The sequence below is a fragment of the Coxiella-like endosymbiont genome, assembly GCF_024730665.1.
Taxonomy (GTDB): domain Bacteria; phylum Pseudomonadota; class Gammaproteobacteria; order Coxiellales; family Coxiellaceae; genus Coxiella.
In genome coordinates, this window is the sequence record NZ_CP084737.1 from 403699 (window position 1) to 461369 (window position 57671).

Here is a 57671-nt window from a genome sequence, read left to right on the forward strand (position 1 = left end):
CCGTGCCATCCCAGAACAATGCACCGTCTTAAAAGCGTCGACTGACATTTGTTGAATGCGTTTAATCATTATCTCAGGTAAATCGACTGAAGTTAGTGTAGTTGCTCCATTGGGGTCAATATATTTTGCTTCGTAAGAATAGTAATCATGATGACGAATAATTATCTCCCCAGGCAAAGAAGCCTTCGGATTTCTATTGCCTAATACAGCACATTCAATCTCCCGTCCGAGAATACGTGGTTCGATGATAAGACGATCATCATAAGTAAAAACCATTTTAATAGCTTCTTTAAATTCACTCTCTGTTTTTATTGGCAATATGCCCACTGATGAACCCAAACTGGCGGCTTTAACAAAAATTTCTAGTGTATGCCATGTAGCGGTTAATTTTTGATATAAACCTTCCCACACATCTGATGGAAAAAGCGTATACCAATCAACTACTGGGATACCAGCTGTTCTCAATAAACTTTTAGTAATGTCCTTTCCCATACAGATGGCAGAACTTTGCACATCAGCTCCTACATAAGGCAGACTCAAAAGCTCAAAGAACCCTTGTAATACACCATCTTCCCCTTGAGTTCCGTGTACCATTGGAAAAATACAATCTACTGGATAGTTTCCGCTATTCAACTTCCATAACTGTTTCAGCCCACCCAACGTTATTGTAATTGGCAGTGCCAACCCCGCCTCAACTAAATATTCTAAATCACGATTCAAAAATGCTTCTGATTTATCAATTAGATACCATTTACCCTGTCGATCAATAAACACTACAGAAATGACATACTTATTAGTATCTAAAGTCGCGATAACATTTCTTGCCGATTGAATTGAAACTTCATGTTCGGTTGATTTTCCTCCACAACATACTAGAATATTTAGTTTTTTAGTCACTTCTGCTTAAAGATATTCATGGCACGTAATTAGAGATGATAGGAAATCCATTCTTAATTTGCAAACTAAAAGAAAAGACGATATACCGTTGAAAGCATACGTTCTCGGCAGATTTAACACTAGCTTTAATTAACAACCCCTAAATGATGTGTGCAATGGCGCCACTAAGATAATGTAAGCATGTATAAATCAGTTCCCGCTTTTCCGACAATATTTCCTAGATCAGTTAGCTCACGAATCTGGTTTCCTAGGATTTAACCCACTGGAGCAATCAGCAATGGGAAACTCAAAGTCTTTTCGGGGGATAGCATCGACATCCATTCCTGTTTTTACATTTATAACTAAAACATTGAATATGTCTACAAGTATTCTTAACAGCTTCTTTAAAAAACTATTATTCTAAACGAGTACAGCCACTGTAATTAATAGTAGTAAGAATAAATTCTTCTTCTTTTAAACCATTCATTTCAACAATTTTATGTTCATCAGAGGACCTTAATGGAGTGTTTTAGTGTTCTTCTACTTTATTCCCACTCAATCGTCGCTGGTGGTTTACTAGTAATGTCATAAACCACTCGCGATATTTCTTTAATTTCGTTGATGATACGATGGGCGACTTCAGACAAAAAATCGTAAGGCAATTCTGCCCATCGTGCGGTCATAAAATCTATAGTTTTTACTGCACGCAAGACCACTACATAACCGTAATGACGAGAATCACCTTTAACGCCAACAGTTTTTACAGGTATGAACACCACGAATGCCTGATTTACGTTTTGGTAATAATGGTATTTTTTCAGCTCCTCAATAAAAATTGCATCGGCGCGTTTTAAAATATCAATATATTCAGGTATAATTTTTCCCAAAATACGAATCGCCAAACCAGGCCCTGGAAATGGATGCCGACAAATGAGATCTTTAGGTAACCCCAATGCCAAACCTAATTTCCGAACTTCATCTTTAAACAATTCGCGTAACGGTTCGATCAGTTTTAAATTCATTTCAGGTGGTAACCCACCTACATTATGATGAGTCTTAATGATATGACTTTTTCCAGTTTCTGTTTTTGCTGATTCAATGATATCAGGATAAATCGTTCCTTGCCCTAACCAGTTAACATTAAGTTTTTTAGCTTCTGTTTCAAACACGCTAATAAACTGCTCTCCTATAATTTTACGTTTTTCTTCAGGATTAAAAATACCTCCTAATGCTTTCATGAATATTTCTTTTGCGTCAACGCGAATGACTTTAACGCCCATATATCTTTTAAAAATCCCTAAAATTTCTTCTGATTCATTTAGGCGTAATAAACCGGTGTCTACCAAGACACAAACTAACTGATCGCCAATTGCTTTATAAACAAGAGCTGCGGTTACTGCAGAATCGATACCTCCTGATAATCCAACAATCACTCGTCCCTTGCCTACTTTTTTTCGAATATCGCGAATGTAGTCTTCAATAATGCTTTTTGTTATCCAACTAGATTTACAACGACAAATTTCACTGACAAAACGTTCTAAAATACAGCGTCCCCGTGAGGTATGCGTTACCTCAGGATGAAACTGTAATCCGAAAAATTTTCGCTTGGAATCAACCATCGCGGCGAAAGGTGAATTGTTAGTGCTCCCAATAGTTTTAAAACCAGGAGGCAACACCGTAACAATATCACCATGACTCATCCAAACATTTAATAAAGGAGTGCCATCAGGAGAAACGTGATCTTCGATACCTGCTAGCAATGAAGTGGAATGCAATATTCGCAATTCTGCATGGCCAAATTCCGCTCTTTCTGTAGTATCCACTCTACCACCTAATTGATAAGCCATGGTCTGCATACCATAACAAATACCAAGCACAGGACAGCCAATCTCAAACACAATTACAGGAGCGCGCATAGTATGGTCTATAGTGACAGTTTCTGCCCCACCTGACAAAATAATTCCGTGCGGACTAAAATCACGAATAGTTTTTTCATCAATATCATAGGGCATCAATTTACAATATACGCCAATTTCACGCACCCGCCGTACAATGAGCTGAGTATACTGAGAACCAAAATCAAGGATCAAAATTCGATGTCGTCGAATATCGCTAAACATAAGCCTTTATTCTTCAATTGAATAATTTAGTGATTCTTTTGTAATTGTTACATCATGGACATGACTTTCGCGAACACCCGCACGGGTTACTCGAACAAATTTTGTTTTTGTACGCAATTCATTAATATCTTTGCAACCAGTATAGCCCATACCTGAACGCAGGCCGCCGACCAATTGCTGAATTACCCCACGTAAAGGACCCTTGTAAGGCACGCGTCCCTCAATCCCTTCAGGGACATATTTTTCCTGTTCCTCATGAGATTCCTGAAAATAACGATCGAAAGAACCATAAGTTCCAAACATCGCCCCAGCAGAACCCATACCCCGATAAGATTTATATGAACGACCTTGATATAAAACCTCTTCTCCGGGTGCTTCTTCGGTACCAGCTAATAATCCACCAATCATTACGACGTGCGCTCCAGCTGCTATGGCTTTACAAATATCACCAGAGAAACGAATTCCTCCATCGGCAATAACGGGAATATTATCGTTTTTTAATTCTGCAGCTACTGAAGCAATTGCCGTAATTTGTGGCATACCAATGCCTGCTATAATCCGCGTAATGCAAATAGACCCAGGGCCAATTCCTACTTTAACCGCATCTGCACCTGCATCCACTAACGCTCTGGCAGCTTCAGCAACAGCAATATTACCAGCGATGATTGGTACATGCGGATAATGCTTCTTAATCCATTTCACCCGCTTAATCACCCCTTTCGAATGCCCGTGAGCTGTATCTACCACAATCACATCAACACCTTCTCTAATCAACGCCTCTACACGTTCTGAAGTCTCTTTTCCGGTCCCAATTGCAGCACCTACACGTAACTGCCCTGAGACCGTTTTACAGGCATTAGGATTCTGTGCTGATCGTAAAATATCTTTCACCGTAATCAAGCCACGCAATTCATAGCCTTCATTAATGACAAGCAATTTTTCAACCCGATGTTGGCGGAAAAGATTAATGATTTCATCACGCGAGGCTCCTTCTTTTATGGTGATTAACCGCTTTTTTGGGGTCATTAAGTTGACCACTTTTTGTTGCATATCCAACTCAAAACGAATATCGCGATTGGTAATAATCCCTATAAGCTGTTTTCCTTTTACCACCGGTAATCCAGAAATATTATGTTCATTTGTAATTTTCTTGAGCTCGCCAATGGTACTTTCCGGAGAAACAGTAACGGGATCAAAAACTACCCCGCTTTCAAACTTTTTAACTTTGTGGACTTCACTTGCTTGTCGCGCTGGGCTCATATTCTTGTGAATAATGCCGAGGCCTCCCGTCTCAGCCAATGCAATGGCTAATCGTGCTTCTGTGACGGTATCCATAGCGGCGGATAAGAAGGGGATGTTAAGAGTAATATCACCAGCGAGCTTTGTGGCCAGCGATACGTCTTTTGGCAAGACTTCAGAGTAACCAGGAAGTAATAGAACATCATCGAAAGTTAGTGCTTCCTCGTAAGCTCCCATAACGCCTCACAACTAATGATAGAATTCTAGACGCTTCTTAATGAGTTGTCGAGCTCAAAATATAGGTCAGCGCAATAAAAACACCATAGCAAGACACCTCTCCTTACTCGTTACAAGAAAATGCCAGTGGTTAAAAGACAAGAGAACAAAAAAACTGAGAAAATTTGATAATGCTTTAATTTTATTAAAAAGAGCTAATACTATGGAAATTAAGAATCCAAATCCTTCTGCCAAACTTATTATAAACACAATTTTTTTAAATCCACCTTCCTTTTTGAAAAATTTGCACAAACATCGAAACAGTAAAAATAATAAGAAAAACAATCATCGTTTCTCGTGGTGATATTCTATATTAATCCTGTTCGAGAAATTTATTTGTATCGAAAAGCTACCCAAGCCTATCTTTTCAAAGGCTGTCTCGCGATATACGTCGTTCGCTATCAAGGCAGAATCATTCAGTCTTTCTAATCCCCCTCTAAGAAAGCAATACTAATTCTGTATGGATAAAAGGAAAATATCTTCTTACAGAGTCAGCGACTACCGCTGATTGAGAGATAAAAAACTAATTGAATTCAACTTACACAACAGAAATTAATTTAAATGGTAAATGTTTTTCTATACTCCATACGGAAATCACACTGTTCACTTAATAAATAAAGTTGCAATTAACATCGCTTGCGGATAGGCTTCTTTTGGATTTTTTACATCAACTGTATGCACAGTCGCGATTTCCGTACTGTAAAAAGACATCATAACAACTAGTTAATCCTACCCACATCCCGCTCTGCCAATATGAGGTAACAAAGCATTTTTAACCTACGTATAAACATCACCATGATCTTTGCTTATTGATGAAAGTTCAGCTGCAATCAGCGCCTCGGCAATAAGAAAAAATCGTTCCTAAAATAAAAAAGAAAATAAGAGAACTGCCAAATAAAGCGGCAGCAGGCAAATCTGATACTATCCACTATTATCCACGGACACCTGCTATAATCGTCGCTAGACTAAATACACCTAATTTTTGCCTGATTATGTTCGACTGGTTCATAAATATAAATGAGTTAGTATCTAGAGAAGGAGATAATTACCGGAGTGATTTTTCTACCAGTGTTGCGAGTTTCTCTGCTGTTTGACGAACAATAACTTCATCATTACCTTCCACCATCACGCGAATTAACGGTTCCGTTCCGGATGGGCGTAATAAAATACGACCAGCACTATTAAGTTGTTTTTTTGCTTCTGCTACAGCTCTTTCGATAGTGTGGTAACGTCTGATATCTAAAACTTCACCGATGGGTATATTAATTAATATTTGTGGCCGTTTTACCATTATTTTCTTTAGTTCAGCAAGCGGCTTACTAGTCTGTTGCATAATCCGTAAAATTTGTAAGGCAGTAATAATGCCATCTCCTGTTGTCGTAAATCCTAAATCAACAATATGCCCTGATGATTCACCACCTAAAAACCAGCCTTTTCGTTGCATTAATTCGAGTACATAACGATCACCTACCGGTGAGCGCTCAAATACAATATGGTGCCGTTTTAATGTTTGCTCCAGACCTAAATTACTCATCACAGTGCCCACAACACCAAGTGGACGATCTTCTTTCAAATGAAAGCGATCGATGGCTATTATGCATAATAATTCATCTCCATCGACTTTAACTCCTCGATGATCTACCATGATCAGCCGATCACCATCACCATCAAAAGCGATACCAACATCGGCTTTATGTTTTATAACACTTTTTTGCAATTTCTGTGTGTTAATTGCGCCACAACTTTGATTAATATTAAATCCATCTGGTTTAATATTAACTGGGACCAAAGTTGCACTGAGTTCATGGAAAATAGAAGGTGCAACGGCGTAGGTTGCACCATTCGCGCAATCTAAAACAAGCTTTAAACCTTTTAAAGAGAGTTGGGAAGGAAATGTATTTTTACAAAATTCAATATAACGACCGTGCGCCTCACTCATGCGCGCAGCTTTTCCTAAACGCTCAGCTTGCATGGTACGCATCGGTTTATCGATTTGTTTTTCAATAGCTAACTCTAATGCGTCCGATAATTTAAAGCCATCTTTATTGAAAAATTTAATTCCATTATCAGGATAATCATTATGCGAAGCGCTAATAACAATGCCAGCATCGGCACGCACCGAACGTGTTAAATAAGCAAGAGCTGGCGTTGGCATTGGACCTGTGAGTTTAATATTAACTCCAGCCGCTGATAAGCCAGCTTGAAGCGCTGACTCAATCATGTAACCTGAAATACGTGTATCTTTTCCAATTAGAACGGTAGCCGATTGGCTATTTGCCAATACTTTACCTACAGCCCAACCCAATTTAAGCATAAACTCTGCATTAATGAGCGAGCTACCTACTTGTCCACGGATCCCATCCGTTCCAAAATATTTTTTTCCATTTTCCTGTCTCCTTATTTACTTAAATAAGGAAAAAATTAATCTTGATACTTCTTACTATTACTCCATTTCATCTTTGCTAATCCTTTTAGCATAAGCTGCTATTTTTACTGCTTCTCGGCTTGCTTTTACATCATGTGTTCGAATCACCGAAGCACCTTGGTACACAGCTAATGTATCCGCAGCAATGCTTCCAAAAAGTCGACCCATCGGCGGTTGATTAATAACATCTCCCACCATTGATTTTCGCGACCATCCTGAAAGGATAGGCAACTTCAAGGAAGTGAATTCAGATAATCGGTTTAGTAAATAAAAATTTACGGTCAAATTTTTCCCATAATTGCCTTGACCAAAACCGGGGTCAATGATAATGCGATCCCGCGAAATACCTACTGTTGCACAACGTTCGATCGCATTTTTCAAGTCATTTTTAATATTCTCTAAAAAACTAGAACAGGATGAGGAACCTGATTTTTGCACCGAACCAGGGAAATGCATGAGGCATACCGGCGTTTTCAACTCTGCCGCTGTCATCAAAGCACCTTCTATTTGTAAGGCACGCTGATCATTAATTATATCGGCGCCGGCATTCACCGCTTCTCGCATTACCTGAGGTCGACTTGTATCAACAGATACTAGAATATTGAAATGCTTTTTGATCCTATCAACAGCAGGTATAAGACGATCTAATTCTTTCTGCAAAGACGGTGAATCTTTGTCAAGTTTCACAAACGGATTCGTTGCTTCTGCTCCAATATCCAAAATATCAGCACCTTCTTCTATCATTTTTTCGGCAGTATGCAATACAGAATTTAAATCTGAATGGGGATTGTAGAATGAATTAGGAGAAACGTTAATGATTCCCATAATCGCTGGTTCAGAAAAAAGACACAACGGCCATCATACAAGCGCAAATAAAACTGCTTTTCTAACATTGTCATTCTCGTAAAGGGGTGCAAAAATTAAGTTGAGCACCTTCAGCTGGCAGAATTTGGTGCCGGTGCTCTAGTGATGGCTCAACTTCAGCTACGGGTACTACAGTTGTTTCTTTTTTTCGTCTTCCTTAGTACTCCCATTTTCTTCTTTCCAACCTTCAGGCGGAGACGATTCTTTCCCTGCTAAAATTTCTTTAATTTGTACTTCCCCAATAGTTTCATACTTAATTAATGCATTTGCCATTGAATGAAGTTGATCTATGTGTTCTTCTAAAGTTTTCTTTGCAATACCATAAGTCGCATCAATAATGCGACGCACTTCAGAATCAATCTCTTTGTTGGTCGCCTCTGAAATATTTCTACGTTGCGTGACGGATCGTCCCAAAAAGATTTCACTTTCTTCCTCGCCATACCTCAAAGGCCCCAATTTTGGCGACAACCCCCATTTAGTCACCATACTTCGTGCGATTTCGGTAGCTTTTTCAATATCGTTAGAAGCACCCGTAGTAATTTGATCATCACCAAAAATGATTTCTTCGGCTATACGTCCACCAAATAATCCTGCTAACTGACATTCCAGTCGACGTTTCGTCATGCTATAACGGTCTCGTTCAGGTAAAAACAGCGTAATGCCTAAAGCACGACCTCTTGGAATAATTGTAACTTTATAAACAGGATCATGCTCAAGCATGTGTAAACCAACAATCGCATGCCCCGCCTCATGATAAGCCGTTAATTTTTTTCTTCATCACTCATTACCATCGAGCGACGTTCTGCCCCCATTATAATTTTATCTTTTGCGCGTTCAAACTCAATCATGCCAACTTCTTTTTTATTTTCTCGTGCGGCGAAAAGAGCAGCTTCATTAACAATATTGGCCAAATCCGCACCAGAAGATCCTGGTGTCCCTCGCGCAATCACAGAAGCCTTTACATTAGGTGCTAATGGTAACTTGCTCATATGGACCTGAAGAATTCGTTCACGGCCTTTAATATCAGGTAGCGGTACCACTACCTGACGATCAAAACGACCAGGACGCAATAAAGCAGGATCAAGCACATCCGGTCGATTAGTCGCTGCCATCACGATAATACCCTCTTTCCCTTCAAAACCATCCATTTCTACCAAAAGCTGGTTCAGCGTTTGCTCCCTTTCGTCATGCCCACCACCCAAACCAGCACCTCGATGACGGCCAACAGCATCAATCTCATCAATAAAGATAATACATGGCGCTTGTTTCTTTGCTTGATCAAACATATCACGAACACGTGAAGCGCCGACACCTACAAACATTTCCACAAAGTCCGAACCCGAAATTGTAAAGAAAGGTACCTTCGCTTCACCAGCGACAACCTTAGCTAATAGCGTCTTACCTGTTCCTGGTGGCCCCACTAGAAGAACGCCGCAAGGCATTTTGCCACCTAAACGTTGAAATTTAGCTGGATCACGAAGAAAATCGACCAATTCTTTGACTTCTTCTTTTGCCTCTTCAACTCCGGCGACATCATTAAAAGTCACTTTAACCTGATCTTGACTAAGCAACCGTGCTTTACTGCGCCCAAACGACATTGGACCCCCACCGCGAGTTCCCCCTTGCATCTGACGCATAAATAAAATCCATACGAAAATTAAAATTAAAAACGGTAACCAACTAATAATAATATGCAAAAACATGCTTTGTTGTTTGGGTGGTTCACCTTTAACACTAACGTCTTTCGTCATCAATTGATTGAGAAGGATTTGATCTTCCATTGGTAAATAAGTCGTAAAATGCTGATTATCCTTAGTAATACCTTTAATTTCGTGTCCCTGAATAACTACACTACTGACTTTGTCATCATTAACTGCTTTAACAAATTTCGAATAACTATAAGATTGAACTTCTGGCTGATGTGCACCAAAATTGCTAAAGATAGTGATGAGAACTACTGCAATCACTAACCACAGCAGTAAATTCTTAACCATACTATTCAAGACGTTACCTCGTATTTGCTTTATGCTTATTGATTATAGCCTAGAAATTCAGTAGCGAGTATATAAATTTCACTCAATCGTAGCCTCCGTGAGGCGCTTAGTTTTTCGAGTTTGACACGCTTAAAGTGCTGGTGCAAGTCAACTAAAAGTACGTCGATGCTAGACCCTGAAAATTTAGCTAAAAACCATATTTTATATAGAATAATTTTGGCCGATTAACACTTTTCATACCAAAATATTGTGGGGAGGCTATACCCGAAATAACAAGATCTATATGTCCACTCGACCTTTTCTTGTGTACTATTTATTTCCTGTGAGTGATTAAAATCTGCTTCATTAAAATCACCCTTCATGCATCAAGTGAGAGATCAATTGCAGAAACCATTGCGATAACCACCGTACCGTCAAGTCCCTACAAGTTCTTTAGCTACTTGAAAACACCACACCCTGGTGCACCCAAATCGAAATAACGTTCATTCCAGATTTAAAAGCTATACAAAAAACTATAATTCCGGCGTACTTACAACAATTGAACGTAGCCGAGAGAGGAACAACTTTCTTTACTTGTTCACATAAAGCAAGTGTTTACTTTGCGTCTTAAAAAAGCCCCAACTGCAATTTGGCTGTGTCTGACATCATACTGCGGTCCCATGGTGGATCAAGTACAATCTCAACATGAATGTCACTAACTTCAGGAACAGCAAGAATTTTTAGTTTTATATCCTCAACTAGCACAGGTCCCATTCCACAACCTGGCGCCGTTAATGTCATTTGAATAAGCACGCGATGTGCGTCATCCTTCACTCTCTCAATATCACAGATGTAAACCAGTCCTAAGTCGACAATATTGACTGGAATTTCTGGGTCAAATACTGTGCGCAATTGCGCCCACACTTTATCTTTAATGCTGGCATTATTAGGTAACTTATCCAAAGGATTTTCGGCTTGTTTGCCTAAAGAATCTGCGTCTTGAGCACCAATGCGTGCAAGATTGCCATAAATAACCACCGTGAATGTGCCTCCCATACTTTGGGAGATAGTTACTTCAGTTCCTTTGGGCACCCTAATCAGCCTACCTGAAGGAACCAGCAAAGCCATGGTATCTCGATTAAGGATGATAATTTCTTTTTCGTCAGTCGGCATTCTTTTCTTCCTTTAAATGAAAACTCTCGCCACAACCGCAAGCGCCAATGACATTTGGATTATTAAATTGTAGTTGATATTGACCTAAGTCTTTTTTTACATAATCGATCAACGTTCCATCAATCATATGAATATAACGAGAATCAACTAAAATAGTTAACCCAGAAGCAGTTTTTACAGGCACATCGCCTTTCCTTGGAGAGTCAATGATTTCCAGTTGATACATGTACCCTGAACAACCCGTTTTTTTAATTGATATACGAAAAAGCAGCTCACCAGCTCGTTTTTTCATTAGCGATCGAATATAATGACAAGCTGCATGGGTTAATTCAATAACAGGGATTGCCATCATTCGGTCCCCCCACGGCCTCTTTTTTCTTATTACGTAAAGCAGCCAACGCTGTATGCCAACATAAAGTCACACATTTCACGCGCATCGGAAATGCAGACACACTAGCTAAAACCGATAATTTACCCAATCGGTTAATATCGTCGGAATTTTTCCCCGTTACCAAATTGTGAAATTGAGAAAATAAATTTTCAACTTCTTGTATCAATTTTCCTTTCAACATTTCTGTCATCAGTGAAGCTGATGCCATTGAAATAACACAACCGCTGCCTTCAAAGCAAACCTCCTCAATAACGCCATCTTCTTCATGAAAATAAACTATCAATCGATCACCACATAAAGGGTTATAGCCTTCATGGATATGTGTAGGCGCAGATAGCGAAGCGAAATTTCGCGGATTTCGACCATGATCAACAATAATTTCTTGATATAAATCAATTAAATTATTCATGTTTTTTTCTCTATTTGTTCATCATGCGGCAATTTATTCTCTTTCATATCTACAAATTAATTGCATACACATCATTCTCACAGTTAAGCTTGCCTCTAACCCCGACAAAGCAGGAAAATCTAGAAGTTAGTTACATCCCCTGACTCTGGGTACCCACTTTCATGGGATGACGTGCTTTTCCAAACACTTTAATGACTTTGTGCAAACCTTCTACTAATCGATCCACATCATAAAAAGTATTATAGATCCCGAACGTAACACGCGTCGTCGCAGGTAGGTTAAAGTACTCCATCAGAGGCATTGCGCAATGATGCCCAGCTCGAACGGCAATCCCTTCGTTATCTAAAATGGTCGCAATATCGTGAGGATGCGCTTGTTCCATTACAAAAGAGATGACACCAGCCTTATGCGATGCATTACCAACTATTTTTAGCCCTGAAATTTTCAGTAGCTGTTTCGTCGCATAATGTAACAATGCTTCTTCATGTGCTTGAATTTTTTCAAACCCGATAGCAGTAAGGTAATCAATAGCTGCAGCCATTCCAACAACGCCTGCCATGTTAGGCGTACCCGATTCAAATTTATAAGGCAACACATTATATTCTGTTTTTTCAAAACTGACATGCTTGATCATATGACCACCACCCTGATACGGAGGCATCACTTCTAACCACTTCGATTGCCCATATAACACACCAACACCGGTGGGGCCATATAATTTATGACTTGAAAATGCATAGAAATCGCAACCCAAATCTTGAACGTCAACAATCATATGCGGCGTAGCTTGTGCACCATCTAACAAAATGGGAATCCCTTTTTGATGGGCCAATTGAATTATTTGTTTAACCGGATTAATAGTGCCCAACACGTTTGAAACGTGAATTAACCCTATAATTCTTGTTTTTATTGTCAATAAACCTTGATATGCTTCAAGATCTAATGTGCCATTATCTTTAATAGGAATGATTTTTAATTTAGCGCCAACCCGCTCACATAAAATTTGCCATGGCACGATATTAGAATGATGTTCCATCACCGAAATTAATACTTCGTCACCACTTTTAATTTTCAGCCATCCAAAACTTGCTGCGATTAGATTAATGGATTCTGTAGTACTGCGAGTGAAAATAATTTCGTGGCTATATTTGGCGTTGATAAAGCTTTTAATTTTTTTACGAGCATTCTCATAAACGGCCGTTGCACGTTCACTTAAGGTATAAATACCACGATAGACATTAGCATTATCATAAGAGTAATAATGCAATATAGCGTCAAGAACCGATTGCGGTTTTTGTGCAGTGGCACCCGTATCTAAATAGACTAGTGACTTGCCTTGCATACGTTGTTTGAGCAAGGGGAAATCATTTCTGACAGCTAATAAATTACACATGATGACGCCCACCCCGATAACAGCTTCGTCTTGCCAACCGATGGTTGACACTTTTTTGAACATATTTTGAAACCAAGGGGTGCGGGAGTACTTCAATAATTTCATTAGCAAACGCGCAAGTTAGTATATGTTCAGCTGCTACACGATCTATCCCACGACTTTGTAAATAAAATAGAGTTTCATCATTTAATTGACCCACTGTGGCTCCGTGAGTACATTTCACGTCATTATTATAAATTTCTAATTCAGGTTTAGTATCGACTTCTGCTTCTGTGGATAAAAGTAAGTTTTTATTCGTTTGATATGCCTTCGTTTGACCAGCATTAGGATGAACAACAATTTTCCCGTTAAATACAGCACGTGATCGGTCCGCTACAATGCCTTTATAATTTTGCTGGCTCATGCAACGGGAAACACGATGATCGATACAACTGTGATTGTCAATATGATGATTGCCTTTTAGATGATAAAAACCAAACAATTGGCATGAAGCTCCTGATTCATCCAGCGAATAATTCAAATCATCACGGCTAAGCGATCCCCCCATAGCTACATGACAACTCATCACTTGACTATCTTGCGCCTGATGAATTGTCGTACTAGCAATGTGAAAGGCTGAGTCGCCTTCTTGTTGCAACTTATAGAGATAAAGATTCGCTGAAGCTTTTGTATGTACTTGCGTCACCAGATTATTAAAATAAGTGATGTCATTGGCGCCCTGATAATCTTCAAAAATAATCGCTTTAGCCTTTTCTTCGATGACAATCAAATGACGTGTTTGCGACATCATCAGAGGCTGCGTCGGTTTTGTTAAATAAATTAAATGGATGGGCTTTTCAATCTGACAATTTTTGGGAACATGCAGGAATATACCATCTTGAAAAAACTGTCATTTAATAATGAAAATGGTGTTTCATAATGGGACTCATTTATTAAATTTTTTATCGTCTCATACTGAGTCATTTTTAGTGAGCTTAATAAGACTTCTGGAGGTAATTGGGATAAATCTGATGAAGCGGATGAAAAATGCCCGTTAATAAATACTACACGATGCACATCATCCAAGATAAAATTAGAAATATCACAATCAACAGATTCATCGAATGAAAAAGACTGTTTCTCAATCTCTGACACGTCAGTATATTTCCAATCTTCTATTTTACTATGTGGAAATCCCTGTGACAAAAAGACATCCAATCGTTCCGCCTGCCATATACACAACTGATCATCGTGAAAGCTTTGCAACGACTTTAAATAGGTTTTATTCCAAGTCATAGCCAACCATACCCCTTTTTTCAAGTTCAAGCGCCAATGATTGATCGCCTGATAATACAATTTGCCCATTTATTAATACATGCACGAAATCCGGCTTAATATAATCTAATAAACGCTGATAATGCGTTACCAGTAAAATAGCACGATCGTTACCTTGAAAACTATTAACGCCCTTCGCCACAATTTGCAAAGCATCGATATCCAACCCAGAATCGGTTTCATCTAAAATAGCCAGCGTTGGATTTAGCATAAGCATTTGCAAAATTTCATTACGTTTTTTCTCACCGCCGGAAAAACCTTCATTAACAGAACGCTTTAAAAATTTATCATCCATTTCAACTAGTGATAATTTTTCTTTAACTAACGCTATTAAGTCCATCGTGTCAAGCTCCGACTCCCCCGTTTTTTGCGAACACTGTTAACAGCCGTTTTTAAGAAATAAAGGTTATTGACACCTGGAATTTCGACAGGATATTGAAATGCTAAAAACAAGCCTTGTACAGCTCGATCTTCAGGTGTTAGCTCCAATAAATTATTCTCACAGTAACGAATTTCTCCTTCTTTGAGAGTACAATATTCACGTCCTGCTAATACTGAAGCTAACGTGCTTTTACCAGAACCATTCGGTCCCATAATGGCATGTACCTCACCCGTATTAATTGTTAAATTAACGCCTCTGAGAATTTCACTATCATTTACATTCACATGTAAGTTTTTTATCGTTAGCATAGGTCTTTCTTTACTCTTGTTTTCCGCGTCCACAAAGCAACCCCTCATCATCTCGCAGATTATCCAACAGCCCCTTCAAGATTTACTTCCATTAACTTCTGTGCTTCAACTGCAAATTCCATCGGTAATTTCTGAAAAACTTCTTTACAAAAACCGTTCACGACCATAGACACCGCATCTTCCTCCAAGATACCGCGCTGACGACAGTAAAATAATTGATCCTCACCAATCTTTGATGTTGTCGCTTCGTGCTCAATACGCGCAGTTGGATTTTTTACCTCAATGTAGGGAAAAGTATGCGCACCACAATGGCTACCAAGCAATAAAGAATTGCACTGGCTATAATTGCGTGCATTGTCAGCTCTTGGTGATACGCGCACAAGTCCGCGATAACTATTCTGACCACGACCGGCAGAAATACCTTTTGAAATAATAGTACTTTTTGTATTTTTGCCGAGATGAACCATTTTCGTACCTGTATCCGCTTGTTGTAAATTAGCAGTGAGCGCTACTGAATAAAATTCACCTACTGAACTATCCCCTTTTAAAATTACACTGGGATATTTCCACGTAATTGCTGATCCCGTTTCAATCTGCGTCCAGGAAATTTTAGAATTTATCCCGCTACAAACCCCTCGTTTCGTTACGAAATTATAAATACCACCCTTACCTTCTTTATCTCCTGGATACCAGTTTTGTACCGTGGAATATTTTATCTGCGCATTACCCAATGCAATCAATTCAACAACTGCCGCGTGTAGTTGGTTCTCATCGCGCTGAGGAGCTGTACAACCTTCTAAATAACTTACATAACTTCCTTCGTCTGCAATAATCAGTGTTCGTTCGAATTGGCCTGTATTGGCGGCATTAATTCGGAAATACGTGGATAATTCCATAGGACATCGCACACCTTTAGGAATATAGACAAAAGAACCATCGCTAAAGACAGCCGAATTTAAAGTTGCAAAAAAATTATCGCGATAAGATACTACACTACCAAGATATTTCTCCACTAGATCGGGGGAATTTTTTACAGCTTCTGAAAACGAACAAAAAATTATGCCAACTGCAGCTAATTTTTCTTTAAAGGTGGTTGCCACAGAAATACTATCAAAAACAGCATCTACAGCAACACCCGTTAATCGTTGCTGCTCATGCAGCGGAATACCTAATTTATTGTAAGTTTCAAGCAATTTTGGATCAATTTCATCTAAATTTTTAGGTTTGTTTTTTGTTTTTGGTGCTGCATAATAACTAATTTCTTGATACTCTATAGGATTAAAAGATAAATGCGCCCACAGTGGCGGTTTCATGGTAGTCCAATACCGATAAGCCTTTAAGCGCCATTGCAACATAAAATTGGGCTCATTTTTTTTTCTGAAATGAGTCGAATTACATCCTCATTTAGACCAGGTGCCATGACGTCAGTTTCGATGTCGGTGATAAAACCATGTTCATAGGTTTTATCAACTATCTTTTTAAGATAACTCTGATTCGACATTTTAGTCCTCGAACTTTGATAGTGGTTTTTGCATATTCGCCAAGCTTAAACTGTCTAATACCTCAAACATTTTCACTTAATAAACTGTTAATTATCCTGAAAACTACAGACAGCATCGCTCACATTGTTTTATACCTCAATTTCAGTAATGATTTCAGCAATACTGATCAATTCCGGTACTCGCGCCAATTGAATAGCTCCCCACGAACGCCACGTTCTGAATTCACTAGCTTTCTTTTATTCAAAAGCTTCAGAATTTGCTGACGGTCCCTGTGAATTAGCCGGCAATTTCCGCAGCACCGAAACGCTTCATCTGTCATGAAACGAGAACCGCATTACCGTTGTAGCATAGCCAGAAAGCCGGCTTATCGTTCAACATAGAACGATCTTATCATTTCCCTTATTTACTAATGTGCTATTTCCTTGGAAAACAGAAATTAAATTCCAGGCCTTCAAGCACCCTATCACTGTTGGGCAAACAACCAAACTGGCCAAAAGGACGACCGTTATCTTAGCCTTTACTAGATATTGGTGAATATAGTACCATACTCGTCCTATTTCGCAATCTGTGGCGGTAGGTCCACATGTGACCTTGAAAAGCAAAAGTCGACTTTCTACGATTTCTATCGTCTCCCTGGTAAGTGGCACTGTAAACACGTTTTTAGCTATTTTTAAAATTATCGTGGGGATTATTGGGAATTCACAAGCATTGGTTGCTGATGGGGCGCATTCTTTTTCAGATCTTCTAACGGACGGTCTCGTGTTCATTGCAGGGCATATGGGAGCTCAATCACCCGATAAAGAGCATCCCTATGGGCATCGGAGAATTGAAACTATTGGCTCCATTATTATTTCAGTCGCACTTGTTATTGTGGGATTTGGGATTGCTTTTGATATGTTCCAACATCTTATGCGCCACATCCATTCAGACAAACCTACTTTTTCAGTAATCATCGCTGCAATTATTTCAATAATCGCGAATGAAGGTCTTTTTCGTTATACCTTTGCGAAGAGCAATAAAATCCATTCTGATCTTTTACGCACTAACGCATGGCACAATCGTAGCGATGCCTTAGTTTCTTTAATTGTTTTGATCAGTGTCATTGGGGCTTATTTTGGTTTTTCTTATTTAGATTCCATTGGTGCTTTAATTATTGCGCTTCTGATTTTACGGATGAGTATCAAAATGATACGGAACAATGTCAAAGAATTAATTGATACCGCTGTTAATGATGAAACGCTAAAACTGATTTTTCATACTATTTCTGCTATTCCTGGTGTAGTCTCTATTCATCAATTACGAACACGTTACCATGGAGGTAATATTTTTGTAGATGTGCATATTCAGGTCGCCCCAGATATTAGTGTATCGGAAGGACATTATATTAGTGAGCAAGTACATGTTGCCCTTTTAAAGCATGTACCGCATATAACCGATGTGACGGTACACATTGATCCTGAAAACGATGCTACTTCTATGCCATCGGTGATGTTACCCAACCGAAAGGACATTTATCGATTACTTAAAATTCATTGGAAAGATTTACCAGGCTTCCAAGATATTCGTCGCACTATTTTGCATTATCTTAATGGTAAACTTTATGTAGAAATTTATTTGCCATTAACAGCAACAGAAATCGAAAAAGAAACCTTAGAATTACAATATCAAGATGCAATCCATCAAGAAAAAATTATCGAAAAAGTGATTATCTATTTTGAATAATGAAAAGTCGAAAAAACTTACTTATTTCGATGATATCGAAACGACGGATTTAAACAAATGGTTCGATCAGGTTATACAATTTACTGCTGTTCTCAGGGACAGGATCAACTTCAAATGAATTAGAACGCTACGAAATCAAAATTCGTCTTAATCCTAATATCATTCTGTTTCCTGCCACTATTATTCATGAGCCTCATCGATGTCGATCAGATGCTATTAGGGAAATCTGAAATTGAAGCTATGCAAGAAATTTACCAATTAATAGATAAATCTAACAAATTACGTTGGCTATAATATACCTAGTTTCAATGATGAATTTTTACGTTTTTCTTTTTCAAAAATTCATTAGCGCCTTATACGCATTGATTTATAATCAATGTAGTTAAAACAGTTTTAACTACTCTTTTCACTTAGCAGAAGGACCAGTCCATATGACATCGTTAACAAGTATCTTGTGTGGCACGAAAATATGATTGACGAAATCATATTGTGTTGCGATTTGTTGTTTTTACTGAAAACGGATATTAATGCTTGTTACACTCGCCTGTTTCTGTCTAATCAAAATTTTATTATTTTATTCTTACTTCGGAGAAGGACTTAGTTTAAGGTAGCTGTGACTCAGAACATTTTATTAAGTGCCTGTTGTTAGCTTGAAATAAAATCGATATATAAAAATCAATTTTTGTTTTGTTTAGATCGTGAGAAATTTTCACCGACGACACAGAAAATATCGTGAAAAATACTTATGTCATTTAAAAGAAAATTGAAAAATAACTCATTTCATTATGTTTCCAGCTTTTGAGCGTTATTTGAAATACTTTTCACCAGATAGGCAAGCAGCTCGCCAATAAAAAATAGTTACAGTAAAATCCTCATCTTTTTCAAAATATTTTTGATTATCATCAAAATTTTACTGACCAAAAAATTTCTTAAATTAAGTAAGTCAGATACCGCTCTATTATAGGATTAGTTTCAAAACTTCCTACAAAGAATTTTTTTAAACGTTTTTATTTGGTTCTGTCAACCGAAAAAGAAAAAATGGCCTCAGAGTTTCTAAGCACTATTTGTTAATAACAGGCTCTTTATCTGACTGGACGATATTATTTAGCTTATTTATTATCAAAATAAAACAAAAAACTTTTTTAATTGCTTAGAATGCTTCAAAGGAAATACAGAACATTTCCCCTTTAATTACTACAAATAATGTCGATTTACATGAGTGCTGCTACAAAAGAAATTGAGCAATTAAAAAAGAAGAAATTAGATTCAATATAAAAAAGCTTCTGGATGATCTTAACCTTTATTACTCTCGTAGGGATGATATATTATAACTCAGTGTGATAAAAGCTTATTATGAATGATTTAAAGGGCTAGCGCTGACCTAGCAATCAAGTGATTCTATTGTTATTTTTAAAATTCATTTCTTATTACTTAGTAATGTTCGCTTTGTGAATTTCCTTTTTGCAATTTTAATCCCGTTGTTTAAGCGAACATTACTAAGTAATAAGAAATGAATTTATACTTGTTGCATTTAAATATTTAAGGTGTTAAAAGCCACCCGGATATTACTTGTTTGATTATAGTAGCTAGAGAATTAGATTTCGGTAAGTTTTGCTTCGATAGCCCACAATGCTGTCAAATTAATATCTTAATGACTACCTTATCCTGTTTCGACTATTGCTGTAACAATAAAATTAAGGAAAGCTTAAATACAAATCTTCACAGGATGAGCTCTTAGTGCATATATTTCTGGTAATCGAGTATCATCAATTGATTTAAATATTTAACTTTTTGTCGCGAGAACAACGTGATAGAAAGGGAAATCCTTCCTCGCTCTAATGACCGCCGTTAATACAATCATCTTCTCGATTTACGAGCCACCGTTTCCAGCATGTAAGTGGGTTCAGCTTTTTCAGGCTGTAAAATATCACCTCGGATGAGTTTTTGATTCGCAATTAATGTCACGGAAGTCGCATCAGGATAAATATTAGAATGTGCTGCTCTAAAAGATACTTTTAGAAAATTCGCATAAATTTCCCAGGCATTTCCTACAGCTATCCAGTCATTACCAGAAAATGCAATCGCTGTAGGCTTACTCAATCGATCCCTAATTATCGCTTGCATGATTCCATATTCATCGGCTTGATAGCCACCCCAATAAATGGAATCCATGCGAGCATCCCAGCCTACTATAATGCGTTTGCTTTTTATTTTTCGATACGCTGACTGCGCCAATGCTTGCAAAGTGGAAATAGGAATCACTGGTCGGTCAATGCCATACGCGATCCCCTGCGCAATGCTCGTAGCAATGCGCACTCCCATAAAACTTCCTGGACCACAACCAAAAGCAACCGCATCCACTTCTTGCAACTGAATGCCGACCTCAATTAGCAACTCATCAATAAAAATTAAAATAATTTCGGAATGCCGCTGTGGAGTAATTGCAAATCGCCATTTAATATTACCGTTCAACCAAATCGCAGCTGAACAAGCAGTTGTAGCCGTTTCAACTGCTAGAATAATTGACATGTCTGACAGATGCTAACTGAGAAATTGTACGGATAGTAATAGTCACGTTGTTCAAAGGAATGCAACCAGCACTGGAAAGACTGCTGTAAGTAAATCCATGCTTCCATAACGGATTATAAGTTAATAATAATATGCCATCACTTTTGATGGTATTATATCGACTTGGATTGAGCATGAGCGTCAAACCATCGTAACAAGCTTGAAAATCAACCGGATATTTCCCTTCCCAACTCGTCAAACGAATATAACGACATTCACCACCACGCATTTTGAATTTTAACGATTTCAAGGGATAGGCTTGCAACAGAGGTGGCATGATCACAGTACCTTTATTTATCGCCACCTGAATATTAGGGCCGTTATAAATCGTTTTTGAAGGCGATAGTTGAATAATACCATGACAGGATGTACGAATTTTTTGTTGACGCTCTATTTGCCATTGTTGAGGAGACATACCTATCCGTTTTGGATCAACAGTACAGCTACCCAACAATAACGCGCTAAAAATGAACAGTATTTGTCGAAACATATCATCCCTTCCATGCTGAGAACTTAGCATAGGCCGCTTGTCATAAAAGGGCAAATGTATCTTCCATCTTCTTGTTGATGTGTTATCATCGATTTCATGAAAGTTAAATTCAATGAATTACCTTATTTTAAAGATGGAGCGGAATATTTTACGCATTTTGCACATTTGCCGTATGCAGTATTCCTGGATGGATGCCAGTCATTCGATCTACGAGAGCGCTATAGTATCATTACAGCCAATCCACACATACTAATCACTCCCACTGCTTCAGATATTTTCTCTGAAATACGGACTCATCTACACCATTTAAGATCATCGATACAAATTCCAACGGTATACCAATATTTACCTTTTAAAATCGGGGCTATTGGTTATTTTAGTTATGATCTCGCACGGCGTTATTTTCCCATAAAAACACAAACCATCGATGATATTGCACTTCCGCCGGTAGCTATTGGGATATATTATTGGAGCTTAATCATCGATCATCATGAAAAAAACTTGGGTTATTGCCTTAACCGACGAACAATTACAGTACGTCAACACCCAACTATCGGCTCCACCGATAGACGAATCATTCGAAATCCTCGATAATTTTCAATCGAACATGACGTTCCACGATTATGCAGTTGCTTTCCAGAAGATACAATATCACATCCGACAAGGGGATTGTTATCAAGTTAATCTTTGTCAACGTTTTAGCACTACTTATCGTGGATCGCCTTGGAAGGCATACCAATATTTACGTCAAATAAATCCCACACCTCTTTCTACTTATTTTAATCTCGACAATAACCAAGCGATTTTAAGTTTTTCACCGGAGCGATTTTTACGAATAAAAAATAATGATGTAGAAACTAAGCCTATTAAAGGCACAGCAGCTCGATTTGAAGATCTGATGGACGATGAACGCTCGGCAAAAAAATTGTTACACAGCGAAAAAGATAATGCCGAAAATTTAATGATTGTTGATTTGTTACGAAATGATTTAGGGAAATGTTGCAAGCCTGGAACTATTCACGTTCCAAAATTAGCTACACTAGAAAGCTTTCCTAATGTCCATCATTTAGTAAGCACGGTAATGGGTCAACTTCGTAATAATCAAGACGCCCTAGATGTATTGCGCCATTGCTTCCCTGGTGGTTCTATTACCGGAGCTCCAAAATTACGTGCTATGCAAATTATCGAAGCGCTCGAACTTCACCGCCGTTCCGTTTACTGTGGTAGCATCGGTTATATTGATATAGACGGCAACTTAGATTGTAATATCGCCATTCGTACATTCATTTGCGATAGAAATCAGATTCACTGCTATACGGGTGGCGGTATTGTAGCTGATTCCATCTTAAAAAATGAGTACGAGGAATCAAAAATGAAAGTCGAACGGTTAATTCATGCTATATTTGAAAAATTTAAAATGAAGTAAGGGAATTTTATGAATAGAAACCGTCGACCTTAATTTAATTTAGTAAAAACAATGCTGGACAACCCGCAGATCTCTCTTTGGAACGATTGTCGTTGTAGAATGATAAAAGAAAATGACCTAGAAAATGGATTGGGACACCTCTCAAATAACCCAAGCCGCACACAGAAAATTGTTGCTATTAAAAAACCTATAAATACTTAACTCCTATAAATACTTAACTATTGATGTCCGCATATAAAAAAGATGCGAAACGTCAAAGCTTCAAGATCCCCATCTTTACAAAAAAATTTGTAATCCACAACGGAGGTCTAATTACAACCCAGTATATGAAAAGGAATCTCTAGTTTTATTTAAAGTCTGTAAAAAAAAGACAATCCGGTCTCAGTCAGGCAAACGACCCGTGATACACTATCTATAAGCTCAATGCTACTAGAATTAAGAGACGTTTTTATTTTTCAAATTTAATTTTTGCTAAAGAACAAGAATAGCGCTGACTGAGGAGATGCAGAGACTATACTGTTTCTTTTTAGGATCACTGACACGACTTGAATGAGCTCCATTACAAGTAGAGATCAATGCAGACCTGTCAAATGTTCAGATCCTGCTTGTTCTAGTTTGATTGTTTCTGTAGAAAACAATTTTTACAGCTCCGAGAAAAATCGTTCTCCATTTATCCCATTATCGGTATTGTTAATATTTTGACTTACTTAGCTGGATAACAGTGATAGCATCGCATACACTCCTGTAAGTGACTTTTGTAGCACTTGTTTCCTTAGAAAATAAATATAGGTTTTCTTATTTTATTAATTAAGTTAAACATTATACACTCTGCAAAAATCTTCATTAATTAACCTTGAATACAACCAATGGTAATAGAAAGAAAATTCAGTCAAAAATCGACTTCCAGGCCTCCCTTGCCTCTCATAAAAACCACAACACATTCTGCAATCAAGAGTTTAAGTTTCATTTTTTAGATGATAAAGCTAAGGAGTCTTTTGTTACATTTAAAACAAACTAGATTCTCGATTATCTCTAGTAAGCATGTGTTTTCCTTGCCATAATAAAGCACATGCAGTTTCTCGATACTAAGGTCATCATCAATTCACTTAATGCTGACGCTATTTATACAGTCTCTCAACTCACTACCGAAGCGCGGGCACTTCTTGAAGGATGCTTTCAAACTGTTTGGATCACCGGAGAAATATCCAATTTGTCCTGCCCTAACTCTGGACATTTATATTTTTCCCTAAAAGATGAACGCACCCAGATACGATGTGCGTTTTTCCGTAATTATCATCGACAACTAAATTTTACTCCAGAAAATGGATATCGTGTTTTGCTACAAGCACAAGTGAGCTTATATGAAGCGCGAGGTGACTTTCAATTAATTGTAGTACAAATGCAGGCTGCCGGCAATGGTGCTTTGAAAATTGCTTTTGAAAAATTAAAGCAACAATTGGAAAAAGAGGGTTTATTCATCCATGAAAATAAAAAATCAATCCCCATGTTTTCTACAACTATTGGCCTTATTACTTCACCCTCAGGTGCTGCTATTCGCGATGTTTTAAAAGTGTTAAAACGACGGTTTCCTAGTATTGCTGTGATCATTTATCCCACTTTAGTGCAAGGCGAAAAAGCCGCTTTGCAAATCGTGAATGCCATTCAAATAGCTAATAGACGAAAAGAATGCGATGTACTTTTACTAGCGCGTGGCGGTGGCTCTATTGAAGATTTATGGCCATTTAATGAGGAAAGTGTAGCCCGTGCCATTTTTGATTGTGAAATTCCTGTTGTTACTGGAATCGGACATGAAATTGACTTCACTATTGCAGATTTTGTGGCCGATCATCGCGCAGCTACCCCTTCGGCTGCTGCGGAACGTGTGAGTCCGAATTGCATAGAATATTTACAGCATATCTATTCATTCCAGCGGCGTTTATCTTATTTAATGCATACACAGCTACGTCATTATCACATGCAACTGCGTCATTTAATGGTACAACTACAACGTCCAAACCAACAACTAGAAGCCTACAGACGCCGTATTGAAGCACTGGAACATCGCTTAATAATAGCAATGGATTATGCTCTAAGTCGCCAACAGCACCATCTAGAAACTAAAGCACAAGCGCTACAAACGATGAGTCCATTAATGACATTAAAACGAGGTTACGCCATCGTTACCTATCAGAACAAAATTATTCACAAAGCGACATCACTCAAATCGGGAGATTGTATTTCAGCACGCTTGGCAGAGGGAAGTATAGAATGCTGCGTAAAAGAAGTGCATAAAAGATAAGTTCCTCATTTCCGCAAAAGCAGGGAATGAAAGGCTAACGTTGGTCATACTTTCCGCTGGGGGAGTCTCTCGGAATGACGGATTGAATTGACTATGACTGTTACGATAAGTAATAGCAGGACTATTAACGCGTTTAGGCCAATCTTTTTATTATCGGGAGAGCATATTTTCATTGGTAGTCCCACTATTATTGGGCCTATCCATGTCTTGTGCTGTCATTACCATTTTGGCAGCTATTGTAAGGATTAAACCACTCTCAATGATATCGATGACATGCTAGTTTGGTAAAATAGTCCTTAGAAGAGGAATATTCACATTAATATCAGTTAGGTATTTACTTCATTAGATTTTGTATTAATCACATTAACTTAGGATTAGTAAAAAGAAGATGGTGTTGTTAGTCCTTCTGTTAAAGGCAATGTATAGGCGGCAGCCAGTATTTTTAGGATTAGGCGCTCTTTTAATCAGGCATCCTTGACCATCATCATCAAAAGCTAAAAGAATCCTTATTCACCTGCCTTCTTATACCTAAGTAAACCTTAATCTATGGTCTACCAATTATACTTTGTTAAAAATTTCAGGTGGTATCCATATTTTTTATTGTTATGGGAGTGTGGCTCACCGGTATTGTCCACTGGTATTTTCTATTTTTAACAAAAATAGAAAATACCTCGTCTTTTATCTCAATTTTTATAAGGATTTTGGTCTGTTTTTAATTTAATATGGACAGGGACGCCAATAAAGTTGAATGTTTTTCGAAAGTAACTGGAAAGATAGCGAGCATAAGACTGAGGTAGTAATTGAGTTTGTTTGCCGTGGATGACAATCGTTAGTGGATGACGGCCGCCTAAATGGGCATAGCGTAATCGGATACGACGACCTTTAACCAAAGGCGGTTGGTGTTCTAATACTGCTTTTTCTAACATTTGAGTTAACTGGGCAGTAGTGAATTCTTGTTGTATCGAGTAATAGGATTCCCGAACGGCCCAATAGAGTTTGCTAACACCGGTTCCCTGTAATGCCGAGATAAAATAACGGTGAACGAAATCAACGAAAGACATACGTCGCTCAATATCGTATTTTATCTGTGTACGTTCATCAGCTGATAAATTGTCCCATTTGTTCATTGCAATCACCAACGGTATACCGGCTTCTTCTATAATCAAATTTAATAATCGCAAATCTTGTTCACTAACACCTTCTTTAGCGTTTAAAACAAAAATAACCACATCAGCCTCGTGCATGGCTTTCATAGATTTCATAATTGAAAATTTTTCAACAAAATCTAGAATTTTGGCACGACGCTGAATGCCAGCAGTATCAATTAATGTGTAATTTTCTTTATCATGACGAAATGAAATATAAATACTATCACGTGTGGTTCCAGGTTGATCATAAACAATGACTCGTTCTTCATCCAATAGCCGATTAATCAAAGTAGATTTCCCAACATTAGGTCTACCAATCACGGCAATTTTAATATGTGGTTCTTTTTCAACTAATTCTGCTTTTCGAGGCAAATAATTTAAGGCCTGCGTCATTAATTGTTTAACCCCTCGGCCGCTTTTTGCTGAAATTACTTGTGGCTCACCATATCCTAATTGATAAAATTCTCCACTTGCTGCAATTATTTCATTGTGATCTGATTTATTAACTACTAAAATTACTTTTTTATTTTTTTTACGTAATCGTTCGGCTACAATTTCATCAGCGAGAACTAATCCTGTTTTAGAGTCCACTAAAAACAAAACGCAATTAGATTCGTCAATGGCTTGATCTACTTTTCTTTCTATCAGTGTGGTTATCCCTATGTTTTCAGCATTAACCAAACCACCCGTGTCTACCAGCGAAACTTTTTGAGAATCGATTGTAGCCTCTCCATACTGAAGATCTCGCGTAACACCCGGCACATTAGCAACTAATGCCGCACGGCCTCTAGTTAGATAATTAAATAATGTCGATTTGCCAACGTTGGGTCGCCCAACGATAGCGATGACTGGAAGCAGCATATCATCACCCTCGCATTTCTCGTCATCCTGAATGCCGGATTGAATTGGGAGCACCAGATAGAGACCGTCATCATATTAATAATTTTTATTTGCTCTTTATCGGAAAGATATTTGGTCATCTATGTTATTCTCTCACGTAAACAAGCAATTAACTCATCCACTCCTAGTCTTTTTTGTGGCAATTTTTCGCGCAAATGCTTTAATATCACTGTCTTTGTTTCTATTTCTTCATTACCAATGACGATCGCCCATTTAGCACCATTTTTATTTGCTCGCTTAAATTGGCTTTTAAAGCTGCCACCACTTAAGTGGGTTTCGATTGAACACATCGGCAACGCATCACGGAGAAGCTCAGAGATTGTAAAACACTCACAAGCTCCCCGTTCACTGTCAGTAATCAGGTAAATATCGCATTTCGCGATACACTCACGAATGGACCGCAATAATAACACTAATCGTTCCATGCCCACAGCAAAACCCACTGCAGGCATTGGCTTGCCACCCAGCTGTTGGATTAATGCATCATATCGTCCTCCAGCACACACCGTACTCTGAGTGCCGAGCTGATCCGTAACCCACTCAAAAACGGTATGAGTGTAATAATCCAATCCTCTCACCAGAGTAGGGTTGACAACATACTTTATTTTGGCACTATCTAGAATTTCCCGTAATTTATTAAAACGTTGGTGGGACTCATCATCCAGATAGTCTTGAAGTTTCGGTGATTCTGCAATAATGGTATGCATATGTGAGCTCTTGCTATCTAAAATCCGCAGAGGATTTATTTCCAGGCGTCGCCGACTGTCTTCATCAAACTCAGTGATTCGCGACTGCAAATAAGTGACCAATTTTTCACGATATCGCTTACGCGATTTACAGCTACCTAACGTATTTAATTCCAACACCACGAATTTATCCAAACCTAATGATTTCCATAAGCGAAAACACATTAAAATCAGTTCTGCATCAACGAGCGCGCTCGAAATCCCATAAGCTTCAACACCTAATTGATAAAACTGACGGTAACGACCTTTTTGAGGGCGCTCATGACGAAACATGGGTCCCATGTACCACAACCGCTGGATCTGATTGTAAAACAAGCTATGTTGGATACCTGCTCTGACACATCCTGCCGTTCCCTCTGGTCGCAAAGTGAGGCTATCACCATTACGGTCAAGAAAAGTGTACATTTCCTTTTCAACAATATCGGTTGATGTACCGATAGTGCGTTTGAATAGAGCTGTCTGCTCAACGATAGGAAACCGAATCTCTCGATATCCATAAGAGTCAACAAGCGAGCGACAAGTACCTTCAAGAAAGGACCAATATGGAGTTTCTGCAGGTAAGAGATCATTCATTCCGCGAATAGCGCGAATCATTTTTGTCAATGATAACTCCTGAAAAATTGTTATTCACTACAAGGATTCCTCCTGAGGAAGGCAAAGAGTAGAATTTAACGACAAACTCTCTTCAGGTTGTGAGATTACTGCATGAATCTGGCCGATAATACGTTTTTTGCCTTGCCACCAAATACCTACAAATACCACTAAAGCTAGTAAAATTATCATGGTAATCCAACGAATAGCTTTCGAACTAATCATTCGTGTTGATCGCGCAATGACTGGAACCGCTCGATGTCTTACTGGTTTTTCTTCCTGAGCCTTTATTTTCTCAAATTCTGCTCCTAATGCCAAAGCGTCAAATGCAGCTATGACCTCATCTGGTGAAATATCTACGCAACGCGCATAAGCACGTAAATAACCTCGTACGTAAATTAAAGCAGCAACGTTGGAATAATCATCTTTTTCCAGTTCTTTCACCCGCTGAAAACTTAAACGTATTTGTTTTGCTATTTCAGTTTGACTTAACTTTTTCGCTTCTCTCGCTTCCTGCAAAAGAACGCCCGGCGTTTTGATTCGGTTGTCGAGTCGAGAACTGATTTCCATATCGATCACATTTTCTTCCGTCATAAGCGGCTTTCCTGTTAGTGATGGTTATTTCTTCTTATTATTATAACTAACTTAGCACCTGTCTAAAAGATATCCTCATCTTTAATATTAGACAAAAATGAATTATACGCACCATTACTACATTACCTACAATCGATGAAGAATAAAATTTAAAGCCCGTCATTCTCCTAAAGTGGTGATCTATGAATATGAGTAACGATAACTCTCGGTCATATTATTTATTGTGGCTACCCATTAGCCGATATCGTTGCCGTTTTCGCTGCCTTACGGCGCTGGAAAAATGAGTTTTAACTTTATCAGAGTTGTGTGATTTAGCTTGCTCACATACCATAGTACGCTGATATAGCGATAAGAATTTGACCAATTTTCCTTGATTATCACACTATTTATCCGTAATATCCGTCTGATGCGAAAATGGATATTTAATACAACCATTGCGCTACTAGCTTTTTGTCTTATTGGCGTTAATATCATCGCAATGCCGACCTCTCTAGGCAGAACGTGGCATATCAACCGTCTCTTTTCTCCTAATCAGCAGAATCTTTGGACAACAATCAGCCAACAGTTTGTACTCGCAGAGCAATACACGAATAATTATTATGTACGTAAACAAATCCGGTGGTTCCGACAGCAACAATACTATCTTTCTGAGCTGACCAAAAACGCGCAACCTTACATTTATTACGTTTTTCAGCAAACAAAGAAACGGGGCATCCCACCCGAGATTGCGCTTTTACCAATGATTGAAAGCAATTACAATCCTTTTCTTTATTCAAAACGCGGTGCTACCGGTCTTTGGCAGTTAATGCCTGGAACAGCGACCGGGTTTAGTCTTCTTATTAATTGGTGGTACGACGGTCGTCGTGATGTCGTTGCATCGACTAACGCTGCATTGAATTATCTCGAGTATCTGCACGATTATTTCCATAGCTGGCTTTTAGCGATCGCTGCCTACGATGCGGGAGAAGGAACCGTAGCAGCTGCTATTCGTTGCAATCGTCGTCATGGGTATCCTACGGACTTTTGGTCGCTACCTTTACCTTACGAGACTCGGGAATATGTACCTAAATTATTAGCTTTAGCTAATGTAATTAAAAATCACCAAGGTTATAACTTGCAATTAAACCCTGTTGAAAACGGGCCCTTCTTCACTATGGTAACCTTAAAAACACAAATGGATTTTAAAAAATTAGTCAAATTATCGGATTCTACATTAAATCTCATTCGTAAATTAAATCCCGGTTTTCGCCGCTCAAGCACTCTGCCTCATTGCACGTATAATTTCTTGGTGCCACTAGATAAAGCAGATCATTTAGAGCAAGGCCTTGCAGAATTGGAAACTAGTCTTACTGCAGAGAAATGGGCGTATCATCGCGTACATGCTGGTGATTCATTAAGTATTTTAGCCAACCGTTATCACACCAGTGTTGCAGAAATTCGTCGTATGAATAAATTAAAAAGTGATATGATTGGGATTGGAGAAAATTTATCAGTTCCAGAAGCAGAAGCAACTCCTTACATATCTGTTGAGAGTCGTTGTGTTTCTGAAGATAATATTCCTGGACCAAAGCGAGTGGTGCACGTCGTCAAAAACCACGAAACTATTGATGGGATTGCGCATCATTATCATGTGATGCCACAGCAAATTTACTTTTGGAATAATAATAAACATAAAAATTTGTGTGTGGGTGAAGAATTGATTATTTGGCAGACGACCTTTAAACATCTTCCGCTCTATCATCACGTTAGGTGGGGCGAATCGCTGTCAACGATTGCCCGTCATTATAGGACCACGGTTTATAAATTACGTCGATTAAATCATATTTCAGGAAACACAATTCGAGTTGGTCAACGTTTAGGCATAAGTGGACCTTAACGGGTGGATGCTACACAATCCATATTTAAAAGAGAAAATATTATGACACCTCGAATTTTAAATGGATATGCTTGTGCAAACAAAGTCAAAGCGCATGTTAAAGAAGTCATTCGTTTACGGCATGAAAAAGGGTTATCGTTACCTGGACTTTCTGTTATCTTAGTGGGTGATAATCCTGCTTCGGTCACGTATGTTTCTCACAAAGAACAGGCTTGTCAAGCAGTTGGCATCCGCTCAACTGTTCACCGCATGCCAAAAACTGTCACAGAGTCAGATTTAACCGAAAAAATTGATGAATGCAACGAAGATCTAAATACGCATGGAATTTTATTGCAATTACCTTTGCCTAACCACATTGATTCCACTCATTTGTTCGAACGCATTTCTCCTAAGAAAGATGTTGATGGCTTTCACCCTTACAATCTCGGCCGCCTGATGCAGCGCCGTCCAGCTTTGCGTCCTTGTACTCCTCACGGTATTATGACGTTATTAAAAGAGACTCGAGAAACAATTTCCGGGAGGCATGCCGTTGTGGTAGGCGCTTCTAACATTGTGGGACGACCGATGGCAATAGAATTATTGTTAGCTAAATGCACAGTAACTGTCTGTCATCGTTTTACAGAAGATCTAGCAAGGCATGTCAATAGCGCTGACCTTTTAATTGTCGCTATTGGGAAGCCAGGAATTATTCAAAGTAAGTGGATTAAACAAGGAACTATTGTGATTGATGTTGGTTTTAGCTGGTTAGGTCCGGATAAAATTGTTGGAGATATTCATTTTGAGACTGCTAAAAAAAGCATCGTGGATCACCCCGGTCCCCGGAGGGGTTGGCCCAATGACAGTAGCTATTTTATTAGAAAATACGCTTCAGGCGGTCAACTATTTAAGTAAAAAAGTTTCGATTTAGAGTATAGCGAAAAACCATCAAAATTACGGTATGGGCAAGCCCTTCGTTTTCAAAAGGTTTTTTTAATAGAAAAACATAACCACCCGACCCGCGCCGCGGGTGGATTAATAGGATTAACTCTATCAGGTATTCATGGGGTTGCTATTGATAAGTAACACACTATTAATGGAACTCGTTGGGTTATTAATTTTAATTGTTTCTGCAACATTGATTGATGTGGTATTGTGCTCATGCGCTTTTGTAATGCAGAGACATGTTCCATTCAGAAAGGAAAAAAGAGTCGTTTCCTATTTCATCTCGAATAACCAACTTACAGATAAACTACATCCAATGGCTTACTTCAGCGTCTACCAAGCATGGTTAGAACTTGGGATCCTACAAGTTGTCACTATTACAATTAGCCATTAATACCATGTGTCCACTGATATACTTTAAATGAAAAGGATTATTCCTTTACTGAAAAGGATTTATTTTTTAACTCTGGATGCATAAATAAAATTGATTGAAATAGTTCGAATTAAAGAAAATTACCTGTTTTTATAGATTATTAATTAATAAGTTACGTAAAATTAGAAACTTTTTGAAAATGTCTTTATAAAATACACTCCAATTTTATTCTCATCTAGTTTTAAGTCTATTTCGAAAACTTCGAGCTAAGAAGCATTTCCAAGAGTTATATAAGCTAAAGATTATACAGTGGCAATAAAATTTGAGTCTTTTCATGAATATAAAAAAGGGGGAATTCCCCTTTTTTATTACAATACTATTACAATACTGTAATTGACTACATCAAAAATTTGTAACCTAGTCCAATAGTGAATAGATGCATAACGGGCACAGTGGAGAAGCGGCTATAAGACGCGCCTCGGTAACCTGGTACAAAGTTGTACTGTGCGTTCACAGAGCAGTTTGGCGTGAAGCAATATTGAACACCAGCTGCAAACAATGGATTCCAGAAGTTTGAGCGAGAAGTAACATTGAATGGAGGTTTCAATGTTGGTAATGCTGCACTACTTTGATTATAGGCATAAGCGACTCCCAATTTGCCGAAGACATAGGTATTGATATAAACAGGAGCCATCCCTTTGAATGCACCATAAGCTATTCCGCTTTTCACGTTGTACGTTCCTGGAGCTAATGACGATATTTTGATATTGGTGGTAAATTTCAACTTAGGCAGATAATACCAGCCACCTTCAACAGCGAGATACTGGTTAAATTGATAACCTAAATCACCACCAAAAGTAAAGCCACCGTTGCCTCGGGAAGCGCTTCCTAAAACAGCCGTTTGCTTCGCAAAACCCACAATGGTGGACGCATCTTTTAGCCATGAATGATAGGCGTAACCCAAATTACCTTCAGCGTAAATACCAGCATAACTGGGAGTAGGTACATAATCAGAACCACCAGCTAATATAGCGGAAGCGACACCGACGCTAGCAATACCAGCAGTAGCAAGTGTTACTATTTTTTTTACCGACATTTAAATTCCCCTAAATGTTGTGTTACTAAATTATAGAGCAGATAATTCTAATAGCAATCTTTCCATTAATGCAACACTTAAATAATATTTAGTAAAGATTGCCAGTTCCAAGGACTCACATTCTACCTAACTTAGATTAGATAATCCAGCTGGTTTTGTAAATTATTTTGAACTAAGAAGCAACTTAAGCGATATTCTTACACATCCCAATATATTTCTGCCCTTTTCAACCAACGAGTTAGCAAGCGATCAATGATATGAGGGTAATGCTGTAATATCAAATTAGACATTTTTTGAACAGATGGAAGCAGGTGAATATCTCGTGCCATGTCTGCAATCCGAAAGCGAAATAAGCCCGCTTGACGCGTGCCAAACAATTCTCCAGCACCTCGTAATTCAAGATCTTTTTGTGCTATAAAAAAACCGTCCTGTGAATCCCGTAATAGAGATAAGCGATTTCGCGCATTATTAGACAAAGGTCCTTGATACAATAAAATACAATAGCCTTTATCTTCTCCGCGCCCGATGCGACCTCTCAGCTGATGCATTTGCGCTAAACCTAAACGTTCAGCATTTTCTATTATCATTAAATTGGCGTTCGGCACATCGACACCCACTTCAATCACCGTAGTTGCCACAAGTAAATCAATCTTCCCTACTTTAAATGCAGCCATCACTGCTTCTTGCTCATTTTTGTTTAATCGTCTGTGAATTAGACCAATTTTTAAATTTGTTAGTAACTTTTGACAACTTTTATAGATTGCTTCGGCCGTTTTGCATTGCAAAGTTTCTGATTCTTTAATTAAAATACACACCCAGTAAGCCTGCTTGCCCTGTTCACAAATTTTTTAATCCCTTCGATAACCTTCTCGCGGCGTGTGTTTGATATTATTGCTGTCGTAATCGGTTTTCGGCCTATCGGTAATTCATCAATAATTGAAACATCTAAATCAGCATACGCCGTCATCGCTAAGGTTCGTGGAATAGGTGTTGCGGTCATGATTAATTGATGCGGATGATCGTTTTTTGTTAAACCTTTTTCTTTCAGCGCTAATCGTTGATGCACACCAAAACGATGTTGTTCATCAATTATAACTAACGCTAAATTTCGAAAAATTACAGCTTCCTGAAAGAGTGCATGTGTGCCAACCACAACTTGATATTCGCCACTCGTTATTTTTCGCAAGGTTTCCTCACGCACCGCGTTATTTAAACTCCCTGTTAATAATCCTACATTGATTCCCAATGGTTCAAGCCATTTCTGAAAAGCTCGATAATGCTGCTCAGCTAATAATTCGGTAGGTGCCATAATGACGCTTTGGTAACTATTTTCCACCGCTTTTATTGCTGACATTGCTGCTACAACAGTTTTTCCTGACCCCACATCACCTTGCACTAAACGCAACATAGGATTCGGCATAGATAGGTCTCTATTGATTTCTTCAATGACGTGTTGTTGTGCGGTAGTTAATTGAAAAGGCAAAGCCTCACGTAATTTTGCTTGCCAATTAATTTTTGATTCCAAAATGGGTGCGCAATGAGTTTTTGTTCGTAATCGCAATCTTTGTAAGCCCGCTTGTTGCGCTAATAATTCCTCAAACGCTAAGCGTTGCTGTGCGGGATGTTTTCTTGATTGTAATAAACTAATCGGCCCCCTTGAGGCGGGCGATGTACGTAAACTAACGCTTCCGCTATCGTAGGTAATTGAAAAGATTTCCGCAACGGTTCAGGTAACAATTCTTCAATACTATCAGTTTTTTTTAGATATTCTAATGCTTGTGCCATTAAATAACGCCATTGTGTTTGTCGTAGTCCCCTTGTTGTTGGATAAACGGGAGTCAAACAGTCTTCCAAAACTAACGATGCTCTTTCGTCCATTATTCGATATTCAGGATGTCCCATTTCCAAACGCCCTTGATAATTTTTCCGTACGCTACCAAAACAACGCAACATTAGACCAACTTTTGTTAATTGTTCTTTTTGTTTTAAATTAAAATGGTAAAACCGCAAAAGAAGTGAACCTGTGCCATCACTGATACGGCAGATCAAATTACGTCGCCTCATGTAAATTACACTGGCCCGTTGTATTTTTCCCTCAATAACTACTTGATTTCCACGACGTACATCTGCAATGGGAGTTAAACGCGTACGATCCTGATAATGCAAGGGTAAATGAAATAATAAATCCTGAATAGTACGAATATTGAAATTGGCCAGTAATTCCTGAGTGTCCGGTCCAACTCGTTTAAGAGTAGTAACAGAAATAGAATCAACTTTATCGCCTTTCAATCATTCATCCAATACCATTATGGCGTCAATTTCAATTAAGGAATTTTTAGGAAGCTGTTTAACGCTAACTACTGATCTGGCCGGATATGGTTCTTCATAATAGTTTTTCATTACTTCATTGACCACCGAAAAATTTTCAATATTGGTTAAATAAATAGTGAGTTTTACGATCTGAGCGAGATTACCACCAGCTGCTTTGGCTATTGCGGACATATTTTTAAAAATACGATGAACATGATTTTTGAAATCATCATGCACTATCTCCATGGTCTCTGGATCTAGTGGAATTTGTCCAGAAAAATAAATAGTATTACCGGCTTTAACAGCTTGTGAGTATATACCAACAGCTCGTGGTGCTTTATTTGTACTAATAATTTGTTTCACAACATGCCCTATTTTATTAATTAAAACGACGCATAATTTTTACTATCTGTTTTACTTGACGTAAACGACGCAATACCATCGCCAGATGTACACGATCACGAACGGTGATGCGAAACATGACAATATAATGTAGTCCTTCACGCTCTTCTACCGTGATATCCTCGATGTTAGCATCTGCTTCTGCCATTGCTAATGTCAATATAGCTAAAGTGCCACGTTCATTGACAAGCTGAACACGGACTGACGTTGGAAATTCACCATTTGCTTGTTCGGACCATCGGAGCGACATAAATCGATCAGGATAGCGGCGCAATTTTGTGATAGAAAGACAACGCTCAGTATGCACTAAAATTCCACGCCCTACATCAATAACACCTATAATTGGATCACCTGGTATAGGATAGCAGCAGGTTGCAAAATTGATAACTATCCCTTCCGTGCCTTTAATAATTAAAGGCATTTCAGTAGGCAGGCGGATTTTAGTTTCTGCTTCAGTTTCTTCAGTCACTGCTGCGATACGCTGTGCTACTAAAACCGCCATGCGATTTCCTAAACCAATTTCCTCTAACAAATCATCAAAGGATTTCAAATGTGTTTCCTTTAAAGTGAAATCAATAATCCATTGTGATAATTTTTTTAATGAAATAGAATGATCGGCTAGTACTTTTTTCAATAATTGTTTCCCTAACGCAATGGATTCCGACCGGCGCTGTGTTTTTAAAAATTGACGAATGCTACTCCTCGCTTTGCTGGTTATAACAAAATCCAGCCACGCGGGATTAGGGCGACCACCGGAAGTAGTAATTATTTCAATGGCTTGTCCGTTTCCTAACGGTGTTGATAAAGGAGCTAAATGTCGATCAATTTTAACGGCAACACAATTATTACCTACATCGGTATGAACCGCATAAGCAAAATCAACGGCAGTGGCACTAGCGGGTAATTCCATAATATCGCCTTTTGGGGTAAATACATAAACTTCATCAGGAAACAAACCCACTTTAACGTTTTCAATAAATTCCAGCGGATTTACCGTATCTTCCTGTAATTCTAATAAACTTTTCACCCAGGCTTCGGCTCGCAATTGCGATTCAGAAAGTGATGTATTCGTCGTTTTATAAAGCCAATGAGCAGCAATGCCTGTAGTTGCTGTACGATCCATTTCTGCCGTACGAATTTGCACTTCAATTGGAAATCCATAAGGGCCAAATAAGGTGGTATGCAAGGATTGATAAGCATTGGCTTTTGGGATAGCAATATAGTCTTTAAAACGTTCGGGAATCGGTTTAAATAATCCGTGAATAATGCCTAATGCACGGTAACACGAATCCAGATTATCGACAATAATTCGAAAAGCATAGACATCCATAATTTCATTGAACGGGATATGTTTATTTCGCATTTTTCGATAAATGCTAAATAAATGTTTCCCACGTCCAGTAATAGTATACGAAGGTAAATTGCTCTGACTTAAAACGTCGTGTAAATTTTTTCAATCAACGCCAATATTTTTTTCTATTACCCCGCGTGTGTCGAACAGCATCTTTTAACACACAATAACGCATCGGATAAAGAGCAGAAAAACCTAATTCTTCTAACTCAACGGATACCTCACGCATACCTAAACGCTTTGCGATCGGCGCAAAAATACCCAGTGTTTCTCTGGCAATACGACGTTGTTTTTGAGAATGCAATGAGCCTAAAGTTCTCATATTATGCAGCCGGTCTGCCAATTTGACGATGATCACGCGTATATCGCGTGCCATGGCCATTACCATTTTTCGAAAATTCTCAGCCTGAGCTTCAGCTCGACTGACAAATTCAATTTGAGTTAATTTACTAACACCATCCACTAATTCTGCCACTTCATCTCCGAATTTTTCGGAGATCGCTTTTTTCAAGAAGCGTATCTTCAATGACATCATGCAGCAAAGCTGCAACGATCATTTGATCATCCATTTTCATATCCGCCAATATGCACGCGACTGCAACTGGATGGCTAATATAAGGTTCACCGGTCACTCGTCGTTGACCACGGTGAGCGTCGGCAGCCATTAGGAAAGCCTGATGAATCCTCTCTACCCGTTCACTGTTTAGATAATCGAGCTTGCGACGCAATTTTTTGAAAAGGCGCAATTGATTTATACTCCTCCAGTTACCGATAACTAATAACGCGGATCTCAAATGAAGTCACTCAATCATTACAAAACATCATCCCCAGCCATTGCTAACTATCGCTATCTTACCTGCGACTTATTTGATAGCAGGATCGAAAAAAATAAATTAAGCCCATTAGTTAATTCCTTCATCACCTTTAAAGTAAAAGAGGTTACGCCGAAGGGCAAGCAGAGAAATCAGTGAGAAGCATAGTTTCTCGCCCAGACAAGACATCCCTGCTATTTTCCTACCTACTGAATACCAGACGAAAGTTCATTGTAAAGAGAAGAAAGGAACTTTACAAAGAGGGCATGATTAACAGAATGGATCGTCGAATCATATTTTTTCTTGGCTTGAATAGATATCTAGTCAAGCCAAGGGAAGACGAATAGTCTAAGTCTGCACGCTATATCTTCTTACGAACTAGCCAGATTACTCGCTAGTGGAAAGGCTGTTTTACGCTTAACAATCTCTTCCAGTTCGGTTTTATTTCCTTCTTCTTGCGTGACATCATAACCAGCAGCAATTTCGCGGAGTGCGATAACTGTGGGTTTATCGTTATTTATAGGAACCATAGATTCTACAGCACCCAGTTCTAAAAGATGCGCGCGTTTTGCTGCTTTCAGCACTAAATCAAAACGATTTTCAAGATATCCAAGACAATCTTCGACAGTTACACGTGCCATGGGCCCCTCTTTTAGCTAATTCAATAAGTCAATTTAACCTCACCTAAATTTAGCTTAACTACAAGTCCAGTTAAATATCGCTTTTCACTGAAGCTCGCCGCTAAAATGCGGATGACGGCTTTAATTAAGCAATATTACTGTTTTTCCAACAACTCTTCCAGAAGAGGAGCCAGTTTCTCCTCTTGTACTCCTAACTGTAACCGCTCGGCACTGATGATATGGAGCAAATTTTGAAGTGCCTGATCAAAATTGTCATTGACAACAATATAATCGAATTCAGTATAGCGCGCCATTTCTTGGCGCGCTAACGCAAGCCGTCGGTTGACGACAGATCCCTCATCCTGACGACGCTTAATCAGTCGCTCTTGCAGCGCCTTTGCTGAAGGTGGCAAGATAAAAATCAAAAGTGCTGGCGGAAATAATCGACGAACTTGTTGTGCCCCTTGCCAATCGATTTCCAACAAAACATCTTCGCCGGTTTTCAATTGCTGAAAGACCCAATCTTTTGCTGTACCATAGTGGTGGCCGTACACAGTAGCATATTCAAGAAAGGCGCCCTCCTTTATCATTGTTTGAAAACAGGTCTCATTAACAAAAAAATAATCAACACCTTCCCTATCACAAAGTCGCATCGGGCGAGTAGTGTGAGAAATAGATATTTTAATTTCTTTTAATTTACTGACAAGCGCGCGCACCAAACTCGTTTTACCAGCCCCAGAAGGAGCAGAAATGACAAATAAATTTGCTTTATGACTCTTATTCAATGTTTTGTATCTGCTCCCTCATTTGCTCAATCTGCACTTTTAATTCAACCACAGATTCTGAAACATCAATATCCAATAATTTACTACCTAATGTATTCACCTCACGATTTAATTCCTGCATCAAAAAATCTAATCTTCGTCCTACTACGCCCCCGTCATTTAAAATACGTCTTATTTCTGCAAGATGTGCTTCTAGTCGTTGCAACTCTTCAGCCACATCTATTTTTTGTATTATCCAAAGCATTTCTTGTTCCAAACGACTTTTATCCAAATTAAGCGAGAGTTTTTTAAAACTCGTCATTATTTTTTCATGTGCTAATTGCATCAACATAGGTATTCGCTTTTGGATAAAAACAAGCTGTTTTTTCATGACATGTAAACGATCTTCAATAAATGTCTGAAGACCCCTGCCTTCCCGAGAGCGCATATTTACACAATCAATTAACGTCTTTTCCAGCAAAGCTGAAATTGCTTCATTCATCTCATTCACCTGTGCTTCTTTCGTTTGCAAGACACCTGGATAGGATAATATATCCATCACATCAATCGTTGCTCCTGGAAAGAATGTAATAACCATTTCACTTACTTTTGCTAATCTCTCAGTTAATGGCTGATTGACCGTAATTTCAAAGAGCGCACGCTGTCCGGGCTGAAATCGCAAAACTGCTTCAACTTTTCCACGATTCAAATACTTTTGTATCATTCCCCGCGAAGACTGTTCAAAATCACGAAAAAAATCCGGCAATCCTAGGCTAATTTCAAGATAACGGTGATTAACCGTCCGAATTTCCCACGTTAATATTCCCCATTCTGCTTCCTGAGAGCTTCTGACGAAAGCAGTCATACTTGTAATCATATATGTCACCCTACATTACAAATCCCGTTGTTGGTGGACATAATAACATAACACAAGCCCCTCACTGATTCGTTTAGACATATTTTAGCAAATAGATAGTTGTCTTTTTTATTTGGCATGATGTTATGGTATATAGAATATTTACATCAAGTGATCCACAAGAGGTCAGTATGCGTCCTAGTAAACGAGCAGAAAATGAATTGCGACCCATTTCTTTTGCCACTCAATTTATTCAGTATCCCGAGGGCTCTGTTTTAATAACAATGGGCCACACTAAAGTGATTTGTACTGCGAGTATCGTAGAAGGGATTCCACGTTTCCTTAAAAATAGCGAGCAAGGATGGTTGACAGCGGAATATGGCATGTTACCGCGTTCCACTCATAGCCGTATGGATCGGGAGGCAACTAGAGGAAAACAAGGCGGACGTACCATTGAAATTCAACGATTAATCGGACGAGCATTGCGTGCAGCATTAGACCTTAAACTTCTCGGCTCTTATACAATCACTATCGATTGTGATGTTATTCAGGCAGACGGGGGACACGAACGGCAGCTATTAACGGTAGTTGTATTGCTATGGTCGATGCTCTGCGTCATTTACAAAGACAAGGTATTTTAGAGACCGACCCCTTAAAACATTTAGTTGCTGCTGTTTCGGTAGGCATTTATAACGGAACACCTATTTTGGATCTAGATTATGAAGAAGACTCAAAAGCGGACACAGACATGAATGTAGTGATGACGGATCAGGATTCATTTATCGAAATTCAAGGCACTGCTGAAGGTAATGCCTTTCATACCAAAGAATTCGATACGCTAATTGACCTTGCCCGTCAAGGCATTAAAACTATTCTCCAAAAACAACAGGAAGTATTGAGGCAAAATTAGTGAAAAGGATGATAAACGCCTCTCTTCCTATTGGTATTTTCGATTCTGGCATGGGTGGGCTTACTGTTTTACGTGAGCTAGTAAAATGCTTACCTAATGAATCTTTTCTTTATTTAGGTGATACTGCACGGCTCCCATATGGTACAAAAAGCCAAGAGACTGTTGTGCGTTATGCTTCACAAATGGCTTCGTTGCTTGTTGCGCAAGGAATCAAACTATTAGTCTTAGCCTGTAATACTGCCTCCACGGCGGCATTAACTTATCTGCAAAGACAATTTCCCAACATTCCTATCATTGATGTTGTAGAACCCGGCGTAAAAGCTGCTGTAAATGCTACAAAAAATAATAAGGTAGCTCTGCTTGCAACCGAAACAACAATTCAATCTGGGATTTATCAAAGCATGATTCGATCATTAAATCCTGCTATCGCAATTATTACGCAAACTTGTGGCTTATTTGTTGCACTTGCTGAAGAAGGATGCATCAATGATGACATCGCTTTACTCGTAACACAAAAGTATCTTGAGCCAGTGATTAATAGTCATTATCACTGTGATTCAGTGATTTTAGGCTGTACCCATTTTCCTGTTTTTATGCAGTCGTTATCAACGATTTTAGGGACTGGAGTTAACATCATTAATTCGGCAAGGGCAACGGCTAAGGCGGTAAAATTAGTCGCAAAAAAATGAATCTGGAAGGCATGACCACTGCTCAACCCACAATTTCCTTCTTTGTCACCGATTCTCCTCAACGTTTTATCCGTGTTGGTGAAATTTTTTCGGGCAATGCATTAATCCTGAGACAGTGCAACTAATTGATGGAACAAAATGAAAAATCAGTTATTTTATCTTGTTTTAGATTCTGCTACTTTTTAAGCGATTATTGAAAAAGATCTTGTTATATATTGAATCTTGAATTTGGCCAAGATGATGCCAAATTAATCGCTGTTAAGTATTGTGAACCATTTATTAGTCAGCCGTAGATATAAAACAATTTCCGTAAGTTATGTTACAGTCAGAAATATAACTTTTTCTATTGTAGTCAAGGGGTCACAATACTAAAGTGGAAACAATTTTTAGTGTTCTTCAATACCGTGGACTATTTTAGGTTATCCTGATTGCCGGCGAACAAAAAATATATCGAAGTTTTTGAAACTGACCAATCTTTTTATCAAAACAGGCCAAAAGAACCCGATAAAAATCGAAAATCCTATACTCATTACCATTAATTTGAACAAATCCCAAATCACAATGACAATTTCTGTTATAGAACGAATTTGAAATAGTTAGCTTATGGCAACTATGACTTATTTTAAAGAAAAGGATTTAATGAAGCTAACCTCAAAGATCCTACTTGCCACTTTTTCTCTTTTTTCTAGTTGTTGTTATTCTCTGATATATCCTCCAGTAGCTTTTAATATCAGCACACTATCCCACATTTTACATTAAACAACCCGTTTTGCTTGACTTTTTGACAATGCTCTCCAATCGTGCCTGATGATAGATGAAGCGAAACTACACTCAAAGAAGTAAAATAAACTGAAGATAACGCGCTTTTCTTTATCTATAAAATCTAATCCTAAACAGTGCACAATCACATGATCTAGTTTATTGCGTCAGCAAATGTCCTACGCCGCTGTAAGCACTTTTTCTGCATTATGGCAACAGCAATGATAACCAACTGGATGAAACTGGTTCTCATTCGTGACTTCACGACAGACTTTTGTCTCTGGATGCAAATCATACTCGTATCCTATTTTCAACTAATCAAAAAATCTTTTATGAGCTGGCGCACGAATACTGTTTACGTTCAGAATGATAACATGCATAAATTATGTAAGAATGATGATCATGAATCAAGCTATGGAAATAGAAATAGCAAAATTGTTACTGGATATCAAGGCCGTTACTTTAAATCTGAAAGAACCGTATCGATATGCATCAGGATTACTATCCCCTATTTATTGTGACAATCGTTTAATTATTTCTTATCCTGATAAACGCAAAATTGTTATTGATGCTTTCCTTCACCTTATCGAAAAAAATAAATTGCAATTTGACGTTGTCGCCGGTACAGCAACAGCAGGCATTCCACATGCAGCCTGGATTGCCGATCGATTAAATTTACCGATGGTTTATGTTCGCGATAAAGCTAAAGTTCATGGTAAAAAAATCAGATTGAGGGTCGTTTGCAAAAGAGCCAAAAAGCATTAGTTGTTGAAGATTTAATTAGTATAGGAAAGAGTTCTATTACCGCAGGATTAGCGCTTCGTAAATCTGGAGGTTGGGTTACTGATTGCATAGCAATCTTCTCTTATCAATTACCGAAAACAATACAAAATTTTTCAGAAGCTTGTATCAATTGCTATGCTCTTTCTAATTTTAATATTTTAATCGAAGTAGCTGTTGAGAAAGCTTATATTAGCGATAAAGAAAAACAAAAAGCGTTAGCATGGAATAAAAATCCTGAAGAATGGGAGTCTTGATCCTTCTCCGAGGCTTAACTGCAAGGATGACTTGAATAGGAAAAAATTATATTTAAGATAATAGTTCTTCTAAAATGGCAACTTCAAAGTACTATCAATATTCAGCAATTGAATTCTAAAAATCTCTTCAATGCGCTTTAATTCATCTTTCGTATTCGCTTCAAAACGCAAGATCAAATAAGGTGAAGTATTAGATGGGCGCACCAATCCCCATCCATTTTCAAATTCCACACGTAGACCGTCAATAGTAATCACTTCTGCATTCACAAAAACTGCCTTTTCTGCCAGTTTTTGCATAAATAAATATTTTTCTTCTTCCGGTATTGGTAACTTTAATTCAGGCGTGCTAATGGTGTTCGGCAATGCACCAAAAATTTCGCTCACACGTTGCGAGCTATGTGAAACGATTCGCAATAAGCGCGCACCAACATATATACCATCATCAAAACCAAACCATTCATCTCTAAAGAAGATATGCCCACTCATTTCACCAGCCAATGGCGCATTCGTTTCAAATAATTTCGCTTTAATTACCGAATGGCCCGTACGCCACATCACCGGATTACCGCGATATTTTCTAATAATTTCTGGTAAATGACGGGAACATTTCACATCGAAAATAATGTCAGAACCTGGCAAACGAGATAAAAGATCCATTGAAAATAGCATCAATTGGCGATCAGGCCAGATAATCTCACCTTTTTCTGTAACCACACCTAAACGATCTGCATCACCATCAAAAGCAAACCCTAAATCAGCATTTGTGTTTTTTACTGTATCGATAAGAGCAATTAAATTATCGGGAATAGTAGGATCGGGATGATGGTTAGGGAAGTTGCCATCGACTTCACAAAAAAGCTCCACCACCTCACACCCCATTTGGCGATATAGCTCTGGCGCAATTTTACCGGCAACTCCATTACCGCAATCGACAACTATTTTTAAAGGACATGCTAATTGAATATGCTGGACAAGGTAATTTTCATAATCCTGGATAATATTAATATCGATCTTCTGTCCCTTTTTATCTTTCTCAAAACTACGTTCCTGAATCCGAGTTTTAATAGCCGTGATTCCCTCTATCGTCAATGTTTTTCCATTCAATATAATTTTAAAACCATTATGATTTCTGGGATTATGACTCGCCGTTACCATTACGCCGGAATTGGTTTCTAAACGATTTGTCGCGAAATATACCAACGGTGTGGGTACGACCCCCACATTGAAAACTGTTAAACCTGTCTCACAAAGTCCACGCATTAAAGCAGTTACTAATTGAGGCCCTGATAAACGCCCATCACAACCCACGATAATAGCTTTTTGCCTTTGTTCACGGACTTCACTACCAATAGCTAAGCCAATTGCATAAGCTAAACCCACCGTCAAACCATCATCAGAGACAGTACCCCGTATGTCGTAAGTTCGGAAAAGATTTTTAGGTATGGTTGTAGGAATTATGTCTTCCAAATTAATGTTGGCCAGAACTTCCGAAACCACCTACGCCTCGCTCAGTTTCTTCAAACTCATCAACTAATTCAAATTGTGCTTTTAATATCGGTACGATCATCAATTGGGCAATCCGTTCTCCGGGTTGAATAGCATAAGTTTCTTTGCTGCGATTCCAACAAGAAATCATCAGAGGACCTTGATAATCCGAATCTATCAACCCTATTAAATTACCTAATACAATGCCATGCTTATGTCCTAAGCCCGAACGAGGTAAGATGGCAACCGCCACATTAGCATCATTCAAATGGATAGCTATTCCCGCGTGAATCAAATATGTTTCCCCGGGATGAATCTCGAGTGGTTCATCTAAACACGCCCGCAAATCCAGCCCTGCAGAGCCAGATGTTGCATAACTAGGTAAAGGAAATTGGTTTCCTAATCGTTTATCTAAAATCTTTAATTGCACTGGCTGTAACATAACGCTTCACGTCTTCAATCGCGAAGCACAGAATGTAACTGTTATTTGCATGATATACAAGTCGTACTTAAATTCGGTATTGTGCAAGTTAGAAACTTAATGAAACTTATATCATTCAATTATGTCAATTATAAAATGGCTAACCCCGCAAGAGCTGGGATCGAAAGAGAATGACTTCTGTGTGGGACGTAAAGCACTTTCTAGCGCTAAGAGCTTATAGCAACGCTCTTATTTTTAGCATCACTAGAGCAGAAAAACTGGTCCGATTCAACCGACGCAAACCATTCTCCTTTCGCCCAACCCTGTTACTATTAAAACGAATTTTTCGCTTGCCTTTTCTTTATAATCGTCATCGCATCATCTAATTTGAAAAACTTTTATACGGTTTTACCAATCAAACTCTGTACATCCTAGATCAATCATCAAACATCAAACGCACTTTCTATCATGGCAGCACCGACCGGTGTAATCGAAAAAATTTCTTAATCGACGATACGCTATCCCCCTACATATTGCTTTACTCGGTCACATTATTATTTGCAATCAAGATTGGATTCTTTCTCCTTCACTGCAATAAGGAATATTATGAATCGCGATCCAGAGGAAAGAAATTCATTCAGAGTTATGAAAATAAACACATGACAAGCAATCAGATGGTGATAGTGGGCTCGCGCAAAACCAGCTGATTCATATTTTGCCCCTCTTAAACTTTCTTCAAATAAGAATTGTGGGATCCTGAGAAGAGCATGTAACACAGCAATTGCTACACTCTCCTCGTCTTAGAGTTCCACGGTTGCACCATTAAGCTATTTCTGGTATAAATCTCAATATTGATACTATGGTGGTATTACGGAGTAAAGTATTTGTGACAAGAGTATGCCAAGTAACTGGGAAACGCCCTCTAACTGGTAACAACGTCTCCCACGCCAACAATAAAACCAGACGCCGCTTTCTTCCCAATTTAAAAAAGCGTCGGTTCTGGTTGCCGGAGGAAAAACGTTTTACAGCATTAACCGTTTCTGCTCATGGAATGCGAATAATCGACAAATTAGGGATTCAGACGGTTCTCAAAAAATTCGTTAATATGAAGTGAAAATAAGGTTGCAATCATCATGGCTGTCAGTGGACGCGAAAAAATTATGCTTCAATCTACCGGAAAAACTAAATCTGGGAAGCCGACAGGTACTTTTTACACTACCTATAAAAACAAACGCAATACAACTGAAAAAATAACTATCAAAAAATTTGATCTTCGTGCATGGAATCCTGAAACGGGTAAAAATGGTATGCATGTAGATTTCAAAGAAAAGAAAATTCCAAAATAGATATTCATTCACTGATCCCTCACTGATCCCTTCTTAGTTATCCAAGAATCGAATAACCTACGGTTTTCTGATTCTTTTTTCGTGCAAAGATCGATATTTCTTCAATAATTCTCTTTCAGATTCGTAAAAGTCCAAAGGAATACAATCTACTGGACAAACTTGTCGGCATTGTGGTTCGTCAAAGTGCCCAATACACTCCGTACAATGATATGGATTAATTTCATAAATTAACTCCCCCATCGAAATTGCATCGTTCGGGCATTCCGGTTCACATACATCACAATTAATACATTCTTCGGTAATTTTCAGTGCCATAATATAATCAATAATTATTTTTCCTTCTTCTCTGTAAATGATGGATAACTAAAGGCGGTACAAAAGGCGATATATCCCCACCCAATTCTACAATCTCTCTCACTAGTGTTCCTGATATATAACTGTAATCTGCTTTCGCAGGCAAAAAAACGATCTCGATTTCCGATGATAGACGTTGGTTCATATGCGCTAATTGAAATTCATAATCAAAATCTGATACGGCGCGAAGTCCACGTAAAATAACGTTGGCATGATGTTGCCTAGCAAAATCGACCAACAACCCTTTTAGTGGTATTATTTGCACGTTTTCAAAATCTGTCAATACTGCTTTAATTAAATCTAGACGTTCATACAAAGTTAGATAAGGGATCTTGCGACTGGTAGGCGCACAAGCTACAATCACTTTACCAAACAACGATAAAGCTCGTTCAATAATATCTATATGGCCATTGGTCAGGGGGTCAAAAGTTCCTGGATACACGGTTGTTTTCATCTCTTAAGCCTTGTAATGCCTTGAGCGGAACATTTCGCTCTTAATGTTAAAATAGGTTCGCCAGTGGGTAAAATTAAGTTTTTTGCTATTTCAGCAAGGGGATAGAGAACAAATTCCCGACAAATAAGTTGAGGATGGGGAATAATAAGGTCATCGTTTTGAATCCGACTATCTCCATACAGCAGAATATCTAAATCAATCACTCGCGGTCCCCACCGTTCCCCGCTTCGCTGTCGACCTTGGTGCTTTTCAAGTTCTTGCAATATTTTCAGAAGCTCATAAGGCAATAATGCTGTTTCAATGGCAGCAACTGCATTAATATAATCGGGTTGATTTTGCGGACCTAATGGCCGACTTCGATAAAGACTGGAATGAATTAACAAAGTTGTAGCTGGAAGCTTTGTTAATTTAGCAATGGCCATTTGTACTCGTTTTTTGGGTTATTGAGGTTTGCACCAATGCCAATGTAAGAAATCGTCATCGTGCTTGCTCGTTTAATCGATCGATCAGCTGTTCGCGTTTTTTTTGATTTCCATCCCGAAAGGCTCGCCACCAATAGACAATTTCTGTAAGTGGTTCTCCTGCCTGTTCTCGTAGTTCTAAAAAATCAAAAGCAGCACGAAAAAAGCGTTGCTCTACAATACGATAAATACGACTGCGGCGACGTCGTTCCAAATGATATTGCAGCAACCACACAGAACGTATCATCGTTGTTAAACGACGAGGAATAGCTAATATTTCCACTTGTTGACGTAACGCCATATTAATGCCGTAATAAATTGAAGGAAATAATCGTTTATATTTTTTAAAATATTGCTGCATCAATTCTTGAACGACAGGCCACAACAAAATCGCAAATGAAAATCCAGGATTTAAAGTTCTATTTTTACTATAACGCTGATCTGTGGCTTTTAAAGAGAATTCAAATAAACTCTTATAGTAAGGACGACATGTTTTCTCTAAGACTGTGACAGTATAAGGAAACAAGGTTTGCATATAATTAGTTTGTGACAACCAGTGATAAGACCGAAAAGCGTGTCCTTTAAAGAATATTTTCAATACTTCCGCAAAAAGACGCGTGCTCGGCACATGATGCAATAAATTATGTAATCGCCGTAACGATTCTTCAGTATCTGGATGAATTTTGAAATCTAATTTTGCCGCTAATCTAATAGCTCGCAGTAATCGAACAGGATCTTCATGGTATCGTTTCGTAGGATCACCAATTATACGAATAATACGCTTATTTAAATCTTCAATACCACCTGTAAAATCCACAACCGAAAAATCGGTGATATTATAATAGAGCGCATTGACGGTAAAATCGCGCCGCCATGCATCTTCTTCTATGGTACCATAAGTATTATTCTCCAATAACATGCATTCGCACGTACTTTTATTTTCAGACAGCGGTTCTTCTCGAATGAATTCTTCTACATTGTTAGCACGAAAGGTTGAAACTTCGATAATTTCATTTGGAAAATAAACATGCACTAAAATAAATCTCCGACCAATAAGACGGCTATTTCGAAATAGTTTTCGTATTTGTTGAGGAAGTGCATTGGTAGCGATATCAAAATCTTTTGGATGCAAACCCAGCAACATGTCGCGCACACCACCCCCGACGAGGTAAGCTTCATACCCTGACTTATTTAAACGGTACAATACCTTACAGGCATTCGGACTGATCTCATCTCGCGATATAGAATGATTTTTTTGATCAACAATACGGGGTCGGTCTTCCTTTCGTTTATGGGGTGGCTCCCGAAGCACTTGCCAATTAGTTGATTTAAACATGAATGATATACCCTTCTTCCCATCAGGGCCTATATTAATTTTAGACAGGGTCTATTCTATCGATCCTCCATCCCTTCGTCTAGTAGCCTGGCACATTGCTCCTCTCATCAGGGTAATGCGGGTTCGAATTCTGTAGGGAGAGCTAGAGTACGACAAATCTGAAACCACATCGTTGTAGTACCTATAGTCAGTTTTAAATCAGTGCAGATTACACACAATATTGATAATTGAATTATTAATCGATAAACGATGGTAATGTAGGTGGAAAAATTCATTAAAAATGCATAAAAAGAAAGCAGTACATTTGATTTTACATCCGAAAATCTTTGAAGCAAAACTCGATTAAAAATATTGAGTCAAAAGCAGTAAAAGAGATTTTGAAAATAAATATAGCTTCGCCTAAACCAAATTGATCCGACTTGATTTTTTAATGCTAACGGGATACTTATTTACAAGGAACTCTTTTTAAATTGATCGACAAAATGTTGTCGCTTGAATGTTTTTCCCGCAGATGCTCTAAATTTTACCTGCAATGCAGTTTATAAAAAACTGAAAAACCTCTCTAGGGTATAAGGTAATTATAAATCCACCTACGAGTCTAGTAAAGCAAGCATCTCAACAAAAAATATTTAGCGTTGAAAAAATGAATAACGAACGATTTGAAGCAAAGGATAATATAAATATTGCGTAATGCCAGATAAGAACATTTGTACTGCAATAGTCGTCAAAATCATTCCCATTAACCGTTCGATTGCCGTTAATCCCCGTTTTCCTAAAGCCTTCATCAGAAATGGCGCACATAGCATAATGACTGTGAATACTACAGAAGCAATAAGCACACCCAAAAACACAAGAAATAAGTGATATGGATCACGTGTTACAAACAATAAAACCATTGCCATCGCGGAAGGCCCAGCTATCAATGGTATAGCTAATGGCACAATTAACGGCTCTTCAAAATCTTCTTTTACTGTTTTTTGTTCAGGAGGAAAAATCATACGCATAGCAATAGTAAAAAGAATGATACCACCTGCGATGCTTAATGCTGGTGTTCTAATATGCAGCCCATGCAAGATATAACGACCAAAAAAAACAAATAAAGAAAGGATAATAAACGCAATGATAGATTCACGCAAAATGATACGGATTTGGTTACGAGTATTATACTTTCGTAGAATAGTGAGAAAAACAGGAATATTACCTAAAGGATCCATGACAAGAATCAAGGTGATTGAGATAGTGTAAAGTGTCATTTCTATTTCCTCTCATATCTACGATCTGATTTACCATCACATGGTTGACTGCAAGAACCTCATTTCACCACGCGCCATTTGCTCTTTCCTCGCCCCCGATTTAAAGCACGGAATGACGGATGAAGCGTAATTATTCAAACACCGGCGGCAATTGTTGTGTTAGTGATATTCTTTGTTTCATATGATTTCCTAATAAAGCAAAACCTCGTAACTTACCCCAACAATCGTAAAATAAAGCACTTTGATGCAATCCTTCTCCACTATATTGCCATTCTCCTTCAATATCTTCAGGCGGTTTGCAAACAGCGATGGCACAAGCGGGCGTTTTAACGATAATAGGCATGGATGGATAGTGTACTGGATTTTTGTCGCCTACAAAGTACCTTGAAAGTGCACGTACAGACTGCAAAAGCGGCGCTATATATTGAAGCATTTCCCCTGCCACTTCTGCACAATCACCTAATGCATAAATGTTTTCAATGCTGGTTTTTAAATGACGATCAACTTTAATTCCTCGTCTACAATCAAGTCCTGTAGATCTTGCTAAATCACAATTTGCGCATATTCCAATCGCTGAAAAGACACCATCAACGGTTAAGGTACTGCTATCTGAGAGCGTAAGAGCATATCGATCTTGATCGTGGTTAACCGCCGTCGCTAATTTTTTAAAATGCCAATTCACCCCTTTTTCCGAAAGCGCTTTCTGTAAAACATACCCTACCCGATAAGGAACAAATTTCGCCAATGGATAAACATCTGGAGCGATCACTTCTATTGTAAAACCCGTATTTACTAGATCATTCGCAAACTCACACCCCACCAAACCTGCGCCTAAAACTGCAATATGCTTTTTGTTATTTATCCATTTCCGAAACTTTCCATAATCAGCTAAGTTATTAACAGAATGAATATCCGAGATGGCATCACCTTTTACAGATGGTGCAACTGCTTGCGAACCACAGGCCATGACAAGTTTTTGATATCCTATTTTCTTTGTCGGTGTGATTATTGTTTGTGAGTGAGGATCCATGCATTTAACCCGCATAGCAGTGTGAATTTTTGCACGCAACTGTGAGGCCATTTCATCGGCACTATAAACAGCTAATTCTTCCACCGATTTTTTATTCGTTAGCGCTGTTGATAATGATGGTTTGGAATAAAAAGTGCCATTATCTGACGTGATAATTTCTAATGGCGTGTTTGTATCCAGTTTACGAAATTCTTTAGCGCAGAGATAACCCGCTAATCCACTACCGATAATTACCACCGACTGATTCTTCATTTTTTACCCAAAATTCTGCACTGCTTCAATCATCACAGAGATATTCTTTATTTTTACAGTTGGTGTTGTAGGATCAATTCCATGCCCTAAACTAATCTCTAATGCTATTTTGGTTTTATAATAATGCGGGGCTAGATTAACTTTGCACTCCATCCTAGAACACGAACGTGCTTGTTTAACGTCATGGGATTAGATTATCTAATCCCACTGCATACCATAATCATCCGCAATATTTTCTAACCAATGGCCTCTATTTTGTAAAAATAGAGGAACCTTTCATCCTATTTTCCGTACCATTTTTGCGGCGATTTGCGATAAATAATGTCATGAAAATAATGTAATGAAAACGTGATATCACTGGAAACAATAAATCACCGTACACAACAAACCACCACACCACCTAATCACTACACGAATTTAGGTAGCACTATAGCATAATCCCATGAAAATGCCAGCTCCTACTGTAACTGCAGTGTTAGCATCTACATGGTTATTACATGGTTATCTGTTTTCGATTTATGATTAAGCTCTTATAACACAAATCGGGATGTCGATAAAGATTACGTTTATTTAAGCAGTCTTGATCAACTCACGAGATTATTTCTAACATAGATTTTAAATATTTTCCAGTGTGAGAACTTTTACATTTTGCAACTTCTTCTGGTGTACCAGAAATCACGATCTGCCCACCATCCTTGCCGCCTTCAGGACCCATATCAATAACCCAGTCAGCAACTTTAATTACATCCAAATTATGCTCAATAATAACGATAGTATTTCCCTCATTGCGCAAGTGATATAGCACTTTCAATAAATGTAAAATATCGTGAAAATGAAGGCCAGTGGTAGGCTCATCCAGTAAATATAACGTACGTCCAGTTTCGCGTTTTGATAATTCTCTTGATAATTTAACGCGTTGCGCTTCACCACCTGACAAAGTAGTAGCGCTTTGCCCTAACGTAACATAGGACAACCCAACATCTACGAGTGTTTGTAATTTATAGGCAATAACGGGAATAGCGTTGAAAAATTCACGCGCCTCTTCGATAGTCATTTTTAATACATCGTAGACATTTTTCCCTTTATAAGGAATTTCAAGCGTTTCTCGATTATAGCGCTTGCCTTTACAAACATCACAACTCACATAAATATCTGCTAGAAAATGCATTTCCACTCTAATCACACCATCACCTTTACAAGCTTCACAGCGTCCACCTTGCACATTAAAACTAAAACGCCCCGGCGTATAACCCCGTGAACGCGCTTCCTCAGTACCTGCAAATAATTCACGAATGGGTGCGAAAACGCCGGTATAAGTAGCAGGATTAGATCTTGGGGTTCGCCCAATTGGGCTTTGATCGATTTCAACCACTTTATCTAAATGTTCCAGCCCTTCTATGGATCGATAATGACACATGTGGCGTTGCGTCGTAGTCCCGTTTAACCGGGCGGCCATAATAGGATAAAGGGTGTTACTAATAAGACTTGACTTTCCAGAACCTGACACACCCGTCACGCAAGTCATTAAACTAATAGGAATATTAACGTCCACTCCTTTTAGATTATTGCAAGTTGCCCCTTTTAAGGCAATAGACTGTCCGATATCAAACCTGCGTTTTTTTGGCACAGGAATCGTGTTTTTACCTGATAGATAGCGCCCTGTTAATGAACGAGGATTTTGCATAATTTCTGACGGTGTGCCTTGCGCAACAATTTCTCCCCCATAAACACCTGCTCCAGGTCCAATATCCACGACATAATCAGCAGTACGGATCGCATTTTCATCGTGTTCGATTACAATAACTGAATTACCAAGATCACGTAATCTTTTCAGCATATCAAGCAAACGTTGATTATCACGCTGATGCAATCCAATAGAAGGTTCATCCAGAATATACATTACGCCTACCAGTCCTGACCCGATCTGACTTGCTAGACGAATTCGCTGCGCTTCGCCGCCTGATAAAGTTTCAGCACTTCTCGCTAAATTTAAATAATTCAAACCTACATTAACTAAAAAGCTGAGGCGTGCATTTACTTCTTTTAAAATCTTCTCAGCAATTTTTCCGCGTCGACCTTCAAGTTTAAGTAATTGAAAAAATTGAAGTGCTTCACAGATGGATAAAGCCGTAATTTCCGGTAAACTCTTCCCACCCAAAAAACATGCTGTGCCTCCTTTCGCAAGCGCGTACCTTGGCAAGTTTTACATTCGCTCACTGTTAGGTACTTCGCTAACTCTTTTCGCAGAACATGAGATTCAGTTTCGCGATAACGCCGTTCCATAATGGGAATAATCCCTTCAAAAGGATGGGTCCACTGGGTTTTTCCCCCGTGTGGGATATCACATAAAAAGCAATCACCTCACCACCACTGCCATATAAGAGCTTATCTTTGATGATCTTAGGAAGATGGCAATAAGGCATTTCCATATCAAATCGATAATGTTTCGCTAACGAACATAGTAATTGATAATAATATAAATTTTGCCGATCCCACCCACGAATAGCACCATTTGTTAAACTTGCTTTTTCATTGTGAACAATTTTTTGAGGATCAAAATGTTGCTGTACGCCCAACCCATCACAAGATGAGCAAGCACCCTTTGGATTATTAAACGAAAATAAACGCGGTTCTAATTCTTCTAAACTATAGCCACAGTGTGGGCAAGCATAACGAGAGGAAAAAGTACGTTCTTTAATTTTATCTTTGCTCAGCGGTGTAATCATGGCTAAATCATTGGACAAACGTACTGCTGTTTCAAACGATTCTGCTAAACGTTGTTGTACTTCAGGGCGAACCTTAATTCGGTCTACAACAACTTCGATAGTATGTTTTTTGCGTAAGCTTAATTTAGGGGCGTCATCTAATTTTACCAGCTTTCCATCAATGCGCGCTCGAATAAAACCTTGACTTTTTAGCTGTTCAATAAGCTGAACATGCTCACCTTTTCGTTCACGTACAACAGGAGACAATATCATCAATGCTGTTCCTTCAGGGAACTCAAACACTGCATCTACCATCTGACTGATCGTTTGTGCTTGCAAATGATGTTGATGTACAGGACAAGAGGGATGTCCGACGCTAGCATATAAAAGCCGCAAATAATCATAAATCTCGGTAATAGTACCTATGGTCGAACGAGGGTTGTGCGAAACTGATTTTTGCTCGATCGCAATCGCCGGAGACAGCCCTTCGATAACATCCACCTCTGGTTTTTCCATCATCGACAAAAATTGCCGTGCATAAGCTGATAACGATTCCACGTACCGCCGCTGCCCTTCTGCATACAATGTATCAAAAGCTAAAGAAGATTTCCCGGACCCAGATAAACCTGTAATAACAACTAATTGATTCCGCGGGAGATCAAGATCAATATTCTTAATATTATGCGTCCGAACGCCGCGTAGTTGGATATGACTCATAATGTAGGTATTCTACAACAGTCTACTTAATAAGCGAAGCTATGGATCTTAGCAAAAGGACATTGATTCCATCTGCCAATCTGTCAGATATTATGGGTCGTGCAGGAACCTAGCGCCTATAAAAACACAGGATGGCCCTCGGAAGCCAGTATTCTCCCGATGTGCTAGCCCAATTGTTGCCCGCGCAATGAGGAATGACCGGTTATGCTCGGAAAAACTATACGGACTGATTGTGCTAAATGATCCGTAAAGTGAGCTAAAGATAAATTCCTGTAACCACAACCTTACGATCCTTCTCATTTATACCCATTAAATGCCCAATATTAATCTAAAAGAACTTTTCTGCTAATCCTCATTTCATTTTTAGATTAAAACCCAGAAATTATAAATTAAAGCGTAGCAAAACTCGTGTGTTCGATATACAGACACCCCTGAAAGAAACACTATTAAAAAGTCAACTCATTGAATAACCTTCACTAATTATTCACGATCGTCAAGATCTATTGATACCTTAGTGAAATACACCTGAACTAGATTGAGTCCTACGTCGTCATTTGCGTAAAGCTTTGACACCTGATCAAATAATAGTAATATTTTTCGCGGATTTTAACGAATCTAATAATAAGTATAAATAGTGAGTATAATTGAGTAAATAGAGGCTTTACTAATTTCATGCATGCAAAAGAACGAACGGCGATAGTATCATTAGCTATCATTATGGCTTTTCGGATGTTGGGCCTATTTATGCTTCTCCCTGTATTTGCGCTATATACACATAAGATTGTACTAGCCACACCAGCGCTCATGGGGCTTGCACTGGGAATTTATGGAATTTCGCAGGCATGTTTTCAAATACCACTTGGTATACTTTCTGATCACCTCGGACGTAAGCCTATTCTAATGGGAGGTTTGATCTTGTTATGGCTAGGTAGTGTGGTTGCAGCAGTTGCTCATTCGATTTATTGGATTATAATCGGCCGTGCGCTTCAAGGAGCGGGGGCTATTGGTAGTACTACGCTGGCTGCTATTGCCGATTTAACTGGCGAGGAAGACCGTAGTAAAGCTATGGCATTAGTTGGAATAGCCATTGGATTTTCCTTTGCTGTAGCCCTTATCCTTGGACCTGCTATTAATGCGTGGTTTCAGCTTAGCGGCATTTTTTGGGCAACGGCGCTATTTGCTGGATTCGGCATTGTTCTACTCTATACTACTGTGCCGACTCTGCCGAAAATCTCTCCCCATCCTGATGAGGTAAATCCTGAGAAAGGCTATTTTAAAAAAATTATACGTGACAGGCAGATTTTGTGCTTAGATTTAGGTATCTTTTTGTTGCATTGTATCTTGACAGCATTCTTTATCGGTATCCCAATCGTACTAAGTCAAATGATTCGTTTAACCGAACACCAACAAGTGCTGTTTTATCTAAACACTATGCTGCTCTCCTTCATAATAGTCATGCCACTCATCATCATCGGCGAAAAAAAACGAAAATTAAAATCTTTGTTTATTGGTTCTGTTACATTTTTAGTAATTTGCCCGATTTTATTATTCATTTTACCGTACTCAGTCAGTTCAATTAGCATTATTTTATTTTTCTTTTTAATCGCTTTTACCTTGCTTGAAGCTATTTTACCCTCGTTGATGTCCAAAGCTGCACCTATTCGTTACAAAGGAACTGTGATGGGCATTTATTCATCAGCTCAATTTTTAGGTATTTTTATTGGCGGTAGCGTCGGTGGTTGGATTTTTGGCCATTTTGATATATTTGGGCTTTTTATTTTTTGTACGATAGTTGGTTTGATATGGTTAGTATTTGTCATCTCTATGAAACAACCTCTCTATACCTCAACCATTGTCGTAAAGCTGAACAAATCACTGATTACAGATTTAGCAGATTTAAATCAACGTCTTTGCTCAATTGAAGGTATTTCGGAGGTTGCTGTGTTGCATCG

44 protein-coding genes and 8 pseudogenes (2 of these 52 only partly in view) are annotated in these 57671 nt (G+C 38.5%); 14 read left to right on the plus strand and 38 right to left on the minus strand.

The window, feature by feature from the left end; all coding sequences use genetic code 11:
• The 14 genes and pseudogenes from LG660_RS01700 to sufB all read right to left on the minus strand — a co-directional run.
• Positions 1-897 carry the 5' portion of a D-alanine--D-alanine ligase family protein gene (locus LG660_RS01700; protein WP_258267630.1) on the minus strand. Its footprint begins 207 nt before the window's first position, so 897 of the gene's 1104 nt are visible here — the first part of the coding sequence; it begins with the start codon at positions 895-897; its stop codon lies beyond the left edge, outside the window.
• A 524-nt stretch (positions 898-1421) separates the two neighbouring features.
• Positions 1422-2996 carry a glutamine-hydrolyzing GMP synthase gene (gene guaA, locus LG660_RS01705; protein WP_258267631.1) on the minus strand — a complete coding sequence of 525 codons (1575 nt, stop codon included), beginning with the start codon at positions 2994-2996 and terminating at the stop codon, positions 1422-1424.
• A 6-nt stretch (positions 2997-3002) separates the two neighbouring features.
• Entirely contained in the window at positions 3003-4472 is a 1470-nt protein-coding gene (gene guaB, locus LG660_RS01710; protein ID WP_258267632.1) for an IMP dehydrogenase, read from the minus strand.
• Positions 4473-5556: 1084 nt separating this feature from the next.
• Positions 5557-6912: a phosphoglucosamine mutase gene (gene glmM, locus LG660_RS01715; RefSeq protein ID WP_258267709.1), complete on the minus strand. Its 1356-nt coding sequence runs from the start codon at positions 6910-6912 to the stop codon at positions 5557-5559.
• A gap of 42 nt (positions 6913-6954) precedes the next feature.
• Complete coding sequence (folP, locus tag LG660_RS01720) at positions 6955-7761, minus strand: dihydropteroate synthase (RefSeq protein WP_258267633.1); 807 nt, start codon at positions 7759-7761, stop codon at positions 6955-6957.
• 168 nt (positions 7762-7929) lie between these two features.
• Positions 7930-9803, minus strand: a pseudogene (ftsH, locus tag LG660_RS01725) (ATP-dependent zinc metalloprotease FtsH).
• A 597-nt stretch (positions 9804-10400) separates the two neighbouring features.
• Complete coding sequence (gene sufT, locus LG660_RS01730) at positions 10401-10946, minus strand: putative Fe-S cluster assembly protein SufT (protein WP_258267634.1); 546 nt, start codon at positions 10944-10946, stop codon at positions 10401-10403.
• Positions 10936-11298: an iron-sulfur cluster assembly accessory protein gene (locus tag LG660_RS01735; RefSeq protein WP_258267635.1), complete on the minus strand. Its 363-nt coding sequence runs from the start codon at positions 11296-11298 to the stop codon at positions 10936-10938. The genes sufT and LG660_RS01735 overlap by 11 nt, the downstream gene beginning before the upstream one ends.
• Positions 11276-11746, minus strand: coding sequence for a Fe-S cluster assembly sulfur transfer protein SufU (sufU, locus tag LG660_RS01740; RefSeq protein ID WP_258267636.1), 471 nt, complete (start codon positions 11744-11746; stop codon positions 11276-11278). The genes LG660_RS01735 and sufU overlap by 23 nt, the downstream gene beginning before the upstream one ends.
• Before the next feature lie 130 nt (positions 11747-11876).
• The gene (locus LG660_RS01745; protein WP_258267710.1) at positions 11877-13139 is read right to left on the minus strand and encodes a cysteine desulfurase; all 1263 of its coding nucleotides are present in this window, start codon (positions 13137-13139) and stop codon (positions 11877-11879) included.
• Positions 13132-14010 (minus strand): Fe-S cluster assembly protein SufD, encoded by an 879-nt coding sequence (gene sufD / locus LG660_RS01750; protein ID WP_309137055.1) that lies wholly within the window; start codon positions 14008-14010, stop codon positions 13132-13134. Before sufD ends, LG660_RS01745 begins: the two co-directional genes overlap by 8 nt.
• A complete protein-coding gene (locus LG660_RS01755; protein ID WP_258267637.1) occupies positions 13959-14414 on the minus strand; it encodes a SufD family Fe-S cluster assembly protein in 456 nt (151 codons plus the stop codon). The genes sufD and LG660_RS01755 overlap by 52 nt, the downstream gene beginning before the upstream one ends.
• Positions 14411-15143, minus strand: a pseudogene (gene sufC / locus LG660_RS01760) (Fe-S cluster assembly ATPase SufC). The gene LG660_RS01755 and the pseudogene sufC overlap by 4 nt, the downstream one beginning before the upstream one ends.
• Before the next feature lie 59 nt (positions 15144-15202).
• Positions 15203-16644, minus strand: a pseudogene (sufB, locus tag LG660_RS01765) (Fe-S cluster assembly protein SufB).
• A 568-nt stretch (positions 16645-17212) separates the two neighbouring features.
• On the opposite strand from sufB, the gene LG660_RS01770 reads away from it, so the two are divergent.
• On the plus strand, positions 17213-18367 hold the full coding sequence (locus LG660_RS01770) for a cation diffusion facilitator family transporter (RefSeq protein WP_258267638.1): 1155 nt from the start codon (positions 17213-17215) through the stop codon (positions 18365-18367).
• Positions 18368-20224: 1857 nt separating this feature from the next.
• Here the strand turns inward: LG660_RS01770 and tsaB are convergent.
• Complete coding sequence (gene tsaB, locus LG660_RS01775; RefSeq protein ID WP_258267639.1) at positions 20225-20896, minus strand: tRNA (adenosine(37)-N6)-threonylcarbamoyltransferase complex dimerization subunit type 1 TsaB; 672 nt, start codon at positions 20894-20896, stop codon at positions 20225-20227.
• The gene (locus tag LG660_RS01780; protein WP_258267640.1) at positions 20874-21425 is read right to left on the minus strand and encodes a hypothetical protein; all 552 of its coding nucleotides are present in this window, start codon (positions 21423-21425) and stop codon (positions 20874-20876) included. The genes tsaB and LG660_RS01780 overlap by 23 nt, the downstream gene beginning before the upstream one ends.
• A 96-nt stretch (positions 21426-21521) precedes the next feature.
• Between LG660_RS01780 and LG660_RS01785 the strand changes: the two genes are divergently transcribed.
• The 3 genes from LG660_RS01785 (at position 21522) to xseA (ending at position 25150) form a co-directional block, all read left to right on the plus strand.
• A complete protein-coding gene (locus tag LG660_RS01785) occupies positions 21522-22019 on the plus strand; it encodes a hypothetical protein (protein ID WP_258267641.1) in 498 nt (165 codons plus the stop codon).
• Positions 21916-22851 (plus strand): aminodeoxychorismate synthase component I, encoded by a 936-nt coding sequence (pabB, locus tag LG660_RS01790; RefSeq protein ID WP_258267642.1) that lies wholly within the window; start codon positions 21916-21918, stop codon positions 22849-22851. Before LG660_RS01785 ends, pabB begins: the two co-directional genes overlap by 104 nt.
• A 1069-nt stretch (positions 22852-23920) precedes the next feature.
• Positions 23921-25150, plus strand: coding sequence for an exodeoxyribonuclease VII large subunit (gene xseA, locus LG660_RS01795; protein ID WP_258267643.1), 1230 nt, complete (start codon positions 23921-23923; stop codon positions 25148-25150).
• Between the two features lie 683 nt (positions 25151-25833).
• Here xseA and der read toward each other — a convergent pair.
• The 3 genes from der to LG660_RS01810 all read right to left on the minus strand — a co-directional run bounded on the left by der (position 25834) and on the right by LG660_RS01810 (position 29129).
• Entirely contained in the window at positions 25834-27156 is a 1323-nt protein-coding gene (gene der, locus LG660_RS01800; RefSeq protein WP_258267712.1) for a ribosome biogenesis GTPase Der, read from the minus strand.
• A 122-nt stretch (positions 27157-27278) separates the two neighbouring features.
• The gene (hisS, locus tag LG660_RS01805) at positions 27279-28547 is read right to left on the minus strand and encodes a histidine--tRNA ligase (protein ID WP_258267644.1); all 1269 of its coding nucleotides are present in this window, start codon (positions 28545-28547) and stop codon (positions 27279-27281) included.
• A gap of 27 nt (positions 28548-28574) precedes the next feature.
• Positions 28575-29129 carry a helix-turn-helix domain-containing protein gene (locus LG660_RS01810; protein ID WP_258267645.1) on the minus strand — a complete coding sequence of 185 codons (555 nt, stop codon included), beginning with the start codon at positions 29127-29129 and terminating at the stop codon, positions 28575-28577.
• Between the two features lie 219 nt (positions 29130-29348).
• Here LG660_RS01810 and LG660_RS01815 point away from each other — a divergent pair.
• From LG660_RS01815 to folD, 3 genes and pseudogenes are all read left to right on the plus strand, one after another.
• Positions 29349-29420: pseudogene (locus LG660_RS01815) on the plus strand (hypothetical protein); the annotation flags it as partial.
• Between the two features lie 115 nt (positions 29421-29535).
• A complete protein-coding gene (locus LG660_RS01820) occupies positions 29536-31005 on the plus strand; it encodes a lytic transglycosylase (RefSeq protein ID WP_258267494.1) in 1470 nt (489 codons plus the stop codon).
• A 42-nt stretch (positions 31006-31047) separates the two neighbouring features.
• Positions 31048-31912: pseudogene (folD, locus tag LG660_RS01825) on the plus strand (bifunctional methylenetetrahydrofolate dehydrogenase/methenyltetrahydrofolate cyclohydrolase FolD).
• 784 nt (positions 31913-32696) lie between these two features.
• Here folD and LG660_RS01830 read toward each other — a convergent pair.
• The 9 genes and pseudogenes from LG660_RS01830 to LG660_RS01870 all read right to left on the minus strand — a co-directional run bounded on the left by LG660_RS01830 (position 32697) and on the right by LG660_RS01870 (position 40531).
• Positions 32697-33395 carry an outer membrane beta-barrel protein gene (locus tag LG660_RS01830; protein ID WP_258267646.1) on the minus strand — a complete coding sequence of 233 codons (699 nt, stop codon included), beginning with the start codon at positions 33393-33395 and terminating at the stop codon, positions 32697-32699.
• Between the two features lie 197 nt (positions 33396-33592).
• The gene (locus tag LG660_RS01835; protein ID WP_258267647.1) at positions 33593-34180 is read right to left on the minus strand and encodes a helicase-related protein; all 588 of its coding nucleotides are present in this window, start codon (positions 34178-34180) and stop codon (positions 33593-33595) included.
• Between the two features lie 17 nt (positions 34181-34197).
• Positions 34198-34920 (minus strand): DEAD/DEAH box helicase, encoded by a 723-nt coding sequence (locus LG660_RS01840; RefSeq protein WP_258267648.1) that lies wholly within the window; start codon positions 34918-34920, stop codon positions 34198-34200.
• Between the two features lie 77 nt (positions 34921-34997).
• Positions 34998-35684 (minus strand): ATP-dependent DNA helicase RecG, encoded by a 687-nt coding sequence (locus LG660_RS01845; RefSeq protein ID WP_258267649.1) that lies wholly within the window; start codon positions 35682-35684, stop codon positions 34998-35000.
• Positions 35685-36068, minus strand: a complete 384-nt coding sequence (locus tag LG660_RS01850) for a RidA family protein (protein ID WP_373566695.1) — start codon at positions 36066-36068, stop codon at positions 35685-35687. It lies immediately after the preceding gene.
• Positions 36069-36084: 16 nt separating this feature from the next.
• Positions 36085-38204, minus strand: a pseudogene (locus LG660_RS01855) (RelA/SpoT family protein).
• Positions 38205-38641: 437 nt separating this feature from the next.
• Positions 38642-38911 (minus strand): DNA-directed RNA polymerase subunit omega, encoded by a 270-nt coding sequence (rpoZ, locus tag LG660_RS01860; RefSeq protein ID WP_258267650.1) that lies wholly within the window; start codon positions 38909-38911, stop codon positions 38642-38644.
• A gap of 134 nt (positions 38912-39045) precedes the next feature.
• Positions 39046-39675 (minus strand): guanylate kinase, encoded by a 630-nt coding sequence (gmk, locus tag LG660_RS01865; RefSeq protein ID WP_258267651.1) that lies wholly within the window; start codon positions 39673-39675, stop codon positions 39046-39048.
• Complete coding sequence (locus tag LG660_RS01870; RefSeq protein ID WP_258267652.1) at positions 39668-40531, minus strand: YicC/YloC family endoribonuclease; 864 nt, start codon at positions 40529-40531, stop codon at positions 39668-39670. The genes gmk and LG660_RS01870 overlap by 8 nt, the downstream gene beginning before the upstream one ends.
• 170 nt (positions 40532-40701) lie before the next feature.
• Here LG660_RS01870 and rph point away from each other — a divergent pair.
• From rph to LG660_RS04410, 4 genes and pseudogenes are all read left to right on the plus strand, one after another.
• Positions 40702-41420: pseudogene (rph, locus tag LG660_RS01875) on the plus strand (ribonuclease PH).
• An 8-nt stretch (positions 41421-41428) separates the two neighbouring features.
• Positions 41429-42109 (plus strand): glutamate racemase, encoded by a 681-nt coding sequence (murI, locus tag LG660_RS01880; protein ID WP_258267714.1) that lies wholly within the window; start codon positions 41429-41431, stop codon positions 42107-42109.
• A gap of 1161 nt (positions 42110-43270) precedes the next feature.
• Positions 43271-43633 carry an orotate phosphoribosyltransferase gene (locus tag LG660_RS04405; RefSeq protein ID WP_373566696.1) on the plus strand — a complete coding sequence of 121 codons (363 nt, stop codon included), beginning with the start codon at positions 43271-43273 and terminating at the stop codon, positions 43631-43633.
• The gene (locus LG660_RS04410) at positions 43609-43905 is read left to right on the plus strand and encodes a hypothetical protein (protein WP_373566698.1); all 297 of its coding nucleotides are present in this window, start codon (positions 43609-43611) and stop codon (positions 43903-43905) included. The genes LG660_RS04405 and LG660_RS04410 overlap by 25 nt, the downstream gene beginning before the upstream one ends.
• Before the next feature lie 69 nt (positions 43906-43974).
• On the opposite strand, the gene LG660_RS01890 is transcribed toward LG660_RS04410, so the two are convergent.
• A complete protein-coding gene (locus LG660_RS01890) occupies positions 43975-45402 on the minus strand; it encodes a phosphomannomutase/phosphoglucomutase (protein ID WP_258267653.1) in 1428 nt (475 codons plus the stop codon).
• Positions 45374-45832 (minus strand): dUTP diphosphatase, encoded by a 459-nt coding sequence (dut, locus tag LG660_RS01895; RefSeq protein ID WP_258267654.1) that lies wholly within the window; start codon positions 45830-45832, stop codon positions 45374-45376. The genes LG660_RS01890 and dut overlap by 29 nt, the downstream gene beginning before the upstream one ends.
• Positions 45833-46697: 865 nt before the next feature.
• On the opposite strand from dut, the gene rpmB reads away from it, so the two are divergent.
• A complete protein-coding gene (gene rpmB / locus LG660_RS01900) occupies positions 46698-46925 on the plus strand; it encodes a 50S ribosomal protein L28 (protein ID WP_258267715.1) in 228 nt (75 codons plus the stop codon).
• Between the two features lie 19 nt (positions 46926-46944).
• On the plus strand, positions 46945-47157 hold the full coding sequence (gene rpmG / locus LG660_RS01905; protein WP_258267655.1) for a 50S ribosomal protein L33: 213 nt from the start codon (positions 46945-46947) through the stop codon (positions 47155-47157).
• A 57-nt stretch (positions 47158-47214) separates the two neighbouring features.
• Here the strand turns inward: rpmG and LG660_RS01910 are convergent, their stop codons facing one another.
• The 8 genes and pseudogenes from LG660_RS01910 to uvrA all read right to left on the minus strand — a co-directional run bounded on the left by LG660_RS01910 (position 47215) and on the right by uvrA (position 55719).
• Positions 47215-47472, minus strand: coding sequence for a YfhL family 4Fe-4S dicluster ferredoxin (locus LG660_RS01910; RefSeq protein WP_258267656.1), 258 nt, complete (start codon positions 47470-47472; stop codon positions 47215-47217).
• A gap of 7 nt (positions 47473-47479) precedes the next feature.
• Positions 47480-47965, minus strand: coding sequence for a pantetheine-phosphate adenylyltransferase (gene coaD, locus LG660_RS01915; protein WP_258267657.1), 486 nt, complete (start codon positions 47963-47965; stop codon positions 47480-47482).
• Complete coding sequence (folK, locus tag LG660_RS01920; protein ID WP_258267658.1) at positions 47962-48387, minus strand: 2-amino-4-hydroxy-6-hydroxymethyldihydropteridine diphosphokinase; 426 nt, start codon at positions 48385-48387, stop codon at positions 47962-47964. Before folK ends, coaD begins: the two co-directional genes overlap by 4 nt.
• Before the next feature lie 55 nt (positions 48388-48442).
• Positions 48443-49762: a polynucleotide adenylyltransferase PcnB gene (gene pcnB / locus LG660_RS01925; protein WP_258267659.1), complete on the minus strand. Its 1320-nt coding sequence runs from the start codon at positions 49760-49762 to the stop codon at positions 48443-48445.
• Positions 49763-50391: 629 nt separating this feature from the next.
• Positions 50392-51015, minus strand: a complete 624-nt coding sequence (locus LG660_RS01930) for a MarC family protein (protein WP_258267660.1) — start codon at positions 51013-51015, stop codon at positions 50392-50394.
• Between the two features lie 130 nt (positions 51016-51145).
• Positions 51146-52297, minus strand: a complete 1152-nt coding sequence (locus LG660_RS01935) for an FAD-dependent oxidoreductase (RefSeq protein WP_258267661.1) — start codon at positions 52295-52297, stop codon at positions 51146-51148.
• 3 nt (positions 52298-52300) lie between these two features.
• The gene (locus LG660_RS01940) at positions 52301-52450 is read right to left on the minus strand and encodes a uroporphyrinogen decarboxylase family protein (RefSeq protein ID WP_258267662.1); all 150 of its coding nucleotides are present in this window, start codon (positions 52448-52450) and stop codon (positions 52301-52303) included.
• A 436-nt stretch (positions 52451-52886) separates the two neighbouring features.
• Positions 52887-55719 (minus strand): annotated as a pseudogene (uvrA, locus tag LG660_RS01945) (excinuclease ABC subunit UvrA).
• Between the two features lie 672 nt (positions 55720-56391).
• On the opposite strand from uvrA, the gene LG660_RS01950 reads away from it, so the two are divergent.
• On the plus strand, positions 56392-57671 hold the 5' portion of the coding sequence (locus LG660_RS01950) for an MFS transporter (RefSeq protein WP_258267663.1). 94 nt of this gene lie beyond the right edge of the window; only the first 1280 of its 1374 coding nucleotides appear in the window; the start codon lies at positions 56392-56394; the stop codon falls past the right edge of the window.

Coding starts and splice junctions, on each gene's coding strand:
- pcnB (WP_258267659.1), bottom strand. CDS start 49,762: ATGTTTAAATCAACTAATTGGCAAGTGCTTCGGGAGCCACCCCATAAA.
- pabB (WP_258267642.1), top strand. CDS start 21,916: ATGAAAAAAACTTGGGTTATTGCCTTAACCGACGAACAATTACAGTAC.
- LG660_RS01830 (WP_258267646.1), bottom strand. CDS start 33,395: ATGTCGGTAAAAAAAATAGTAACACTTGCTACTGCTGGTATTGCTAGC.
- LG660_RS01745 (WP_258267710.1), bottom strand. CDS start 13,139: ATGTGTAATTTATTAGCTGTCAGAAATGATTTCCCCTTGCTCAAACAA.
- coaD (WP_258267657.1), bottom strand. CDS start 47,965: ATGAAAACAACCGTGTATCCAGGAACTTTTGACCCCCTGACCAATGGC.
- murI (WP_258267714.1), top strand. CDS start 41,429: ATGATAAACGCCTCTCTTCCTATTGGTATTTTCGATTCTGGCATGGGT.
- guaB (WP_258267632.1), bottom strand. CDS start 4,472: ATGGGAGCTTACGAGGAAGCACTAACTTTCGATGATGTTCTATTACTT.
- tsaB (WP_258267639.1), bottom strand. CDS start 20,896: ATGTCAATTATTCTAGCAGTTGAAACGGCTACAACTGCTTGTTCAGCT.
- LG660_RS01870 (WP_258267652.1), bottom strand. CDS start 40,531: ATGATTACAAGTATGACTGCTTTCGTCAGAAGCTCTCAGGAAGCAGAA.
- LG660_RS01755 (WP_258267637.1), bottom strand. CDS start 14,414: ATGACTTGGAATAAAACCTATTTAAAGTCGTTGCAAAGCTTTCACGAT.
- LG660_RS01735 (WP_258267635.1), bottom strand. CDS start 11,298: ATGATGGCAATCCCTGTTATTGAATTAACCCATGCAGCTTGTCATTAT.
- dut (WP_258267654.1), bottom strand. CDS start 45,832: ATGTTACAGCCAGTGCAATTAAAGATTTTAGATAAACGATTAGGAAAC.
- LG660_RS01785 (WP_258267641.1), top strand. CDS start 21,522: ATGAAAGTTAAATTCAATGAATTACCTTATTTTAAAGATGGAGCGGAA.
- LG660_RS01820 (WP_258267494.1), top strand. CDS start 29,536: ATGCGAAAATGGATATTTAATACAACCATTGCGCTACTAGCTTTTTGT.
- LG660_RS01910 (WP_258267656.1), bottom strand. CDS start 47,472: ATGGCACTGAAAATTACCGAAGAATGTATTAATTGTGATGTATGTGAA.
- LG660_RS04405 (WP_373566696.1), top strand. CDS start 43,271: ATGAATCAAGCTATGGAAATAGAAATAGCAAAATTGTTACTGGATATC.
- sufU (WP_258267636.1), bottom strand. CDS start 11,746: ATGAATAATTTAATTGATTTATATCAAGAAATTATTGTTGATCATGGT.
- LG660_RS01810 (WP_258267645.1), bottom strand. CDS start 29,129: ATGACGGAAGAAAATGTGATCGATATGGAAATCAGTTCTCGACTCGAC.
- guaA (WP_258267631.1), bottom strand. CDS start 2,996: ATGTTTAGCGATATTCGACGACATCGAATTTTGATCCTTGATTTTGGT.
- rpoZ (WP_258267650.1), bottom strand. CDS start 38,911: ATGGCACGTGTAACTGTCGAAGATTGTCTTGGATATCTTGAAAATCGT.
- xseA (WP_258267643.1), top strand. CDS start 23,921: ATGCAGTTTCTCGATACTAAGGTCATCATCAATTCACTTAATGCTGAC.
- sufT (WP_258267634.1), bottom strand. CDS start 10,946: ATGCCGACTGACGAAAAAGAAATTATCATCCTTAATCGAGATACCATG.
- LG660_RS01930 (WP_258267660.1), bottom strand. CDS start 51,015: ATGACACTTTACACTATCTCAATCACCTTGATTCTTGTCATGGATCCT.
- LG660_RS01940 (WP_258267662.1), bottom strand. CDS start 52,450: ATGGAGTGCAAAGTTAATCTAGCCCCGCATTATTATAAAACCAAAATA.
- LG660_RS01935 (WP_258267661.1), bottom strand. CDS start 52,297: ATGAAGAATCAGTCGGTGGTAATTATCGGTAGTGGATTAGCGGGTTAT.
- folK (WP_258267658.1), bottom strand. CDS start 48,387: ATGGCCATTGCTAAATTAACAAAGCTTCCAGCTACAACTTTGTTAATT.
- rpmG (WP_258267655.1), top strand. CDS start 46,945: ATGGCTGTCAGTGGACGCGAAAAAATTATGCTTCAATCTACCGGAAAA.
- LG660_RS01780 (WP_258267640.1), bottom strand. CDS start 21,425: ATGTTTCGACAAATACTGTTCATTTTTAGCGCGTTATTGTTGGGTAGC.
- folP (WP_258267633.1), bottom strand. CDS start 7,761: ATGGGAATCATTAACGTTTCTCCTAATTCATTCTACAATCCCCATTCA.